The sequence below is a fragment of the Pseudomonas sp. NPDC087358 genome, from assembly GCF_044900785.1.
Classification (GTDB): Bacteria; Pseudomonadota; Gammaproteobacteria; order Pseudomonadales; family Pseudomonadaceae; genus Aquipseudomonas.
This window is the reverse complement of the sequence record NZ_JBJDOA010000005.1, coordinates 58,838-115,519: the sequence shown is the minus strand read 5'-3', so window position 1 is coordinate 115,519 and position 56,682 is coordinate 58,838. Positions and strand designations below refer to the sequence as shown.

Below are 56,682 nucleotides of genomic sequence, written 5' to 3'. Positions count from 1 at the left end.
CTGTTAGCCAAAGTCACTAAAGGCAGCACAGAGCAGGCATCATCGCCGATCATCGTCTATACAAAAAAGGGCCGCGACGCGCTTCGACGTATCCTGGCCGTGGGAGAGGAAGGCAACTTCCGACCCACTTGACGATATCGGGCGCATGCCGGTCTGACCGTCAGCACCTGACTTACTGACAGACGGATTCGCCTGACAGCGCCAGGTTTTTTTTCTACACAAAGCGTGAGAAGTTGCACGGAAGACGTTCAAAGCAAAGAATTTTATCGGGTTCTTGCGCTTAGTCCGTTTACTTACTACAAGTAATGGGTAGTATGTACGCCGGTCATTTTCTCATTTTCGAGAGTTGACTAAATTGATAGAAGTCCTTTAAGGGGAACACGATGAACAACGTTCTGAAATTCTCTGCTCTGGCCCTGGCCGCAGTTCTGGCTACCGGTTGCAGCAGCGCCTCCAAAGAAACCGAAGCTCGTCTGACTGCAACTGAAGACGCAGCCGCTCGTTCGCAAGCACGTGCCGATGAAGCCTATCGCAAGGCTGATGAAGCTCTGGCTGCTGCTCAGAAAGCTCAACAGACTGCTGACGAAGCCAACGAGCGCGCCCTGCGCATGTTGGACAAGGCAAGCCGCAAGTAATAATCCCTCGGGATTATTGATAAGCCGATCCGGTTTCGGATCGGCTTTTTTGTTGCCCGTTCTGCGTCGCCGGCTAGCCGCTGACGCATTCTGCAGGCAATAAAAAACCCGTCCACCCTGCCCTGTTTCCAGGGTCCGGTGGACGGGCATCAGCCCCGCCGACGCAGTCAGTTACTGCAAGGTGACCGGCGCATTGTTGACCACCGGTGCGGCCACGCCAGGCACCGCGATCTCTACCGGCATGCCGTCTTCAGCAGCGACCACATCGCGCACTTCATCCCAGTTGATCCGCAGATTGTTGGCCAGGTCTTCACGCTTGAGCAGCGCGTTGATAACGGCCGTGTGCTTGTCGACCACCGAAGGATTGCCGCTTTCATCCAGCGGCGTGTGCGCTTCCAGGTAAACCTTGCCGCCGCTGACGCCGAATTTGTACGGCTCGCTGATGATGCGCACGGTGGTGCCCACCGGCACCATGTCAGCCATTTCCAGCACGTTATTGTTATACATGCGGAAGCAGCCGTGGCTGGTGCGCATGCCGATGCCGAACTTTTTGTTCGAGCCGTGGATCAGGTAACCGGGCAAACCCAGACCGAACTTGAACGGGCCCAACGGGTTGTCCGGGCCGGCCGGCACGACGTTGGGCAGGATGTCGCCGTCGGCGGCGTGCTCGGCCTTGACCGACGCAGGCGGCGTCCAGGTGGGGTTTGGCGTCTTGGCGGTGACCTTGGTGGTGGACACCGGCGAGCCCCAGCCCTCACGGCCGATGCCCAGCGGGAAGGTGTACACCACGTTCTTGCCCTTGGGGTAGTAGTACAGACGGTACTCGGCCAGGTTGATGACGATGCCTTCACGCGGGCCCGGCGGCAAGATGAAACGGGTCGGCAGGATGACCTGGGTGCCCGCCCCTGGCAGCCAGGCGTCGACGCCGGGGTTGGCAGCGATCATTTCCAGGTAGCCCAGATCGTACTGGGTACCGAGGTCGGCGAAGGTGTCCTCGTATCGGGCAGTGACGGTCTGCACCTGTCCGATGATGTCCTCGCCCGGTGGCGGCAACGGAAACTCCAGTGCAGAGACAGGGCCAGCCGCACACAGTGCAGCAAGCGACAGACAGCGGGCGAAAGCTGGAATGCGCGACAACATCCGGGGAATCCTTGGATAACGGGGGGCTTGAATGGGCACGATTGTACACGCACCCAGTCACCTTCGGGAGTGGCCGCCGCCGCTTACCGTCCGGCGTCCAGCTCCGGCCAGATCGGGTGCCAGCCGCGGCGTTGGGCGTCGATGATCGCCCGGCACAGCGGACACAGCCGTTCGTCCTGATAAATCGTCTGCTCGACCTCGGACCAGCGCGGTTGCGCGGGCAGCAGCGTACCGCACAGCGTACGGTCGGCGGATCCGGCCAGTTCCAGTTGCCGGGCGACCAGATGCACCCGCGCTTCCTGGCAGGCGAACAGGTCAAGCTGCTCATCGGGCTCGATCAGTTGATAGGCAAAAAGGGACCAGGCGGGACGGCGCGGCATGGGGGGCTCCAGAGCGGGGGCGCCACATTAGCCGAAAGCCTCGGAGCGGAAAAGGCCTGAGGGCGACGAAATACCGGTATTTGGTGTTGCTGGGGGCGGGGGCGGTGGGAATGTGGCGGTATCTCTTAGTTGTGCGGGCGCTGGATGGGGTTCGGCCTAACGGTCAAACGGTCTTGCCTTCGGCGAGTGACTTGAAAAGACCCCAAGTAAACAAGGGCCCTGGCTCCCTGTGCGGCCCCTCCTGCGTCGGGGTTCCCTCGCGCAGGCATTGCTCCGAGGGCACGCCGCCATCCGCCATCCATGGCGGGGGGCGGCTAGCGCGACATCCATGTCGCGCTGCCCCCTACGCAATACCTGCGCTCGGCCTTCCAAAGTCGCAATTTGTGGCGTTCACCCCATCTCGGCATGCCACGAAGTCGCGATTTTGATCGTTCCCACGCTCCGCGTGGTAACGCAGCAATCGACGCTCCGCGTCGGGGTGCTGGGTTTTCGGTGCGTATCCGATATGTCGGCGGCTCGCCCAGGATTTGTCCTGACGGCCAAACTGTTTCGCCTTCGGCGAGTGACTTGAAAAGACCCCAAGTAACCAAGGGTCCTGGCTCCCTGTGCGGCCCGACTGCGTCGGGTTCCCTCGCGCAGGCATTGCTCCGGGGGCACGCCGCCATCCGCCATCCATGGCGGGGGGCGGCTAGCGCGACATCCATGTCGCCCTGCCCCCTACGCACTACCTGCGCTCGGCCTTCCAAAGTCGCACTTTGTGGCGTTCACCCCATCTCGGCATGCCACGAAGTCGCAATTTTGATCGTTCCCACGCTCCGCGTGGTAACGCAGCAATCGACGCTCCGCGTCGGGGCGCTGGGTTTTCGGTGCGTATCCGATACGTCGGCGGCTCGCCCAGGATTTGTCCTAACGGCCAAACTGTTTCGCCTTCGGCGAGTGACTTGAAAAGACCCCAAGTAACCAAGGGTCCTGGCTCCCTGTGCGGCCCCTCCTGCGTCGGGGTTCCCTCGCGCCGGCATTGCTCCGGGGGCACGCCGCCATCCGCCATCCATGGCGGGGGGCGGCTAGCGCGATATCCATGTCGCGCTGCCCCCTACGCAATACCTGCGCTCGGCCTTCCAAAGTCGCACTTTGTGGCGTTCACCCCATCTCGGCATGTCACGAAATCGCAACTTTGATCGTTCCCACGCTCCGCGTGGGAACGCAGTAATCGACGCTCCGCGTCGGGGCGCTGGGTTTTCGGTGCGTATCCGATATGTCGGCGGCTCGCCCAGGATTTGTCCTGACGGCCAAACTGTTTCGCCTTCGGCGAGTTACTTGAAAAGACCCCAAGTAACCAAGGGTCCTGGCTCCCTGTGCGGCCCCTCCTGCGTCGGGGTTCCCTCGCGCAGGCATGCCACGAAGTCGCAATTTTGATCGCTCCCACGCTCCGCGTGGTAACGCAGTAATCGACGCTCCGCGTCGGGGCGCTGGGTTTTCGGTGCGTATCCGATATGTCGGCGGCTCGCCTAGGATTTGTCCTAACGGCCAAACTGTTTCGCCTTCGGCGAGTGACTTGAAAAGACCCCAAGTAACCAAGGGTCCTGGCTCCCTGTGCGGCCCCTCCTACGTCGGGGTTCCCTCGCGGAGCGTGGGCACGATCAGATATCTAACGATCGTTCCCACGCTCCGCGTGGTAACGCAGCAATCGACGCTCCGCGTCGGGGCGCTGGGTTTTCGGTGCGTATCCGATATGTCGGCTGGCTCGCCTAGAATTTGTCCTGACGGCCAAACTGTTTCGCCTTCGGCGAGTGACTTGAAAAGACCCCAAGTCACCAAGGGCCCTGGCTCCCTGTGCGGCCCCTCCTACGTCGGGGTTCCAAAGTCGCAATTTGTGGCGTTCACCCCATCTCGGCATGCCACGAAGTCGCAACTTTGATCGTTCCCACGCTCCGCGTGGTAACGCAGTAATCGACGCTCCGCGTCAATGGACGCAGAGCGTCCCACCCCCGGGCATACCCACGCGGAGCGTGGGCACGATCAGATATCTATGCATGCCTTAAAGGCCGTGTGCACGCCCGCATTTGCTTTTCTAACGCGACAGTCCAGACACCACAGAACGCGACTTGGGCGCAGGCTGAACGCAGGCGGCGCGGGCCCACGGAGTGTCGCCGGAGTGAGGGTACTCCGACGAAGGAGGAGCCCAACCAGGCGCAAAGGCCCTTGGTGACTTGGGGCTTTTCAAGTCACTCGCCGAAGGCGAAACGCTTGCGCCGTCAGGCAGAACCAACAAATTCGCCAGATATTTCTAAAGAAGCGCCTTCAACTGCGGCCAGACATTGTCCAGCAACCGCCCCTGCGCATTGGCCGCCGGGTGCAGGCCGTCCGCCTGGGTGTATTCGGGAACGCCGCCGACCCCTTCCAGCATGAACGGCACCAACGCGACATCCTTCTCGGCCGCCAGATTGCTGTACACCGCCTTGAACGCATCGGTATAACGCGCGCCGTAATTGGGCGGGATCTGCATGCCGAGCAACAGCACCTTGGCCCCGGCGGCGCGAGCGCTGTCGATCATCGACGCAAGATTTTGTTGCAATTGCGCAGGCGGCTGTCCGCGCAGGCCGTCGTTGCCGCCCAGTTCAAGGATCACCAGGTCTGGTTTGTGCTCTGCAAGCAACGGCCCTAGGCGCGCCTGGCCACCTGCGCTGGTGTCGCCGCTGATCGAGGCATTGATGACCGTGTCCTTGTAACCCTGTTGCGCCAGACGCTGTTCCAGCAGGCTGACCCATCCCAGGCGGGTATCCAGGCCGAAAGCTGCGCTGATACTATCGCCAACGATCAGCACCGTGCCCGCCATGGCTCCTTGAGACGTCAGCAGCAAACCCAGGCCAGCACTTAAAAACCACGCACGCATCGGATTCTCCATGAGCGAAAGTATTCTCAGTGCTCGGAACCTCAGCAAAGTGGTCCCCAGCACGGAAGGTGACCTGACCATCCTGCACGAACTGTCTCTGGAACTAAACAAGGGCGACAGCCTGGCCATCGTCGGCGCCTCCGGTTCCGGCAAATCCACGCTGCTCGGCCTGCTGGCCGGCCTGGACTTGCCCAGCGCCGGTTCGGTGACGCTCTCGGGTCGTAACCTCAGCGAGCTGGACGAAGATCAGCGCGCCAGGGTTCGGGCCGAACATGTGGGCTTCGTGTTTCAGTCGTTCCAATTGCTCGACAGCCTCAACGCGCTGGAAAACGTCATGCTGCCCATGGAACTGGAAGGTCGCAAGGACGCCCGCGCTCAGGCTCGCCATTTGCTCGAGCGGGTCGGCCTGGGCCAGCGCCTGACCCACACCCCGCGCCAGCTGTCCGGCGGTGAACAGCAACGGGTAGCGATCGCCCGCGCCTTCGCGGCCGACCCGGCGGTGCTGTTCGCCGACGAACCCACCGGCAACCTCGACAGTCACACCGGCGAGCGTATCAGTGACCTGTTGTTCGAGCTGAACCAGGAGCGCAACACCACGCTGGTGCTGGTCACTCACGATGAGCGCCTGGCTCATCGCTGCCGGCGTCTGATCCGCCTTGAAGGTGGCCGTCTGGTCACCCCTATGGAGCCTTGATGGCACGTCTGCCGTTTGCCCGTCTGCTCAGTCTCGCCGCCCGCCAGTTGCTGCGCGATGCCCGCGCCGGCGAGCTGCGTGTGCTGTTTTTCGCCCTGGTGGTCGCGGTCGCCGCCAGCACCGCCATCGGCTATTTCGGCTCACGCCTGAACAGCGCCATGCTGCTGCGCGCCACCGAGTTTCTCGGCGCCGACCTGATCCTCAGTGGATCGACCCCGGCCCGGCCAGAGCAGATAGAAGCCGGCACCGCGCACAGGCTCGACCACTCGCAAATCGTGATTTTTTCCAGCGTGGTCGCCACCGACAGTGGCATCCAGCTGGCCAGCGTCAAGGCGGTGGACGCCGCCTATCCCCTGCGCGGAGAGCTGAAAAGCGCCGACGCACCCTATCAACCTGAAGTCAGCGGTGGCGAACCGCGGCCGGGGGAAGCCTGGGCCGAAGCACGGGTGCTGGTGGCCCTGAACCTGAAGGTCGGGGACAGTATCGACGTCGGCTCCAAGACCCTCAGACTCAGCCGGGTGCTGACGTACGAGCCTGACCGCGCCGGCAATTTCTACAGCCTGACGCCGCGGGTCATGATCAACATGGCCGACCTTGAGGCCACCAAGGTCGTGCAACCGGGCAGCCGGGTCAGCTTCCGCGATCTGTGGCGCGGCACGCCGCAAGACCTGGCCGCTTATCGCAAGGCAGTGGAGCCAGGTCTTGCGGCCAATCAGAAGATCGACGATGCACGGGACGGCAACCAACAGATCGGTGGCGCACTGGGCAAGGCCGAACGTTATCTGAACATGGCCAGCCTGGTGGCGGTGTTGCTGGCCGGTGTGGCGGTGGCACTGTCAGCAGCGCGTTTCGCGGTTCGACGGTTCGACGCCAGTGCGTTGCTGCGCTGCCTGGGGCTTTCACGTAACGAAGCATTGGTGTTGTTCAGCCTGCAACTGGCGATGCTCGGCATTGCCGCCAGTGCCACCGGCGCCCTGTTGGGCTGGTTTGCGCAGCTGGGGTTGTTCCACCTGCTGGAGAACCTGCTGCCCGCCGCCGTGCCGCCAGGCGGCTGGTTGCCGGCGCTGGCCGGGATAGGCACTGGCCTGGTAGCACTGGCCGGCTTTGCCCTGCCGCCGCTGGCGGCGCTGGGTCGGGTTCCGCCTTTGCGGGTACTGCGCCGCGACATGCTGCCGATTCCCGCCAGCACCTGGCTGGTCTATGGCGCGGCGTTGCTGGCGCTGGGCTTGATCATGTGGCGGCTGAGCCTGGATCTGGTGCTGACCTTCGCCTTGCTTGGCGGCGGCATGATCGCGGCCTTGGTGCTGGGCGGCGTCTTGCTGCTGGCCCTGCAAAGCCTGCGTCGTCTGCTCGCCGGTGCCTCCCTGCCCTGGCGTCTGGGTCTGGGCCAGCTGCTGCGCCACCCAATGGCCGCCGCCGGGCAATCCCTGGCTTTCGGGCTGATTCTACTGTCCATGGGGCTGATCGCCTTGCTGCGCGGCGAGTTGCTCGACACCTGGCAAAACCAGCTGCCCAAAGATGCGCCCAACTACTTTGCGCTGAACATCCTGCCCACCGAGCGCGACCACTTCGCCGAACGCATCAGTCAACTGTCGACCCACAGCGCCCCGCTCTACCCGATGATTCCAGGGCGCCTGATGAGCATCAACGGCGAGCCGGTGAGCAAGTTCGTGACCAAGGATTCTCGCGGCGAGAACGCCACCCAGCGCGATCTCAACCTGACCTGGTCGGCCAACCTGCCGGAGGGCAACAGCATCACGGAGGGCCAGTGGTGGAATGCTCAGGCCCCGGAGGATGGCAGCATTCCCGGGGTGTCGGTGGAAACCAAGCTGGCCAAGAGCCTGGACATGAAGCTGGGCGACACCCTGAGCTTCGTGATCGGCGGTGCCAACCATGAGGTCAAGGTCACCAGCCTGCGCGATATCAACTGGGACACCTTCCAGCCCAACTTCTTCATGATTTTCCAGCCCGGCACGCTCAAGGATGTGCCGACGACCTACCTGACCAGTTTTTATCTGGCACCGGGCAATGATCAGCAGATCGTCGAGCTGTCCCGGGCGTTCCCGGCGGTGACCATCCTGCAAGTGCAAGCGCTGCTCGAGCAACTGCGCAGCATCCTCGACCAGGTCACCCTCGCGGTGCAGTACGTGCTGCTGTTCGTGTTGGCGGCGGGTCTGGCGGTGCTGTTCTCCGGCTTGCAGGCAACGCTGGACGAGCGCATCCGTCAGGGTGCGTTGCTCAGGGCCCTGGGTGCCAATCGTGCGTTGCTGATCAAGGCCAGGCGTATCGAGTTCGGCCTGCTCGGCGCTGTCAGTGGCGTGTTGGCCGCACTGGGCTGCGAACTGGTGAGTTTTGCCCTGTACCGCTATGCCTTCAATCTTGAATGGCATCCACACCCATGGCTGCTGCTACTGCCGCTGATCGGCGCACTGCTGGTCGGTGGCGCGGGGGTGTTCGGCACGCGCCGGGCGCTCAATGCAAGCCCGCTGACCGTGCTGCGCGAAGGGTGACAGACAAGGGTTGACCGGGGCGATGCCGACAGCAAAGATGTCGGCATCGCCCATGGACCACCGTCCATCGACCATCGAGAAACCCTTTGAGCACCAACATCAGTACCCGCGAAGGCCATGACGCCCTCAAGCAAGAGCTTGATCACCTGTGGCGTGTGTATCGCCCGGAAATCACCCAGAAGGTCGCCTGGGCGGCGTCGCTGGGGGATCGCAGCGAGAACGCCGATTACCAGTACAACAAAAAGCTGCTGCGCGAGATCGACCGCCGCGTGCGCTATCTGCGCAAGCGCCTGGAAGACATGCGGGTGGTCGATTACTCACCGGAACAGGAAGGCCGGGTGTTCTTCGGAGCCTGGGTCGAGATCGAGAACGAACAGGGAGAAACCAAGCGTTTTCGCGTCGTGGGTTACGACGAAATCTATGGCCGCATGGACTACATCTCTATCGACTCACCCATGGCCCGGGCGCTGCTGAAGAAGGAAGTCGGCGACGAGTTCGTGGTACCGACGCCCACTGGCGACATGCAGTGGTGGGTAAACAGTATCGAGTACGTGAAGTAACCCGCCGCCCTCACGTTGTGCCGGCGCCGCAGTGCTTGTCGATGAACACGGCGCACGCACCAGCCCCGACACTCGCCAGCGCCGCGATCCCCGCCGCCCAATGAAACGCCGTGATCAGCGACGGCCCTTGATAGGCCAGTACCTGGCCAAGCATGGCCGTGGCCATCAGACCTCCGGTACGGGCGATGGCGTTGTTGAGTCCGGAAGCGGCACCGGTGTAACGCCGGTCCACTGCCGACAGGACAGCCGTGGTCAAGGGCGAGACGGCCAGCGCCAGCCCCAGGGCAACGCCCACCAGCGCCGGAAAAACATCCAGCCAGTAAACGGCCTGATTGCCGATGCGCATCATTGCTACGAAGCCCAGCGCAACGATGCAGGGTCCCAGCAGCAGAAATCGACGCACCCCGTAGCGACCCGCCAGCGCGCCCATCCAGGGCGAGCCGACCGCGATGATCAACGGCAGCGGCAGCAAGGCAGCGCCCGCCCGGGTGCTTGAATAGCCGCCGGCAACGATCAACACATAGGGCAGGAGCACCATCAGGCAGCCCAGCGCGCCATACAGCAGCAAGGTGAACGCGGTCAGGCTGCTGAACGTCGCGGAGCCGAACATCATCAGCGGCATCATCGCCGCCTCGCCCTTGCGCCGCTCCCAGTAAACGAATGCCAGCAGCAGCACGACGCCGACGCCCAGCCCCGCGCCGCCGGCGGGTGTCAGGCCTTCGGGCCCGGTGGCCAGGATCAGCCCCCAGGTAATCGCCGCCAACGCCAGGGTGGCCAACAGGGCGCCAACGCTGTCCAGCGGTTGTCTTGGCGCCCCGCAAGCGACAGCGGTCTGGCGCACGTATCGCCACGCCAGACAGATAGCCACGCAGGCCAGCGGCACATTGATCAGGAAAATCATCCGCCAACTGACGGTATCGATCAGCCAGCCACCGAGAATCGGCCCGCCAGCCCCCGTCGCCGCGCCGGCTGCCGCCCAGATCCCCATCGCCCTGCCGCGTGCCTCACCCTGAAAGGTATCGGCGAGGATCGCCAGACTGTTGGGCACCAGTAACGCCGCGCCGACGCCCTGCAGGAAACGCGCAATCAGCAGCGTGGACAGATTCAACGCTGCACCGCAGGCCACGGAGGCCAACGCGAACAGCAGCGTGCCGATGATCAGGATCAGCCGCCGACCGTAACGGTCCCCCAAGGTACCGCCCAGCAACAGCAGGGCACTGAGCGGTAACAGGTAGCCGCCGATCAGCCATTGCAGCGCCTGATGATCGCCTTGCATGGCGCGGCCGATGGCGGGCAGCCCGACGTTGATCACCGAGCTGTCGATGAACGCCAGGCTGGACGCCAGCACGCAGGTGATCAGCGTCATGCGCCGCTGGCGGTCGGTAATCGGGTGTTCAGTCATCGATGGCCTCGCCAAGGGAGTTCGCTGCGTCGAGCGTGGCTCACAAATCGGCGGTTCGCCTGCACCGCTCGGGCTTTTGATCTGTGCCAGTTCGGCTACTGCGACGCGGGTGAAGATGAAATTCGTCCAGCGCAAGCCTGAGTCAGCATCGCCCGGCGACAAAACTGCTAACGTGTGCGGCCACTTCGATCGTACCGATAACCGACAAGACCCAAGGAAAGACATGTTCGAATTTATCTTCTACGCAGTGCTCATCGGCATCGGCGGTACGGCGTTGCTGGATCTCTGGGCGCAACTGCTCAAGGCTGTCCTCGGCCTGCCAACGCCGCCATGGCATCTGGTCGGGCGCTGGTTCGCCGGCATGCGCAACGGCCGCTTCGTTCATCACGCCGGCATCGGCAATTCGCCGCCAATCGCCAATGAACTGAAGATCGGCTGGACCATGCATTACCTGGTCGGCATCGTCTTCGCCGCAATCCTGCTGCTGATCTGGGGCGTGCAGTGGGCACACTCGCCGACCTTCTTCGCGGCACTGGTGGTCGGTCTGGTCACGGTCGGTGCTGGCTGGTTCATCCTGCAGCCGGGCATGGGCGTCGGGATCGCCTGCAACCAGGCGCCCAACCCGGCCGTGGCGCGGCTGCAGAACGTTGTCGGGCATGTGGTATTTGCCATCGGCATGTACGCGACTGCGCTGCTGGTGGGCTGAGCCGGTGCATATCCGGCTGAACCTCGGCACGTGCATGGCGCTCTGACTGTTCAGGGCCGCAATGGCCGATCACTTACCCCACTCAGGAGAACCTCATGACCCAGACCGCCTTGGTCGTCGGTGCCAGCGGCATCGTCGGCAGCGCAATCACCGAGCTGTTGCTCGAGAACGCCTGGCAGGTCGCTGCCCTCTCCCGCCATCCGGCAGCAGCGAACGGAGTCATTCCGGTGGCCGCAGACCTTCAGGACCCGGCGTCGGTGAAGCAGGCGCTCGAAGGCCTCAAACCGACTCATGTGTTCATCACCACCTGGTCGCGCCAGGCAACCGAGGCCGAGAACATCAGGGTCAACGCCGCCATGGTGCGTAACGTGCTGGACGCCCTGAGCCCTGGCAAAAGCGTCAAGCACGTAGCCCTGGTCACCGGTCTGAAGCACTACCTTGGCCCGTTCGAAGCCTATGGCAAGGGCTCCCTGCCGCAAACGCCATTCCGCGAGGAACAGGGGCGTCTGGACATCGAAAATTTCTACTACGCCCAGGAGGACGAAGTGTTCGCCGCGGCCAAGCGGGACGGCTTCACCTGGAGCGTGCACCGCCCGCACACCGTCACCGGGGTTGCGGTGGGTAACGCCATGAACATGGCCACGACCCTGGCGGTGTACGCCTCGATCTGCAAAGCCACCGGCCGGCCGTTCGTCTTCCCGGGCTCACGCGTGCAATGGGACAGCCTCACCGACATGACCGATGCGCGTCAGCTGGCCAGACAGCAGCTATGGGCCGCGACCACTCCGGCGGCGGCCAATCAGGCATTCAACGTGACGAACGGTGATGTGTTTCGCTGGAAATGGATGTGGGGGCGGATCGCCGAGTATTTCGGCCTGCATCCTGCCGCCTACCCGGAAAAACCGGCGCCGCTGGAACAACAGATGGCCGGTGACCAGGGCGCCTGGAGCGAGCTTGCGCGTGAGCACGGCTTGAAGGAAGCCGACATTGCCCGGCTGATCTCGCCGTGGCACACCGATGCTGATCTGGGCCGGCCGATTGAAGTGGTGACCGACATGTCCAAGAGCCGCGCCCTGGGCTTTACGGCGTTTCAGGCCAGCGACCAGGCGTTTTTCGATGTGTTCGATGAACTGCGCACGCAGCGCTTGATTCCCTAGAACGGAGGCCGCTTGCGCATTGATCGCAGCCGGCTTCAAACCATCGCCGCCAGCCGTCCGATCTGCGCTATCACGGCATTGATCTGATCGCTGCTGGCTTTGGCGTCGGTGTAGTAGACCGTGACGATCAGGGGCGCGCGGTCGGGCGGCCAGATGACCGCGACGTCATGGCTGGCGTTGTTGGCACCGGAGCCGGTCTTGTCGCCCACGCGCCAGCCTTCAGGCACTCCGGCGCGCAGCTTCTGATCGCCGGTCTTGTTACTGACCAGCCAGGCACGCAGCTGATCCCGGGACGCGCCCGACAGCACGTCACCTAGAACCAGTCTGCGCAGGCTGTGCAGCATGGCGATCGGGCTTGTGGTGTCGCGTGGGTCGCCGGAGCGGTTTTCGTTCAGTTCCGGCTCGCGTCGATCGAGACGGGTCACCTGATCGCCGCTGGCGCGCAGCCACGCGGTCAGTGCCGGTGGCCCGGCAAAGCTGTCGAGCAGCAGATTGGCGGCGGTGTTGTCGCTCAACGTCACTGCCGCCTCGCAGATCGAGCCCACGCTCAGACCTTTCCCATCCACATGCTTTTCGGTGGTCGGCGAGTACGGCACCAGTTGCTCCTTGCCATAAACGATCAGCCTGGAAAGCGCCTCCTGCTTATCATCCACCCGCGCCAGGACGTAGGCGGCCGCCAGGCATTTGAAGGTGCTGCACAGGGCGAAACGCTCGTCGCCGCGATGGCTGATCAGACGCTGACTGCCGGTATCGAGAATGGCCACGCCCAAGCGTCCGCCGTGGCGACGTTCCAGTTCGGCCAGGCGTTGTTCGATCGACGGGGTGGGTCCGGCGCCGGATGGTTCGCGGGCCTGCGACGTCAGGCTCCACAGCGTCGGCGCTGCAAGCAGCGAGGCACCGATCAGGGTTCTACGGCTTATCACGGTTAACGTCCTTGTCTGGCAGGTTGACAACATGACCACCGAGGACGCCAGCCACAGTCTGCGGCTGGCGGGTCACAAGGGTGGTCGATCGACTCAGGCGGGTACGCCCAGGATGATGTGCGAGGCCTTGATCACTGCGGTGGCGCTGACGCCTGGGGCAAGGCCCAGCTCAGTGACCGCCTCGCGGGTGACGATAGCGTAGACCTCGGTGCCGCCAGTCAAGGTGATGATGACTTCGGCATTGACCGCGCCATCGCTGACGCGGGTCACCTGGCCTTGCAGGCAATTGCGGGCCGAGAGCCGAAACCCGCTGGAATCGGTCATGATCATGACCCACGGTGCCTTGATCAGCGCGACCGCCTCCTTGCCAGGCGCAAGATCCAGGCTCTTGACGCTTTGCAGCGTCACCACCGCCACCAACTCTTCGCCACCGGGCAGGGTGAGCGTCACTTCGGCGTTTACCGAGCCTTCCTGAATCTGTTTGACGGTGCCTTTGAATACGTTACGGGCGCTGACTTTCATGTCGATGGACCTTATTGATGGATGCTGACCGGCGCCCATCATCCGGCCAGACCGCCTGCCATTTCAACCACCCCGTGGCCATCGATTTGCGCGCCGCGTCGGCAAGGCCGGGCGAACTACCCCCCTTGGGCCTCATCTGCAGGTCGGGCACTTACCGATGACGAGCGAAACTGGAAACCGAGCGCACCCAGGACATCAGCCGCAGGGTCGCGGGGTTGTCGTGGTGCTCGTGGCTGGCGGCCAGTTCTCCGGCCAGCGAGGCCAGCGATTGCGGGAGCAACCATGACACCTCCTGTTCGGTGGCATGGGTCAGATGGGGATCGTCTTCTTTCTCGAACGCTGGCCACTCACTCATCTCGGTCACTCCTGTCGAACACGTCCTGCACACGCATGAATGTTTACAGATCGAGCACCAACGGCCCTGAGGCCGGGACTGCGCAACAGATCAGCACGTGGTCCGCCGCCGGCATTTCGGCCGGTGGGACCGGGTAATGCACCTGGCCACTGATCAGCCGCGTCTTGCAGGTGCCGCAGGAACCGCCACGGCAGCTGTATTCAGGTTCCAGGCCACGACTTTCGGCCAGCTCCAGCAAGGTCCCGGCATCGGGTTGCCAGCGCGCCTCCTTGGCGGATTTTTCGAACAGCACCGCCACCGAGGTGGTGGCGGCAGGCGGCTGTTGCAGCGCGGCCGTCGGTTGCTCACCGGTGCGCTTGAGGGTCGAGGGGCCAAAGGTCTCGGCATGGATGCGCGCGTCGCGCACATGCATCGCCCTTAACTCGTCATACAGACCTTGGGTGAAGCTTGCCGGCCCGCAGACGTAAAAATCGAAGTCGTTGAACGGCAACAGCGCCTTGAGCAGATTCAGGTCAATGCGACCTGCCAGGTGAAAGTCTTCGCCCGGGCGGGCCAGGCTCTCGGGCTGGCTCAGCAGGCGAACGGCCGTCAGTGAATCTCCGGCTCTGGCGATCAGTGTGTCCAATTCTTCGCGAAAAGCCAGATCGACCAGACGACGTGCACTCTGGATGAACCAGGTCGGGCGCATGTGCCGGGTGCGTTTGCCTTCATAGATCACCTCACGCAGCATCGACAGCATGGGCGTGACGCCAATTCCGGCGCCCAGCAGCACCAGCGGTCGGCGCTCCTGGGGATCGACCACGAAGCTGCCTTGCGGCGCCCGGGCATCGATCAGATCGCCGACCTTGAGCGCGTCGTGCAAGTGCGCCGATATCAGCCCGTCACGTTTGACGCTGATGCGAAAAAAGTCGTCGGACGGCGCGCTGGACAGACTGTAGGTGCGGATCACCGGTTTCCCATGGCCCTCCAGCGACAGGCGCAAGGGCAAATGCTGGCCTGCCTTGAACGCTGGCAGGCCGGCACCATCGGCTGGCTCGAAGTAGAACGAGCGAATGGCTGCGCTTTCATCGGCGATGCGCACTACCCGCAAAGGCCGCCACTGGTCACGCAGGGCATCGGCCTGCAGACGCGCAGCGGCCTGCTGCCAGCTGCCGGTCATCAGGCTGTTGGGGGAAAACCCTTGCAGCTCCCAGCGCGAACGCAGGGCCGCGGGGCGCCGCACCACGGCCGCGACCTTGACCTGCCAAAGCCGCTCGGCTCCCTGAAACGCCGCGATTTGCGGCCCATCGAGGATCAACCTGACCTCTCCGGCCAGCTGCAGCAGGTCGCCGCTGGCAAAGTCGATGAACAGCAGGCCGGCTTTCGGGTTGAGCACAAAATTGCCCAAGGTGTTGAAGTGCAGGTTGCCGGCAAAGTCGGGAATGGTCAGCACGTCGCCCTCGACCCTGACGAAGCCGGCCTGCCCGCCACGATGGGAAACGTCCACCGAGCGCTGAGGTTGCTCACCCTCACGGTCGACGTAGCTGGCGACAAAAAACGTGTCGGCCGCCTGAATCGTTGCCACGGCCGCATCGTCCAGCGCGTTCATCCGCTCGACGGGGGCACGCTGCTCCGTCGACAAGGCCACCTGTTTGAGCTGGCGTAGCTGAATGTACTGCGGGCAGTTGCCGAATGAATGCTCCACGACCACGGAGAACCCCTTATCGTCCACCTGCACGATATGGCCATTGATGCGGTTGCGCCGACGGCTGTGAAGATCGATGCCCAACATGCCCACCGCAGCCCCCGGGGTGAATTGTCCGCCGGCTGGATCTCCGGCATCGGGCAGGCGGGCAATCTCCAGGGTCCGGGCATTGGGTGAAACAATGAAACCGGCGTTGGCGTCCAGCAGACTCGCCCACGGCCAGCCCTGTTCGTCCACCGCACCGATGAACAGGTAAGGCAGGTGCTCGTAGAATTCGCGATGCTGGTCGGGCATGTAGTCACGGATGACTTTCTTGCCCATGACGGCCATACGCTCGGCGACGCCGACGCGAACCTGCAACTGCCGCTCGCCCTCATGCCAGGGCGTGTGTTTATCGGAAACAATGTCGTTCATGGCGCGGACTCCGTGGAGGTGAAGGTGCTACCGCTGATGACGCGTTGTTCGGCTTTGCCAGCGTCAGCCCACAAGGCCCGCCAGCGAGCGAGGCATCGGCACAAAACCTTTGAGCGACTCGATCCGCGCAAGCCAGGCTCGCACGTTCGGGTAGTGCTCGAGCGACACGTTGCCCTCCGGCGCATGGGCGATGTAGCTGTAGGCGCTGACGTCGGCGATGGTTGCGTGGTCAGCGGCGAGGAATTCACGGCCCTGAAGGTGGCTCTCGATCACTTGCAGCACCGCGTGAGCGCGGTCGATGGTGTCTGCCGGGTCGAAGGCTGCACCGAATACGGTGATCAGACGGGCACGGGCCGGGCCGTTGTTGATTTGCCCGGAAGCCACCGACAGCCAGCGTTGCACCTGGGCTGCGGTCAGGGCATCGGTGGGCAGCCATTTGCCCGAGGCATCGTAGGTCTTGGCCAGGTAAACCAGAATAGCCGTTGAATCGGCGATGATCGTGCCGTTGTCATCCAGCACCGGCACTTGCCCAAATGCGTTGAGCGCGAGAAATTCCGCGCTTTTCTGACCGCCATTGGCCAGATCGATCAGATGGATCTCAGGTTCGAGCCCCAGAAGCGAGAGCATCAGTTGCGCGCGATGAGAGTGACCGGACAACGGGACATGGTAGAGCTTGAGGGTTTTCATGAGGCTTGGCTCCTGAGACTGGTTGGGATGGGTGCCAGCCCGGCAGCGGTGTTGTCATCAACAGGCTTGCCGCGCTGAGGAGCCAATAGTGGGGCACGATGCCGGGCAGCAGAATCACCAGAAAAGACAATCCACTGTTTCAGCCGATGAAATGATGGCCCGCACGGACAGCGCCTGAGGGCGTGTCAGACCGGGTTCAGGACCGGATGCAGGCGCAGCCTGGGCACCGCGAAGTCGACAAAGCTGCGCACCCGGGCCGATGCCCGTCGCCCTTCGCGATAGACCAGATGCACCGGCACGGCAGGCGGCTCGAACGTCCCCAGTACCCGCTGCAGGCGCCCGTCTGCAATCGGCTCATGAACCTGATAGCTCAGGCAGCGGATCAGTCCGGCGCCCAGGATGGCAGCATCGATGGCGGCCGAGCGCGTGGTGCAACGCAACACCGGCTTGATCCCTACCGTGAGCGGCGCGCCTTGGTGCTCGAACCGCCACTCCAGATTGCGGCTGTCGGCGGCGCAGAACACCAGCGCATGCGCGGCCAGCTCCTGCGGCGTCTGTGGCGCGGCATAGCGTTGCAGATAGGCAGGGCTGGCGCAGATCGTCTGGCGCACCATCCCCACATGACGCGCCACCATGCAGGCATCGGGCAACCTGCCGATCAGGATCGCAACGTCCACGCCCTCTTCATGCAGATTGGGGAACGGGTCCTGATAAGTGACAAAGACTTCAACCGCAGGCCAGGTGTTCAGGTAGTCGAGCAAAAGCGGCATCAGCAACTGATCGCCGAATATTCGAGGGCTGACCACGGTCAACGATCCGCGCGGCTCGACATGCAGGCCGTTGGCCGAGGCATCTGCCTCACGGGCCAGGTGCAACAGCCGCGTGCACTCGCTGGCAAACTGGCGGCCGACCTCGGTGAGGGCGACACCACGGGTGCTGCGTATCAGCAATGGCGTGCCAAGGCGTTTCTCCAGCGCCGCCAGCGACCGGCTCACCGTGGCCTGCGACAGTCCCAGACGCCGTGACGCCGCCGCCAGCCCCTGCTCGGTGGCGACCGCCTCGAAAACCGTCATCTGCTGATGGCGGTCCATCAGCCTGCACCCCGTCCGGCGGCCTTTATCGCCGGATCCTGGCTCAGGCGCTCGACGCAATAATCGACAAAGGTGCGCACCTTGCCGGACATTTTCCGTTCAGCCTGATAACAGACATACACCGGCAAGGGCGGCAGCTCGAAATCCTCGAGCACGATCTCAAGCTCCCCGCTGGCCACCCGGCTGGCGACCTGATAGGACAGCACCCGGGTCAGCCCCCAGCCCAGGGTTGCCGCGCTGATCGCCGCCTGGTTGGCCGAAACCGTCAAGCGCGATTGCAGGTCGATTTCCACCGGCTTACCCGCCTCTACGAACTCCCAGCGGCGCACCAGCACGCTGGCCGCCGAGACTGCCAGTTGATGCTGCAGCACGTCGGCGGGACGCTGGGGTCGTCCATGAGCGTCCAGATAAGCGGGCGATGCGCAGAGCACGCGCCGCACCTCGCCGACTTTGACCCCATGCTGGCTGCTGTCCAGCAGATGGCCGATGCGCACCGCGACATCGATGCCCTCCTCGACCATGTGCATCACCCGGTCCAGCAACAATGCGTTGACGCTCACGCCCGGGTATTGCTGCAGATAACCCACCACCAGCGGCATGACGAACAGCTCACCGAACAGCTGCGAAGCGGTGATGGTCAGCTGGCCGACGGGCGCCGCGATACTGCCACCGGCGGAGTCCTCGGCTTCTTCGAGTTCAGTGAGAATGCGCCTGCAATCGGTGAGATAACGCTGGCCGGCTTCGCTCAGGTGCACGCTGCGCGTGGTGCGTGACAGCAACAGCGTACCGATGCGCTTTTCCAGCGCCGCCACCGCCCGCGTAACGCTGGGCGCGGACATGTTCAGACGCCGGGCGGCCATAGCAAAGCTGCGTTCCTCGCAGACGGCAATGAAGACCTGCATTTCCTGAAATCTGTCCATGGACGGGCTTGGCTCGACGGCGACCTTTCGAATGGATGCGATAGTAGCGCGAGCGGCCGGGCACCGGCAGTAAAACCAGACACCCCGGCCCTGTCAGGCAGAGCGCCTTTACAGAATCTGTTTGCGTTGCTGTCCTGCCCGCAGACCCGTTACCCCCCTTGTCGCGCCATGAGCCACGCCGCATACCCCAGGGCCATCAGCGCCCACGCCAATAACGGGTGAAACACCAGCCGCCATGCCAGCGCGCGTGGCTCGAAGCCCACGCCGTGCACATAGCCTGCGGCCACGCCCCACATGATCAGCATCAGCAGACCGTGGGAATAATGGCCATTGGCGTCGAGCATGGAAGCCGGATGAATCAGCAGCACCAGGCTCAGCGGCACGCTCATCAGCAGGGACCCGGCCCGGCCGATGGCATGCCTGAACGGTGCGGCCAGCACTTCAGCGTTCACGGCCGTTGTCCAGGGCATTGGCGTCGCAAGCCTCCAGCCACAGCGCGTTGATGATGCCGAAGCTGCAAGCCAGCAACACGCCAAGTATCCAGGCGAAATACCACATGATGTCATTTCCTCGGTTCAGGTCAGGCTCAATACAGGCCATGGGGGTTTTGGTCGATGTGCGCGGTGGTGACCTTGCCCCACATCTTGGCGTAGCACCAAAGCGTGTAGCAGAGGATCAACGGCACGAAGATGGCCGCCGCAATCAGCATGATGTTCAGGGTCTCGTGGCTCGACACCGCATCCCACACGGTCAGGCTGGAGGCCGGGTCCAGGCTCGACGGCATGACGAACGGGAACAGCGCAAAACCTGCGGTACACAGCGCGCCGACGATGGCCAGGCTGCTGCCCAGAAAGGCCGTCCTGCCCTGCCCTGCGCTGGCGCCGAGCAATGCCAGCAGGCCACCGAAAATCCCCAGCAACGGTGCGATGACGGTCAGCGGATGCTGGTGATAGTTGGCCATCCAGCCGTGGTTGCTCGCGGCAACCGTTTTGGCCAGCGGATTCAAGGCAGCCCCGGCATCGAATGCCGAAGTAATCGCCAGCCCCTGGATCCCGCCCAGCAGCAGCCACACGCCGGCACCGACGAACGCCAAGAGGAATACCAGCGCCAGACACTGCGCCGCACGCCGCGAACGAGCCGCGATCGCGCCTTCGGTACGCATCATCAGCCAGGTGCCGCCATGCAGGCCGAGCATGCTCAGGCTGACCACCCCGGCCAACAGGCCGAACGGGCTGAGCAGTTGCCAGAAATTGCCTTGATAGCTGGAACGCAGGGTGTCATCGAATTGGAACGGCACGCCAAGCAGCAGGTTGCCGAATGCCACGCCGAAGACCAGCGAAGGCACTACCCCGCCAATGCACAGCGCCCAGTCCCAGCTCTGCCGCCAGCGGGTGTTTTCCAGCTTGCTGCGGTAATCGAAGCCCACGGGGCGCACGAACAGCGCGAACAGCACCAGCAGCAACGCCCAGTACATCCCGGAGAACGCCGCGGCATACACCAGCGGCCAAGCGGCGAACAGCGCACCGCCGGCGGTAATCAGCCAGACCTGGTTGCCGTCCCAGTGCGGTGCGATGGTGTTGATCACCACCCGTCTCTGGTTGTCAGTGCGCCCGACGACCGGCATCAGCATCGCCGCGCCCAGGTCAAAGCCGTCAGTCAGGGCGAAGCCGATCAGCAGCACGCCGACCAGCACCCACCAGATCAGTTTGAGTGTCTCGTAATCGAACATTGTGCGTTCCTCAGGCCAGCGTCGGTTGGTTAGCGTGGGCGGCGCCTGCTTGCGCGCCCTGTTCGAAGTGATAACGGCCAGTGTGCAGGCTGCTCGGACCCAGGCGAGCGAACTTGATCATCAGGTACATCTCGATCACCAGCAGCACCGTGTAAAAGCCCACCAGCGCCAGGATCGACCCCAGCACATCGGCTGAAGACAGGGTCGAGGCGGACAGATGCACCGGCAGCACTTCGCCGATGGACCAGGGCTGACGACCATGCTCGGCCACCCACCAGCCGGTCTGGGTGGCGATCCAGGGCAACGGCAGACTGAAAAGCGCCCACTTGAGCAACCAGGGTTTGCTCGTCTCGTTCTTGCGTGCCGACGCCCAGAACGCACAGACGAACAGCAGCAACATGAGCATGCCGCTGAGCACCATTATCCGGAACGTCCAGAAAATCGACGCCACGCCGGGGATCGAATCGAGCGCCGCCTGCCTGATCTGCGTTTCGTTGGCGTCCACCACCTTGTCGGTGTATTTCTTCAGCAGCAGGCCGTAGCCCAGGTCTTTCTTGACCTCGTTGAAGGCGTTGAGGGTTTGCGCGCTCTTGTCCCCTGCGCGCAGCTTGCCCAGCAGCTCATAGGCGACCATGCCATTGCGGATACGGCCCTGATGCTCGCTGACCAGATCCTTGATGCCGATCACCTGTTTATCCAGCGACCGCGTGGCGATGATGCCCATCACGTAAGGAATCTTCACCGCATAGTCGGTGCGCTGTTGTGCCTGATTCGGCAGGCCGAACAGGGTGAACGCAGCCGGCGCAGGCTCGGTTTCCCATTCGGCTTCAATGGCGGCGAGCTTGGTCTTCTGCACATCGCCAATCTCGTAGCCGGACTCATCGCCCAGCACGATCACCGACAGGATCGAGGCCATGCCGAACGCCGCAGCAATGGCGAACGAGCGCCGGGCGAAGCCGATGTCCCGGCCCTTGAGCAGGTACCAGCTGGAAATCGCGAGCACGAAAATCGCCCCGGTGACGTACCCGGAGGCCACGGTATGGACGAACTTGACCTGCGCCACCGGGTTGAAGATCAGCTCGCTGAAGCTGGTCATTTCCATGCGCATGGTGTTGAAGTTGAATTCGGCGCCGACCGGGTTCTGCATCCAGCCGTTGGCGATGAGAATCCACAGGGCCGACATGTTCGAGCCGATCGCCACCAGCCAGGTAACGGCCAGATGCTGGACTCGGGTCAGGCGGTCCCAGCCGAAGAAAAACAGGCCGATGAAGGTCGATTCGAGAAAAAAAGCCATCATGCCTTCGATCGCCAGCGGCGCGCCGAAGATGTCGCCTACGTAGTGGCTGTAGTAAGCCCAGTTGGTGCCGAACTGAAATTCCATGGTCAGCCCGGTGGTGACGCCCAGCGCGAAGTTGATGCCAAACAGCTTGCCCCAGAACTTGGTCATGTCCTTGTAGACCTGCTTGCCGGTCATGACATACACCGACTCCATGATCGCCAGCAAAAAGGCCATGCCCAGCGTCAGCGGGATAAACAGGAAGTGGTACAGCGCGGTCATTGCGAACTGCAGTCGAGATAAGTCGACGACTGATTCCGAAATCATTTTGGGTTCTTCTCAGAAGGTTCGGGAGGGGCGCCCAATACATGCAGGCCGGCTTGCACCCCGTCATCGCTGACTTGGACTGGAGCGTCGAACCAGACGCTGCGGATTCCCATCAGCAGGACGAGCTTGATCAGCAGGATCAGGCCGATCTCTTTCGCCAGCGGGTGTTTGAGGAAGTCGAAAGGACCGGGCATGTTGAAGACTCATCGAGGTGCAGGGTATTTTTCCTACAGCCGGCTCCGAGACCTTTGATCCAGATCAAACAAGGCGCAATGCCATGCTGTGGCAGAACGCCACAGCAGCGGCCGTGATCCGGCTGACAAAGCACATGATGAACGGCAGATAAACGCCTCAAGCGCTGGCTTTGTCAGCCGATATCCCCTGTACGCGAGGTAGTCAGGCCCGTGCGCTGCGTTTCCGTCCGGAGGCGAAGTGTCGCCGCTCCTGCAGTCGATGAGGTCGCCGTCAATGACACCCCCCAAGCTCTATCACAAGGCCCGCAGCGTGATTTCTGGCGCGCTGCTGCTGTGCCTGGGTGTCAGCGGTGCGCAGGCTGAACCGATACGCATCGTCACCGAAGAGCTGCCGCCCTACAACATGACCCGCGACGGCCAGTTGACCGGCATGAGCACCGAGGTGGTGCAGGCCGTGCTGAAGGAAGTCCATATGCAGGCGACCATCCAGTCGATGCCCTGGGCCCGTGCCTATGACCTGGCGCTGCACGATGCCGACGTGCTGATCTACTCCATCACCCGCACTGCCGAACGCGAGCACCTGTTCAAATGGGTCGGGACCATCGCCGCCTCGCGCTGGTACATCTACTCATCGTCCGGCCATCCGATCGGTCTGATGGACCTCAACGACGCCCGCGACTGGCAGACCGCCACGGTCAACGAAGATGTGGGCGAGCAATACCTGATCGGCAAACACTTTGTCGTCGGCCAGCAATTGCAGTCCAGCAACCGTTATGAGCTCAACTATCAGAAGTTGCAGACCGGGCGTGTGGACCTGTGGATCTCCGACGAGTTGAACGCCGGTTACCTGGCCCGTCAGGCCGGCGACGAACCTGCTCGCACGCTGGTGCAATCCTTGCGTGTACCGGAGCTTGAAGAGGCCGGAGGCTTCAACATGGCATTCAGTGCCGCGACGCCTGATGCCACGGTGCAACTGTTCCAGAAAGGACTCAATACCATCCGTGAAAACGGTACCTACGATGCAATTGCGCGGAAATGGAATTGAGCATGCTGGCACAAACCGAATCTGACCTGCCCCACGCCAGCGCCGCCCCCGTGCGCGCAGGTTCGCTGGCACGCAGGCTGGTATTGGCGACCCTGGCGTTCTGCGTGCTGTTTACCGTGGCCACCGTCAGCGTGCGCACCTGGTTTGCCTGGGACAATAATCTGGCGACCATGAACGCCGAACTGACGCTGATCGATCAGGTATTTCAGGGCACCTTGTCCAAGGCTGTCTGGGAAATGGACAGCGAGGCGCTGCAAGCGCAGATCGACAGCGTGGCGCTGGCCGCCCCTGTCGGCCGCGTGGAGCTGCGCATCCTGCGTCCCGGCCGTGCCCCGGAACTGATCGAGCGCCAGCACCCGGGCCACTCAGGCTCGGTACTGGCGCCCGCATTGCACCGACAACTGACTGTAACTCCGTATCCGGGGGCCAACGAACTGGTGGGCGAGCTGACCATCGAAGGCGATGAAAGCCTGCTCTGGAAGCGCCTCTGGAAAGAGGTCGCCATCATCATGCTGACCCAGCTCATCCAGTCGCTGGCCCTGGCCGGGCTGATCATGGGCATGTTCAACCGTTCGGTGACCCTGCATGTGCGGCGTATCGCCCAGCATCTGGAGCAGCTCACGCCGCAGAACCTCAAACAGCATCTGGTGCTGGAGCGTCGTGGCAAGGCCGGCGATGAACTGGATCTGCTGGAGGCCGGGGTCAATGACTTGCAGGACAAACTCGCCAACCACCTGGAGCGTCAGGCCCGGGACGAAATCGCCCTGGCCGCCAGCCGCGATCAACTGGCCGAACTGGTCGAGCAGCGCACCGCACAACTGAAGGCGGCCAACATCCGCCTGGAGGCGTTGTCGCGCTTCGACCCGCTGACCGGCCTTGCCAATCGCCGGCACTTCGACGAACTCAAGGAACTGGAATTCAATCGCGCCCTGCGCCATGCACAGCCTTTTTCGGTGCTCATGTGCGACATCGATTTTTTCAAGCTGTACAACGACAGCTACGGCCACGCCATGGGCGACCAGTGCCTGCGCGATGTGGCGCTGACCATGAGCGGGCTGTTTTCACGTTCCGGGGAATTGGTGGCGCGCCTGGGTGGCGAAGAGTTCGCGGTGCTGCTGCCAGGACAGAACCGGCAACAGGCGCTGCTGTCGGCCGAACGCCTGCGCGAGCTACTGGCCAAGCAGAAACTGCCCCACCGCGCATCGGCAGTCTCGCCTTATGTCACGTTGAGCATCGGCATCGCCGAACTCGACCCGCAGACCATGGCGCGTTTCGACCAGTTGTTGCAGAGCGCCGACAAGGCGCTGTATCGGGCCAAGAGCCAGGGCCGCGACCGGTGCGTGATCTGACCAGGGAGGATTCGACATGAGCAGTAACCGCCACTCGATCAAACAGGGCCGCCGCTTGCTTTGCGCCTGCGTGCTTGGGTTCGTCTGCCTCGGCACCCAGGCCGATACGCTGCAGGTGGTCACCGAAGACTCTTCGTACAGCTCTCTGGAGAATGGCAAAGTGGGTGGGGTCGCCAGCGAAATCGTCGAGCAGACCCTCGCCCGGGCGGGCATCAAGGAGTACCACATGGCCCTGTACCCGTGGGCGCGCGCCTATGACATGGCGCGGCTGGAGCCCAATGTGGTGATTTACCCGATCATTCGCAGCAGCGAACGCGAGGCGCTGTTCCAGTGGGTAGGCGAGCTCGATCAAGTCACCCCGCTGTTCTACAAGCTGCGTGAACGCCGGGACGTCGTGGTCAAGAACCTGCAGGATGCCAGGACCTACAGTGTCGGGGTCGTACGTGACGATTCGCGTCAGCAGTACCTGGAGGGCAAGGGTTTCAGCAAAATGGTGGTCTCGGCCAACAACCTCGACAACCTGCGCAAGCTGATCAGCGGCCAGGTGGCGCTGGTGCCGATGCCGGAGCGCGAAGCCCGGGAGCAATGTGCCGACCTGCACATCGCGTTCGAGGATCTGGAAGGCGTCTACACCCTCGACGAGTTGTCCAAAGGGCTGTATGTCGCGGTGAGCGCCAAAACACCCGATGAAACGGTCAGGCGTATCAGCGCCGCGTTTACCCAACTCAAGGATGACGGGACGGTGGCCAGGCTGATGGCGCAATAACCTGCTGCATTGAATCCGCCACCCCTGCCGACGTAAAGACCGCTGCCGCCGGCGAGCCGGACTGCAACAGAGGTGCGTTGCTTCCGGCTAACGCCATGGTTGGGCGAGCGCGCTGCGCAAAACCGCCCATTTTGCTCTCGACCGGTCTATCCTGTTTCACGAACTCTTCACAATCGTTCTGAAAAAATCCGCGCGACCTCCGTCTCCCTCATTAATCCGTCTGTCATCGACAGGCCAGTCTGACGCGCGAGTCGCAGGGATATGCCGACTCAAACACGCGCGCGTGGACCACGTTTCGAGTAGTGCTTTATATGGAAATGCGTTCAAGGCTCAAACCCGTCACCTCTACCCGCCTGGTCATGTTGTTTTCGCTGTGCCTGGTGGTGTTCTACAACCTGGCCACCTGGCACGCACTGATCGGCCTGACCCAACTGCAGGGCTTCAAGGCTGCCGCCTTCTACGTCTCCTTCGCTTTTTTCCTGTGGGCTGCGATCACCCTGCTGCTGACCCCCTTCTCCTTCCGTCCGACCCTCAAGCCGGTGTTGAGTCTGGTGGCGCTGTGTTCGGCGGCGGCGGCGTATTTCATGAACAGCTACGGCATCACCATCGACACGGTGATGATGCAGAACGTGCTGGAGACCAACCCCGGCGAGGCCAAGGCGCTGCTCAGTGGCAGGCTGTTCCTGTACCTGGGTCTGCTCGGCGCGCTGCCGATTGCCCTGATCTGGTGGCTGCCGGTGAGCTATCGCCGGGTGTTGCCGGGCCTGGTCAACAAAGTGCTGGTGTGCATCGGCTGCGTGCTGGTGATCGCCGCATCGGTGGGGCCGTTCTATTCGACCTACGCGCCGATCTTCCGTGATGAAGACAAGCTGACGCACTTCATCAACCCGACCAACTACATCTACGCCGTCGGCAAGCTGGCCAAACAGACCGTTGCTATCAAGGAAAACATCAAGATCCAGCCTGTGGGCACCGATTCGGTACTCAGTTCCGAAGCGCAGCAGCGGCCGAAGAAGAGCCTGATGATCTTCGTCGTTGGCGAGACCGCTCGCGCCGACCACTTCTCGCTCAATGGCTATGAGCGCGAAACCAACCCGGAACTGAAGAAGCAGGACATTCTCAACTTCACTCAGGTTGCGTCCTGTGGCACGTCCACGGCAGTGTCGGTGCCGTGCATGTTTTCCAAATTTCCCCGTTCCGACTACAGCGACAAGAAAGGCAAGACCTACGAGGGCCTGCTGGACATGTTGCAGCGTGCCGGCGTCAAGGTGGTGTGGCTGGACAACAATAGCGACTGCAAGGGCACCTGCCTGCGCGTGCCGCACAGCGACATCCCGAAAACCCAGCCGAGCCCGTTCTGCGACGGCCAGAACTGCCTGGACGAATCGCTGCTGGTGGGGCTGCAGGCATACATCGACTCGCTCAAGGACAACGCCATCATCGTCCTGCACTCCGATGGCAGCCATGGCCCGGAGTACTACGACCGCTACCCCAAGAGCCTGGAGCGCTTCACCCCGGTCTGCCACACCAACCAGCTGGGCAGCTGCACCTCGGACGAGCTGAAGAACGTCTACGACAACACGATCCTCTATACCGACCATTTCCTGTCGCAGACCATCGAGCTGCTCAAACGCAATCAGGACAAGGTCGACACCTCGATGATCTATGTCTCCGACCACGGCGAGTCGCTGGGTGAAAACGGCATCTACCTGCATGCCGCGCCCTATGCCATCGCCCCGAGCGCGCAGACCCATGTGCCGATGGTCATGTGGTTCGGCAACTCGACCCTGGCAGATGCCAGCGTCGACCGCAGTTGCCTGGCCGCCAAGCAGAACCAGCCCGACCTGAGCCATGACTACATGTTTCATTCGGTGCTAGGCTTGCTCGGCGTCAACACCTCCGAATACCAGCCTGCGCTGGACATTTTCCACAGCTGCAAGCACAGCAAAGGCTGACCCGACATGACCCTCCAGAGCCCGGTGAACCCTGCACAGACACCGGTGTTCTGGAGAGAGGCGCAGTTGCCGTTCATCGAGGCCCGCTCCATCGCCGATGGCCGCAAGGTGTGTTATTCACGCCACTCCCATGAAGTGTTTTCCATCGGCGCCATCACGGCCGGACACAGCACCTATCTGCACGAAAAAAGCAGTCAGACCATCAGCACCGGCACCGTGGTGCTGATGAATCCCGGCGATGTTCATGCCTGCAACCCGATCGACGACCAGCCCTGGTCATACGTGATGCTGTATGTCGATGCACAGTGGTTGGGGCGGGTTCAGCAGGCCTGCGGCGTCGAAGGGTTTCGCGCCCTTGCCGCCACCTCCAGTACCGACCCGCAGCTGTTCGCAGGGTTGCTGGACCTGCATCGAACCCTGATCGACCCGGCGCTTGAATCACTGCACAAGCACGAAGCGGCCATCGTCTTTTTCACCCTGATGCAACGACGGCTGGGCGGTGTTGACCAGCCGTTGAAGAAGGTCAACCTCAAGGTCAGCCGCGCCGCGCTGTACATCGACGAGCACTACCTGCAGGCGATCCGGCTGGAGGATATCTGCCAGGCTGCGAATCTGTCCGAGGCCTATCTGATCCGCGCCTTCGAGCAGCACTATCACATGACGCCTCACGCGTACCTGATCAACCGCCGCATCCAGCATGCGCAGACGCAACTGCGTGATGGCGAGGCAATCGTCGATATCGCCCAGCGCAGCGGCTTTGCCGACCAGGCGCATTTCCAGCGAGCGTTCAAGAAACATCTGGCGGCAACGCCCGGCCAGTACCGCCAGTGATCAGACGTACAGCAGCGACACCGCACACCCGGCCAGTAGCGCCGCCATGCTGCGGTTAAAGCTGCGGATGCGCTGAGGGCTGCGCAACCAAGGGCCGAGAAACGCTCCGGCGTAAGCCCAACACGCCACCGACAGATAACAGACCACGAAGTAGATCAGGGCAAACAAGCCGATCAATTGGGCCTCACCGCCGGCCACGAACGCCCCCATCCCCGCCACCGCCGCCAGCCATGCCTTAGGGTTGAGCCACTGCATTGCAGCACCGTGCCAGAAGGCAGGCCGACGCGTGGGGCGGTCGACGTTCAGGCGACCGTCGTCCAGCGCCAGCCTTGCGGCCAGATACACCAGAAACGCCATCCCCGCCCAGCGAATCATGTCGGTCAGCATGGGGTATTGCTGCAGCACCTGGTGCAGGCCGAATCCGGTGAAGATCAACAGCACCACAAAGCCGACAGTAGCCCCCATGACATGGCGCAGACTCGCCGCCAGGCCGAACTGCGCCCCGCTGCTGAGTGCCACCACGTTCACCGGGCCGGGCGAAATGGACGCAGCCAGCGCGAACGCCGCCATGGAAATCATCAGGTTCATCAGGGTAACTCTCCGTTCAATAGGTCGGGAGAGATTAAAAGGTGGTAGCTGCGGGGTATTGAACAAAACTGACCCATGCAGCGGCAGCAAATCCTGTAAATGCGGTGCGTCTGACCGGCCGGTGCGCATGGTTTTACTGCCGGAGCCCGGAAGATCGTCGGCAAGCCGCACTCCCACGCCCTGCGGGCAGAGGCGATCAAGCTGTATTGCGATTGCGCCGCCAGCTGTTGATTCTGGCCGAAAGCCGTAGGAGTCCAGCTTACTGACAATCCGCCGGGTACCAGCAGTGAATCGGGCGGCGCGGTGGGTCAGAGGCATAGCATTGGCAGGGTTTGCTGGCGCTTCGCGCCAGATCGTCGGCAAGCCGAACTCCCACGCCTTCGGCAGAAGCACCAACACCATCACCAACACCAACACCAACACCAAAGGTCAACGGTCAACGGTCAGCTGTCAATCATGTGCCTGCGACAACGGCCGCGCCACTTGCTCCAGCGATTTGCGCTCCGAAGAGACACCCCAGATCGCCTGCACCGCCGCTGCCAGCAGCATCAAGGCTGCACCGATCAGGTAGCCGATAAACACCGGGCCTCGCTGATGGCTGTCGATCAACTCGCCAAACAGGGTCGGGCCGACAATCCCGCCCAGCGCGGTGCCGAAGGCATAGAACACGGCGATGGCCAGCGCGCGGATCTCCAGCGGGAAGGTTTCCGCGACCGTCAGATAGGCCGAACTGGCCGCCGCCGAGGCGAAGAAAAAAATGATCATCCAGGCGATCGCCTGTTGAGTGACGTCGAGCAGCCCCTGCTCGAACAGGTAGCCGCTGATGCTCAACAGCACCGCGGAGACTGCATAGGTGAGACTGATCATGATTCTGCGGCCGATCACGTCGAACAGCCGCCCCAGCAACAGCGGCCCGCAGAAGTTGCCCAGCGCCAGTGGCAATACGTACCAGCCAATCGACGCAGACGGCACCCCGTAAAACTCGGTGAGCACCAAGGCGTAGGTGAAGAAGATCGCATTGTAGAAAAAGGCCTGGGCGGTCAGCAGCGTCAGCCCGACCAAGGCGCGTTGCCGATAGGTGTTGAACAGGGTGTCGAAAATCTCCCGCAACGGGGTGTGATCCCGCGCATGCAGGCGCAACGGCGGACCGACGGGATCGCTCAGCTCATGGCCTTGTTCGCGCAGGCGCTTTTCGATGCCCTCCACGATCACCCTCGCCTCCTCGGCCTGACCATGGATCAGCAACCAGCGCGGACTTTCGGGCAACCACAGGCGCATCAACAGAATGATCAGGCCCAAGACCGCGCCGATGCCGAAGCACAGGCGCCAACCCAGATCCCCGCCTACCCAGCTGGCGTCCAGCAGCACGATCGAACCCCCGGCGCCCAGCGCTGCGCCGATCCAGAACGTGCCGTTGATGGTCAGGTCGACCCACCCACGAAACCGCGCAGGGGTGAATTCCTGAATGGTTGAATTGATCGCCGTGTATTCGCCACCGATGCCCATGCCGGTGAGAAAGCGAAACAGCATGAAGCTCCACAGACTGAACGAAAACGCGGTGGCCGCCGTCGCGCTGATATACAGCGCCAGGGTGATGAAGAACAACTTGCGTCGCCCCAGACGGTCGGTGAGCCAGCCAAAGAACAATGCCCCCAGCACGGCGCCGCTGATGTAGGCGCCGCCGGCCAGGCCGATATCGGCATTGGTCAGGCGCAGCACCGGGCTTTCTTTCAACGCCCCGGACACAGCTCCGGCCAGTGTCACCTCCAGCCCGTCCAGCAGCCAGGTAATGCCCAGCGCAAACACCAGCAAGGTATGAAAGCGCCCCCATGGCAACCGGTCCAGACGCGACGGCAGATCGGTCTCGAACAAGCGGCCTCTGGCATGCTCCGCTGCTGATTGAGTGCCCGTGATAGCCATATCCAGCCCCTGCCGCGCAGATCGGGAGTGATCTGAGGGTTCAGAGTCCGGCTGCCAGCGCAGAGTTCAGCCAATCGGCATCCAGCCCGAGCATGCTTTTTCAGCAGCCCGGCTTGTTGGCGGGCGTCTTCAGGACCACCACCGCCAGCCAGCCGGATGCTACGGGAAACTGGCTGACTCAGAAAACCGCTGGTACTCAGACACAAAAAAGCCCACCTGAGGGTGGGCTTCATGTTTCAAACGTAGCGCCTTACAGATTGAACACCGTCACCAGCTTGGTGTTCAGGTAGGCCTCGATAGCCTCGGTGCCGCCTTCGGAGCCGTAACCGGAATCCTTGACGCCGCCGAATGGCACTTCCACCAGGCCGATGCCTTGATGGTTGATCGACAACATGCCGGCTTCGATGCGCGTACTGAGGATGTGCGCGGTTTTCATCGAGCGGGTGAAGGCGTAGGAGGCCAGACCGAATGGCACGCGGTTGGACTCCTTGACTGCGTCTTCCACAGTGTCGAACGGCACCAACAGCGCCACCGGGCCGAACGGTTCCTCGTTCATGATGCGCATTGCGGTGGTCAGGCCGCTAAGCACGGTGGGCTGGAAGAAATAACCGGGACCGTCGATGGTCTTGCCGCCCAGATGCAGTGTGGCGCCGTTGTCGCAGGCGTCCTTGATCAGTGCCGAAAGCGCCGGAATGCGGCGTTCATTGGCCACCGGGCCCATGGTCACGCCCTGCTCCAGGCCATTGCCCACCTTCACTTCATGGGTCAGGCCGACGAATTTCTCGACGAACGCGTCGAACACCCCGCGTTGCACCAGGATGCGCGTCGGCGAGACGCAGACTTGCCCGGCGTTACGGAACTTGGCGCCTGCCAGGGTGCGAGCGGCCAGGTCGATATCGGCATCGTCGAACACCAGCGCCGGAGCGTGACCGCCCAACTCCATGGTGGCGCGTTTCATGTGCTGCCCGGCCAATGCGGCCAGTTGCTTGCCCACTGGCGTGGACCCGGTGAAGGTGACTTTCTTGATGGTCGGGTGCGCGATCAAGTAGCTGGAGATCTGCGCCGGGTCACCATAGACCAGGCCGATGACCCCGGCCGGCACGCCTGCGTCGATGAACGCACGGATCAGTTCGGCCGGCGATGCCGGGGTTTCTTCCGGCGCCTTGACGATGATCGAGCAACCGGCGGCCAACGCCGAGGACAATTTGCGCACCACCTGGTTGATCGGGAAGTTCCAGGGTGTGAATGCCGCCACCGGGCCAACCGGCTCCTTGATGACTTTTTGCTCGACCGATGCATTGCGCGACGGCACCAGGCGGCCATAGGCGCGGCGGCCCTCTTCGGCCAGCCAGTCGATGATGTCAGCCGCCGCCAGGGTCTCCATCCGCGCTTCGGCCAGCGGCTTGCCTTGTTCCTGGGTCATGATGCTGGCGATATTGTCAACGCGGTCACGCAGCAGGTTGGCGGCTTTCTGCATGATCTTGTAGCGATCGTAGGCCGGGGTGCTGCGCCAGGTTTCGAAACCGCGTTCGGCAGCGGCCAAGGCCTGATCCAGGTCGGCAATGTCGGCGTGGGCGACGGTGCCCAGGGTCTCGCCCGTCGCCGGGTTGATCACCGCCAGGGTGCGGCCTGCTTCACTGGCTCGCCATTGGCCATCGATGTACAGCTGAACGTCTGGGTACATAAGGAAGCTCCGGGTGCGCCTGTTTGAGGCGGGAGAATGAATAAAGGCAGGCCGGGCAATTTACGGGCATATGCCGGCAATGGTCAAGGTCAGGTTGAGGGTGGTGATCTGGCCCAAGCCACAGGCCACAGGCGCACATCGCAGGGATAGACGCATTGCTCGGCCCGCGGCTGGGTACGCCTCAGCACCGGTGCGGATGCCTGATGACGGCTCAGCAGAACTGCAGCAATTGCTGCGCGTAGGCATGCAGCACGTCGCGTTGCATCAGGAAGCTGGCGTATTTGCCTTCGCGCAGGGTGGCGATCAGCCCGGCGCGTTCCAGTTCCTTGGTGTGATGGGACACGGTGGCGGCGCTGACAGGATGCGCCTTGAGCAGTTCGGCGCAGGGCACGGCCTCGGTCGAGGCGCTGATCTGGGTGAGAATCTGAAATCGCCTGCGATCGGCCAATGCCCGGGAAATCAGCGCGATTTGCAGATCAGTCAACGGCAATTGCTGTGCAGTGCTCATGAAAGTCGTTACACCCCAGTTGAAACCTCCTTGTCGAGAGTTGAACCCGTCGTCTCTGGTTTCCCGAATACCGGCCTGGGCTTGGACGCCCGCTGGCGAATCAAGGTTCACAGGCAACAGAATAAGCGCCTATCGCAGACCAGCGTAGATTTTTCTGGCATCCTGCGCGCCCTTTTTCCTACAGCCCCCACGCCGCGCCCATGCCGAATTTTTGTACACAATTTACAAATGAATTGTTTTTCCATGTGTCGACATGTTGTAGAGTCGCAAAACCTGACCTGATAGACAGCTTTTGTATACAGGCCGGGCCAGCGTCAACTGCAAAGCCCATGACCTAATAAAAACAATTGGCAGGCTAACCATGACCCCATCGCAAGGCACCACCCCGTCACGCCCGGCATCGACCCGATCAGACCTGATCTACGGCCTCAACGACCGGCCACACTTTACCGCTGCAATCTTCGCGGCTCTGCAACACGTGCTCGCCAGCTTCGTCGGCATCATCACCCCTACCCTGATCGTCGGCAGCGTGCTGGGACTGGACAGTGAAGTGCCGTACCTGATCAGCATGGCGCTGTTCGTTTCCGGCCTCGGCACCTTTGTCCAGGCCAAGCGATTCGGCCCTGTGGGTTCTGGCCTGCTGTGTCTGCAAGGCACCAGCTTCTCGTTTCTCAGCGTGATACTCAGCGCCGGGTTTCTGGTAAAGAGTCGCGGTGGCGGCACCGAGGAAATCCTCTCAACGATCTTCGGCGTGTGCTTTTGCGCAGCGTTCGTGGAAGTCGCCCTGAGCCAGTTCATCGGCAAGCTGCGCAAGTTGATCACGCCCGTGGTCACCGGCACCATCATCACCCTGATGGGGCTGTCGCTGCTCAAGGTTGCGATGACCGACATGGCCGGCGGCTTCGGCGCCACGGACCTGGGCTCGGCGACCAATCTTGGACTGGCTGGGCTGGTGTTGGGCACCATCGTGGTGCTCAACCGCTTCAATATCCCGCTGCTGCGCCTTAGCGCAATCATCATTGGCCTGACCCTGGGCTTTGGCGTGGCCTGGTACCTGGGCCGGGTGGATTTTGCACACATGCCGCAAGTGCCGGTAATGAGCATCCCGGTGCCGTTCAAGTACGGATTCTCCTTCGATCTGCTGGCCTTCATTCCGATTGCCGTGATCTTTCTGGTCTCGCCGCTGGAAGCCGCCGGGGACCTGACGGCCAATTCGATGATCTCCCAGCAGCCGGTGAGCGGACCGATCTACATCCGCCGGATAAAGTCAGGTCTGCTGGCTGACGGTCTGAACTCAGCGATGGCCGCCACTTTCAACAGCCTGCCGATGGTGACCTTCGCCCAGAACAACGGGGTGATTCAGTTGACCGGTGTCGCCAGCCGCTACGTGGCGTTTTTCATTGCCGGGATTCTGGTGCTGCTCGGACTGTTCCCGATCGTTGGTGCGGTGCTGCAGTTGATGCCCAAGCCGGTACTGGGCGGCGCGACCCTGTTGATGTTCGGCACGGTGGCGGTGGCCGGGATCAAAATCCTCTCCGAAGCCGGCTTGCATCGGCGCAACATGCTGATCGTGGCCATCTCGCTGGGCATGGGCCTGGGTGTCGCAGCGGTGCCGGAGGTGCTGCGCGAGCTGCCCAAGGCACTGCACAACATTTTCGAATCGCCGATTACCGTCGGCGCGTTCTGCGCCATCGTGCTGAATATTTTCCTGCCGGAGGAGCACGTCGAGGATGAACTGACCGAGTTCGATCCGGAAGCCTCGACCTTGAAAGTGTTGCAGGACCCTGCGCAAGCGTGCGAAACAGAACCTCTGCCCGCCCGGGCGGTCGCACAGTGAACCGCTAGGCTGATAAAAACGGGGCGCACTGGCGCCCCGACGCCTGCGCAACTGGAGCCTGTCGAATGCCGCTACGCCCGATCCGAACCCTGCTCGCCTGCCTGCTGTTCGCGGCGTTGAGCGCCTGCGCGCTGTTTCCCAACCGTGATCCGCTGAACATCAATGTGGTGGGTATCGAACCGCTGCCCGGACAGGATCTGGAGATTCGTTTCGCAGTGAAACTGCGCCTGCAGAATCCCAACGACACGGACATCCAGTATGACGGGGTGGCGCTCAACCTGGACGTCAACGGCAAGTTGCTGGCATCGGGGGTCAGCGACCAGAAAGGCACCATTACACGGTTTTCCGAAGGCGTGCTGACGGTGCCGGTGACGGTCTCGGCGTTTGCCGCGTTGCGCCAGGCGGTGGGCCTGACCGAGCAGCAGAGTCTGGACAACCTGCCCTATGAGTTGCACGGCAAGCTGGCAGGCGGGCTGTTCGGCACCATGCGCTTTCAGGACAGCGGGACCCTGAACCTGCCGCAACCGGCAAGCGGCAGTTGGTGAGCCTGCCGCAAGGTGTACAGGCAGGCCATCGAGGCGCTGGTTCAGGTCAGCGCCTGATCCTCAGCCTCGGGCTGCAGCCACCAGGCGATTGACCTCGGCGCGGACCATGTTGGCGTATTCGGGCGGTGACATGCCGTCCAGTTCGCCGCGTACCCACTCCGACCATTTGCCCTTGCGCTTGCCGCGCTCGCCCATCAGCCGGGCGGCTTCGCCCTTGGCCTTGCCCAGGTTGCTCTGCCACAGGTCGAACAGACGGGACTTCTCGTCCTCGATTTCGGCGCGCTCGGCCAGAGACTTGTTGGCCAGGTTGTAACTCATGACGTCTACCTCTGTGTCTGAAACAAAACGCTTGGTCACCGCTGGGGAGCGGTCAAAAAGCGTCAGCATCTTACACCCCAGAGATCCTGCGCCCGATCACATTCGTCGCACTTTTTATCCGCCCCTGGAAATACCCTGCAACTTTTCCGGACCCGCAGGACTCCATTGCTCACTGCGTTTATCAATTGAAAGGAAATAGCCATGGCTCGTAAAACTGCTGCCCAGAACGCCGCCGAACAGATCAAGGATCAGGCATTCAGCGAATTGGCGGCCCTCATCGAAGAGTCCGACAAACTGCTCAAGGACAGCGCTGCGCTGGTCGGCGACGAGGCGGAAACAGTGCGTGAACAACTGAGCCTGAAGCTCAAGCAGGCGCTTGATTCAGTCGGCAGCGCGCGTGATCGCACCAAGCCTGCGGTCGAAGCCACCGAAAACTACATCGGCGGCCACCCTTGGCAGACCGTTGCCGTTTCCGCAGGGTTTGGCCTGGTGGTGGGGTTGCTGCTGGGCCGTCGTTGAGACGACTGCCGCAATCCCTGATTGCGCTTGAGGAACTGGTTTGATCAGCTGTAGCAGTCCGGCTTGCCGGCCGTGGCGATCCTGACGGCGTCGCCGTCGGCAAGCCGGACTGCTAAAAAGCGTACCCGGCTGGAACCATTCACCCCTGACGCTGCGGCACCACGCCCTGCAGCAGTCGACCGAAGTAATCGGCGGTAAACGCCAGCGGCTCCGAGTCCTTGACCCCCACTGTCTTCTTCAGCATCCAGTCGCGATGGCCAGGCTCCAGTTGCAGGCTGTACTTCTCCTGCCCGTGCAGGCTCAACCCGCTGACCGAGAGACTGACCTGCCCCTTGGGCCCCATGGCATCAGGCACGAACGCCACCTGATGGGCAGCCAGAAAGAACCCCATGCGGCGGGTCCGGAAGGGTGAGTTCTCGTCGGGATAACCTTTGCTTTGCGCCAGATGCGGCTCGTATTCGAAGCGCGTCTGCCCTGCCTCGACCACCGGCGCGAGCCAGTCCTCGACCCGCTGATAAAGCGCGTCGATGCTGGCGTTCCACTGCGTCAGATCATCATGAAAGCGCTGATGCTTGTTTTCCTCGTAACGCTGATTGGCGGTCAGCAACTCACTGAGGCGTTGAATCTCGTCCATAACGGCGATTCCCGGTTCACGCGCCCGAGTATTCAAGCGCGTGAACTGAGGGTGGCACAGCCACGGCGATGTGTCGCCTGACATCGCACAGCCCGCGATCAGGGTTTGGGCGCGATCACTTCCAGTTGCGACAGGCGATGGCCCTTGACCAGTGCAGCGTCGATATCGGTCTTGGCCTTTTCGGCAACGTCCTGTGAGTCGAACGGCCCGATCATCACCACTTCCCTGCCCTCGACCTTGACCACGTACGAGGGATAGTGATGTTCGACCAGCCAATACGTCATGTCGCTCAGGGCTTCCTTGAGATGGACACGAATGGTCCATTGCGGCGAAGCCGGGGTCGGTGCTTCCGCGACCGCATCCGGGGTCGATCCCTTCGTGGTCGGCGCCGGTTTGCCGCCATCACAGCCCGCCAGCATCAATACCGCCACCATCATTGCCATCTTGCGCACGTGTGTCGCTCCTCGTCTGAAGTGGCGCGAGTCTACCACCGCAGACGCAGGCGAGTTGTAACCGCAAGGGCGAGCCGCCAGTGGGAATTGAACGTCAGCCAGCCCTGGCGGTTCAGACCTGCGGCTTTACGACGCGGGCTGGATCCGCCGCTTGAGCGCCAGGGGCGACTAACGAGGCAGGGACCATAGAACGCGCGTTCATCGCCGCAATTTCACTGCTTCCTCGTGACGACGGTGTAGGAGTGAGCTTGCTCGCGATCGCGATTTGTCTGCGCCAGCCAGGGCGCCTGACAGGCTGCTATCGCGAGCAAGCTCACTCCTACAGGGCAACAGCGATGTCTCTACGAGCCCTCGCCCAGTTCACGCATCACCGCGTACAGCGCGGACTTGGCTTCGAAACCCACGCCCGGGATGTCCGGCAGGCCGACGAAGCTGTTCTCGACACGAATACCGTCGGCAAAACCACCAAAGGGCTGGAACACGTCCGGGTAGGATTCGTTGCCACCCAGGTGCAGGCCGGCGGCGATGTTCAATGACATCTGGTGGCCGCCGTGGGGCACCACGCGGCGCGACGACCAGCCCAGCTCTTTCATCACGTCCAGGGTGCGCAGGTATTCCACCAGGCCATAGGACAGCGCGCAGTCGAATTGCAGGAAGTCGCGATCCGGGCGCATCCCGCCATGGCGTAGCAGGTTGCGCGCGTCCTGGTGGGAGAACAGGTTTTCGCCGGTGGCCATCGGCAGTTCGTAGTGATTGGCCAGCTCGGCTTGCAGTGCGTAGTCCAGCGGGTCGCCCACTTCTTCGTACCAGAACAGGTTGTACGGTTTGATCGCTTCGGCGTAGGCAATCCCGGTCTTCAAATCGAAACGACCGTTGGCGTCCACCGCCAGACGCTGGCCATCGCCCACCACTTCCAGCACCGCTTCGATCCGGCGCAGGTCTTCGTCCAGCGGCACGGCGCCGATCTTCATTTTCACCACGTCATAACCACGGTCCAGATAGCTCTGCATCTCGGCCTTGAGCTTGGTCTGATCCTTACCGGGGTAGTAATAACCGCCCGCCGCATAGACCCAGACCTTGTCGTCGGCCACCCCATCGCGATAACGGTCTGCCAGCAGGCGATACAAAGGCTTGCCTTCGATCTTGGCCACCGCATCCCACACCGCCATGTCGATAGTGCCGACCGCAACCGAACGTTCGCCGTGACCGCCGGGCTTTTCGTTGGTCATCAGGGCCTTCCAGATGGCGAACGGGTCCAGGTTGTCGTGGGCCTGGTCGATCAGCGATTCAGGGTCGGCCTCCAGCACACGGGCCAGAAAACGGTCACGCATCAGCGCGCCCTGCCCGTAACGCCCGTTGGAATTGAAGCCGTAGCCGATCACCGGTTTCCCGTCGCGGATCACGTCGGTGATCACTGCGACCACCGAGCAGGTCATTTTGGAAAAGTCGATGTAGGCATTGGCAATCGGCGAGGCAATGGAAACGGTTTTCTCGCGGATGTCGACGATACGCATGGTTCACTCCTGTTGTTCTGGGGTCAAAAGGCGCAGCGGGTAATGGGCTCACTCTAGGGCTGGACCTTGCGCCGCGGCCAATGCTAAAAACGCGGCACTCAATGCGCGGACGGCATCACGATGGAACTGGTCTGGCTGGAAGATTTCAACGCACTGGCGCAAAGCGGCAACTTTTCCCGCGCCGCGCAATTGCGTCACGTTACGCAACCGGCGTTCAGCCGCAGGATTCGCGCGCTGGAGACCTGGGTCGGGGTCGATCTGTTCGACCGCACCACCCAGGGCGCCACGCTGACCGATGCCGGACAGCACATGCTCGGCAGCGCCCAGGAGATGACCCGGCGCCTCTACCAGATGCGTCAGGAGGCCCGCGAGGTGGCGGGAAAACAAGCGCGCACGTTGCACTTCGCTGCCACTCACTCGCTGTCGTTCACCTTCTTTCCTGGCTGGATCCGGGCCGCGGAACGCACCAGCCCGATCGAGGCGATTCGCCTGCATTCGGACAACATGCGGGTCTGCGAGCAGATGCTGTTGAGCGGCGAAGTGCAATTCCTGCTTTGCCATCAGCATCCGCAGGTGCCACCGCAGTTCGCCGCGCAAGCCTTCCACTCCAAAGTGGTGGGCAGTGACCTGCTGATACCGTTGTGCGCCCACCGCCTAGAGCCGGTTGCCGACCCCGCGCCCCTGTCCCTGCTGGGCTATACCGCCGAATCGGGGCTGGGACGGATCGTCAGCGCACGGCTGCACAAAGCGCTGCAACCGCCGGACCTGCATACGGTGTTCAGCTCGCATCTGGCGGCGGTCCTGTTGTCGATGGCGCTGGAGGGAAAAGGCTTCGCCTGGCTGCCCGCCACCCTGGCAGAGCCCGAGATCGCCAGCGGCAAGCTGGTGCGCGCGCTGGACGAGCAGTGGGACATCCCCATGGAGATCCGGCTGTTCAGGCCGAGCCTGGCGTTGAGTGATTTTGCCGAGGCGTTCTGGGCCAGGCTGTAAACCTGAGCGTTGCGCCAGGCATAGGAGCCTGAGAGGAGTGAGGCGGCCATCGCAGGCATTTCACCAAACCTGATGAAATGAACTGCACTGCGACAGCCATCCTCTATTGATGGGTCTTTTTCATGCCTGCCTCAGGCATTTTCAAAGAGGGATCTGAACCCTCGGTCATCAGCCACGGCCGATACCGAACGTTCCCCATGGCAGCCGCGTCCAGCTGTTGAGATTCTTGTTCGTCCATGACCGCAGCCACGACCAGCATAGCCCCGCCGGTCATGATCAGGCTCGGGGGCCGATGCCGGCCCAGAGAATGGCGCTGACCAATGCGCCCTGCTTGCCGAGGCTCCCGGGTAACCATCCATCAAGGGCACGACGATGGATGGCCGGGCGCGCTGGTACCTGGAAGACCTTCCGGATGTTATCCGAGCAGTAGGCGGGCCACGAAGCGTCGTCCTCCGGATGCAGGGGCTGCATGATATCGACCCAGCTCGAAGTCGCCCCATGGCAACCCCGTCGCATCACCGACACTGCCGTTAGCCCACTCCGTTGTGCTGTCCTCCTCGAACGCGCCAGCGTTGTCCGCGACATCCGTCAGACAACCTACCATGGTAGCGGCGTCGCCCAACTCGAACGCTTTGAACGCTTCGGCCAGGTCGTCGGTCATCGCCTGCGCCGACTTCACGCTGGCGGCCCCGGCAATACTGCCCGCCCGGCGTGAGGTGGCAAGCTTGGCCCATGAGGACCAACGTGAGGCACCCGGGCTTCGCAAAATCATACGTGCGACTTGTTGCCTGAACTGCTGTACCGCTACGTTCATCTTGCTGGTCAGTCGGTGAGCAACGCGTATGACTGACCGCCCCAGCCTGCCTGCCAGACTGAAGGCCTTCGTCGCCATCGAGCCCAAGCCACCCACCAGATTGACTCCAACCGACACCCAGCCCAGGATCTTGGCTACTTCGGGATTGCTATCGGCGAGCGCCTCCGTGGCAACCGCCAGCGCCGTGGCGGCCACCGCCAAGGTAATCGCGATGCCGGTGAGTAGCAGTGACGCGCCTCCGGTCATGATCGCGGCCAACACACCCACAGCCCCCCAGAGAACTGCGCTGATGATCCTGCCCAGTTTACCCAAGCTCACGGGCTGCGGCTCGCTTCTACTGATGTCCCAGTGGCTGCGCCGCCGCTTGAAGTGTCCGCTCCGATCCTTGTAATTGACTGGATCACCATCGCAATAGCCATACCCATGCGGCCCGCCGTCGTCGAACGGACTCTGGCTGTCCTGTGCCTGGAACTGCATGCTCTGCGGGGAGTACCAGCGGTAGCCGTGGCCGAGCGGATATGCCTGGGTTTCTGCGTCGAGGTATTCGCCGTTGAAGCCATGCAACGTACCTGTTTTTTCGGAATCATGTTCGCCATAAGCGGTGTACGCGTGATGGCGCACGACACGACTGGCGAGGTCGAAACTGACCAGCACGGTGCCGTCGTCGTCGCACAGGGTCAGCAAGTGGCGGGTGTCGTTGCCTGCCTTGTTGACCTGAACCTGACAGGCTGAACTGCCGGGGTTCACATAACGGCTATTGTTAGTGCCATCGACCGGATATTCGCCACGCACCGTGAAGCCTTCATACAGCAGACGGTGCGCCGGTTTAGCGGCCTGTGCCGAGCTGCCGGCCAGGTGATCATCCGGATCGTAGGTGTAATAGCGCGAACCGGCTCTGGTCAGCCGCCCGAGCCAGTCGTACTCGTAGGTTTTGCCGTTGATGTCGCGAGTGACCCGGCCTGCGTTGTCGTAGGTCAGGGTCGCATTATTTTCCTGTAATCCTGATGAGTATGTTCGACCTTGATCAGGCGATAGCCTTTGCTCGAGTCGTAGGTGTAGGTGCTGGTGTTATGTTCGTTGCCAAAGGTTGTGACGCAACTGATCACGTTGCCCAGGCCGTCGTAAACGAAGTCCTGCTGGCCAACGGCATCGCCCTCCGGGGTCTTGAATTGCCATATGCCGCTGCTGGTGCAACAGGTCAAGCGCCCGCTGGGGGAGTAATGATACTCATGGGCACCAAGGGTCTGGTTTGTATTGGCGTCCGATAACGAGATTGATCGCAGTTTCCCGTCAGCCCGAAACTTGCGTTGCAGTTTCAAAGAGAAGGCTCCCTCAAGGGTAAACGTGCGCGTCGTCTCCTGCTGGGTCGAGGGATCGTATTCGTAGGAAAGTTTGACGCTGTCCTCGCCATGACTGACCTCCTCTGCGCTCAACAGTCCCTTGTCGTAGGTATGCCTGGCCACTTTTTTGTGGTCGACCTCAACCTTCGTCCGTTGCCCCTTCGCGTCGTAGGTGTACTTGATCCTCCTGCCAGCCGGATCGGTCTCAGTCAACAACCGGCCTGCAGGGCTGAAGCTGCGTTGCACCTCAGTTGTCTTCTTGTTTATCGTGGCGCGTCGCAGGGTCGCGTGCTTATTGAGGTCATGCCTGGACGCTAGCAACTGTTCGCCTTCACTGACCGACGAGTCTCTGGTAGCGCCATGCAGGTAGCTGAAAGTCTTGCTCAGCGTCTGGTCTTGAGGGGTGCTGATCCTCTGGATCTGATTACCCAGCTCAGGGATGTACGTATAGGCGAGGGTGGTATCTGCCACCTTGCGGGTGCTGGGGACCGAAGCGCCGCCTTGGTAGGTGAAGTCCTCGGTCACACCGCCCCGAGTGAATGAGGTCACCCGACCCCAAGCGTCAAAGGTTCGCTCACCCAGTACATGGCCATCAAAACTGATCTTGCTGGCCTCGCGAATCATTACATCCTGGGGGTATTCGTAGGTGTATGTGTAGTCCGGAGTGAATGGTTCTCCTGCTTTGGCTGCTGGATTACAGCTGCCATGGCTCTCGGTCAACGGTCTGCCAGCGGCATCATAGCTGTACCGAATTTCCTGCTCGTTATTGGTGACGTGCCTGGCGATCTGGAAGGCATGGGTGTATTCGAAGGCCTGACTCGCATCGCCGATTGCAATGTTGGCGACCGACCCGTCCTCGTTGTAGGTGGTGACCTTACGCGTCACGTTGTCCGCAAGGCCCGACCACTCCCGACGGGTCAGCGTGACCGGGTCATACTCGTTGAACAGACATCTGCCGTCGCTGAATTCCTGTTTGTACGCCTGCCCCCAGCCGTCATAGGTCAGTACGCAGGTCTCGCTCATTTGCTTGCCGTCTGCGTCATAGTCGAACTGCGTGGTCTTGGACTTTCGACCCTGCGCGTCGTACTCGACCTTGAGCATTTGCCGCCACTGGGCGCTGGCCGAATCCTTGACATACTCGGCGAGCACGTTGCCCTGACCATCGTCCTCGGTCGCGCGATGCTGGCCGTTGGGTTCGATCGATTCCACGCGACCGGTACGGGGGTAGAGGTACTCGGTGGCCTGTTTATAGGTCGCGCTTTGTGCACATTGGATGAATTTTTTCAGCCGACCAACATCGTCGTATTCATACCGCGTTTCATTGCCAACCACGTCGATTTGCTTGATCAAGCGGCCGCTCAAGATGCTGCACGTTTCCGAACTTTCCCGGCTCGATTTATCGATAGCTTGGGTGGTCTTCACCGTCAATTCTGTGCCATCGAGAGAATAGTGGTACTTGGTCTGGATATTTCCTTGCCATGACCCTGTCAGCCGCCCGTAGCTGCATTTGGCAGCTTTTGGATCTGAGTCATAGGTATGAGAAACCGTGATCCAGCTCGGGTCACCGACACCGGAATGGTTCATACATAAGGCAACCGTCTTCGGTTTGAGCCAGTCGTTGAGCTCGGTACAGTTCAGCATGGCAGGCCTGTTTGAATCAGTTCGCCGCGTCAGCTCCGCCGTAAGGTGAACAGTTTCGGACATCCCCGTAAACACATCTTTCAGCCCGGGCAAAAATGTCGACGGGATTTTTCCCATCCTCGTCGACGGGATTTTTCCCATCCTCTTTGAGAACTCTTTGATGCGTGCATCTAGCAACTCATCATCACTAAGCTCTCGCTTGACCTTGAACCTCTTAAACTTCCGGTAATCAAAGTAGGACAACGTCGGTTTAGTTAACGAATTAGTTAACAAATTAACCTTGTTCGGCGTACGTGAACCCGTAACGAAATATAAGGATTCTCGATTAGCAGTTAAGCGAGCCCTTATCTTGCCTAACTTCCACGTAGTCCTCTGAGTCTCCTCCCGCTTGGGTTCGGCTGGATTATCGACGGGCTTGACGTATTGCTTTTTTATCTTTCTGTATCCTGTGTCCTTGCTCTCCATCTCATAAGAGGTATTTAATGTGCACCCCCCCTCTTGTTCTTCTTCCTTGACCACCGAATAGTCTTTACCGTAATAGATGGTCGTCGCATTCCCCCCTTGTTTCATTGCCGTCTTGTAGGCCCAACTCGCATCTTTGTCAGCTGGAAAATAGCGGTAAGTAGTCACAACATCTACGGCATTTTCGCCCAGAGGCTTAAGCGTGTGACTGCCGACCGCGGGCAGCCTGGTCAGCTTCTCATCGGCAAACTTGATCCCGTTCGCTGCATAGGTCACTGATTCCTTAACCCCCTCGAACGTCTCGATATGGTTGAGCAACCAGCCACAATCGGGATGATCGTCGTAACCCAGTTTCACTTCCGAGTGACCGGGGAGCTTGATCGAACGCAGCGCGTAGTTCGTTTGTTCTAGTTCATACACAAGCTGCTCTTCATCATCCGGCCATAACTTGATGCGGACTTTACGCGAGCTATCATTGCCCACTTCATCGTATTCAATCAGCGCCAACGTACGAGCACTGTCCTTGACTTCGCGCAATCGCACGTAGTGACCTTTGCCGACTTCCACAGCCTGCCAACGCAACTTTACTTTGTGAGCTTCAGGCGTTTTTACTTTGTGAGCTTGAGGCGTTGCGAGTGTAACGGGCATCCACAGTTCGGTGCCTTCCAGTTTTTTTAGAATTTCAGAGCTCTTATTGGCCAACACAACCTTAATTGTATCAGGACCTTGGACCCTGATAGAGATTGAACTCACCTCGATGCCGCCCTGAGTTCTATCAAAGCCCAACACCTCGCCAGTCGATAACGTCAGCTGCTTCAACTTCTCATTATAAAAACTGAACGCGAATGACCAGCCGTCTCCCAGACATGCATGGTTATTGACCACCGGCGTATAAAACAACCCAAGATCCACCACCGGCCCTCGTCCTGCATTGCCGGTGATCTTGGGTAGCGGCACGTACACCTCGAACAGCCCCGTGCGGGTGTCCACGACGTTGCACTTCTGGGTGGTCGCATTGAAAATCGGGTGACTCTGTTGGTCGCATGGGTCGATGCCCAGCGGGTGGTGGGTTTTTTCGGTGGTCATGATCCATCTCCCTGGATACAAGCCGGGCATCCGCTGCCGGATAACCTCGGCGGTGTTTCGTTGGTTTACCTAAGTGAGTCCCTGGACTCACGGCCTTGCACAGCCCACGGCGCACGGCAGGCATGAACAGGTTGAGAGCGAACCGGAGGTCTGTCTACTGTCAGAAATGACAGTTGACGACCGTCGGGGATGGCTGAAATGGGGGGTTGATTGCCAGAATGGCGTTAGCAGATGGCTGCTCGGTTCACTGGGGATATGAACAGGGAATTGCCGCAAGCCCAACCGCGACCAGTAGGCGCAGCGGGCTTGGCAGTGGGCTATTTCATCAAGCCTTCCATGAAGTCCGCCACACCGCCGGCGATCTTGCGGCGCCAGGCCGGGGTCAAGGGATTGGCCAGGGTTTGATCCTCATTGACGAAGCTGCGGATGATTGCGTTGTAGCCCAGCCAGCGGCATGGCTCGGGCTCCCAGGCCTTGAGGCTTTTCAGTCCGCCCTGATCAATGACCCAGGGCTGGCGCACCAACAGCGTGTCACGTTGCAGAATCAGATCGGCCAGGGTCCGGCCACCGAGGTTGCTCGCGCCGACCCCCTCGCCGCCGTAGCCACCCGCCAGGGCGATGCCGTTGCCGCGGTCGATGAGCATGTGCGGATGAAAGCGTCGGGACATTCCCAGGTTGCCGCCCCATGAATGGGTGATGCGCGTGTCTTTCAATTGCGGGAACAACTCGCCGAACAGATAACGACGCAACTCGACCTCACTGTTGGTCAGTTCGAAGTTGTCGCGCAGACGACCGCCGAATTGATAACCGCCGCGTGCGCCAAACACCAGCCGATTGTCCATGGAGCGCTGGCCGTAGGTCACCTGCCGGCTGTTTTCACCGAACGCCTGCCCCTGGTTCAGGCCGATTTCTTCCCAGACGTGCGCAGGCAGCGGCTCGGTGGCGACGATCAGGCTTTGCACCGGCAGTTGGTAGCGACCCAATGGCGGTAGGGTCGCCGCATATCCTTCCACGGCGGGAACCACCCAGCGGCTGCGGATCTGGCCGTGGGCGGTGGTGACTTGTCCTGCGCGCCAATCGCTGGCCGGGGTGTTTTCGTAGAGAGCCACGCCCATGCGCTCGACCGCTCGCGCAAGCCCGCGCACCAGTCTCGCCGGTTGCAGGGTGGCCAGGTGCGAGAAATGAATGGCGCCATAGGGTTTGGCGATGCGCAGTTGCCCGGCCAACTGGTCCGGGCTCAACCAGCGGTAATCGGCTTCGGTCAGGCCTTGTTTGTACAGTTTTTCGAGATACTCGCGCAGGGTTCGCTCCTGCTCGGGGTAACGCGCCGCACAATACAACGCTCCGCCCTTGCGGTAGTCGCAGTCGATACCTTCACGGTCGATGACGCGCTTGACCTCGTCGGGTATGTCGAACAGCAAGTCGTAGCACGCCCGACGATCCTCTGCCGACAACCCGGCCAGCATGCGGTCCTCACCCAGCAGTGCGCCCATCAGCCAGCCGCCGTTGCGGCCCGAGGCACCGAAACCTGCGGTCTGCGCCTCAACGATCGCAATGTTCAGATGGGGCGCGTGGTGCTTGAGGTAATACGCGGTCCAGAGGCCGGTGTAACCGGCGCCGATGATTGCCACGTCGACGTCAATGTCCTGTTGCAACGACGCCCGGGGCGATAACGGCTCATCGAGCTGATCCATCCACAAACTGATCTTGCGCCACGCAGGCATCGCAGTACTCCGTCGACCTTGGCAGATGGCGTCGATCCTAGTCGTTGCCGGTGCAGGCTGTCCAATGTGAGAGGGATGGGGCCTGCGAGCTGATTCTGGCTGCACCGGTCGGAGCGATTTGTGTCTGGACAGTCGGTAGATGGCTAATGGATTGCTCGAGCGGTCATGCCCGTGCTGCTTGCTGGCGCTTGGCGCCAGATCGTCGGCAAGGTGGAGCGCCACCCCGGCGGACTCTTCGGGGAATCTGTACGATGGTTCGGTGATTTCCACGTCCTGGCTGACACATTGCGGATTTGTGGGAGCCCGCTTGCTGGCGAATGCGGTCGGCCTGTGACAATCCCGCCTGCGGTCAAATACTCAAAGAAGCAAACGCTGTGCATCGTCTGGCAAACTTTTGTTATTCAGGCACTTATCACCATCGCGGCGAGCGCAACCGCTGATGTCGCGCTACACTTGTCGCGTTTGCCGCGACACATGGCGCAACACCTCACTGCTGAGCGTTACAGCAGACGTGAGAAGATTTCAGCCTGTTCTCCCACACTGCCTGACCGACACCGAACCGGATGCTGGCATTGTGGTCAATGTTTCAATCGAATTCATCAGCGTGCTGTTCATGACTTCAGCCAGACGTCACTGCAATCCCTGTTGCGCGCAGACATCCACTGCTGCGGTCCAAGCGTCGGGCAGGTCATTGCCGCAAGCACGACTATCGTGAACATCTCCACTTCCTCAACGACGGCACCGATGACCGACAACTCAACGCCTCAGGATGATCCGGCACAGTGGATCATCTGCGAGCACTGCGACTCGCTCTATCAGGCCCAGCCATTGAAAAAGGCTGAGTCGGCCTACTGCCTGCGTTGCGCCGCCGTGCTCGACCGCGGACATCGCATGAGCATCGAACAGTTGCTGGCGCTGAGCATCGCCGCCGGCATTCTGTTCATCTTCGCCAACGTGTTTCCGGTCATCAGCATCAGCATGCAGGGCCTGCACAACGAAGTGACGCTGTGGGGTTCGGTGCACGCTCTGGCCCAGGGGCAGATCACCCTGATCGCCCTGGTCGCAGGGCTGGCGATCATCCTGGCCCCGGCCCTGCAGATCGCCTTGCTGTTCTGGGTGCTGGTTCACGCCCACCGCAACGAAATCGCCCCCGGCTTCAAGATCTGCATGCGCACGCTGGAGCACTTGCGGCCCTGGAGCATGCTCGAGGTCTGCCTGCTGGGGATCCTGGTGGCCATCATCAAGCTGGCGGGCATGCTCGATGTGCATCCTGGTGTAGGACTGTGGGCCATGGCCATGCTGATGGTGTTGATCGTGCTGATCGCCGGCAAGGACATCCGCAGGCTATGGCACGAGCTGGGGGTCGAAGCCCAATGAATGGCATCCCCTTCGCGCGCGAGCGCAACGTCACCCTCTGCCATGTGTGCAGTTACGTGTGCCCGCAGGACGCCCACGAGTGTCCTCGCTGCGACTCTGCCGTGCACCGCCGCAAACCCAACAGCATGGCGCGCACCTGGGCATTTCTGATCGCCGCGCTGGTTTTCTACATTCCAGCCAATATCCTGCCGGTCATGTTCACTACGCTGTTGGGCAGCGCCAGCGAAAACACCATCATGAGCGGTGTCATCGAATTCGCCGAAGGCGGCTCCTGGGACATCGCCATATTGATCTTTATCGCCAGCGTACTGGTGCCCTGCATCAAGTTTCTGGTGCTCGGCACCCTACTCATCACCTGTCAGCGCCGCAGCCTGTGGGCGATGCGTGAGCGTGCGCGGCTGTATCGATTCATCGAGCTGATCGGCTACTGGTCGATGCTCGACGTGCTGGTGGTTGCCCTGGTGGCGGCACTGGTCCAGTTTCGCGGGCTCAGCACCATCGAGCCGCGCCTGGGCATCCTGTTCTTTGGTTTGGTGGTGGTGATGACGATGTTTGCCGCCATGAGTTTCGATCCCCGGTTGATCTGGGACGCAGAGGTTGAAGATGTCAGATAACACCCCATCCCCGTCTGTCCCGACCCCGGGGCGACCGCAGGTCAAGGCCCGCAAGGCGCGTATCTCACTGGTCTGGCTGGTGCCCATCGTCGCCGGATTGATCGGCTTGTCGATGGTTATCCATGATTTCCTCAACGTCGGTCCCAAGGTAGTGGTCAGTTTCCTCACCGCCGAAGGTCTGGAGGCCAAGAAAACTCAGGTCAAGTACAAGAACGTGGTGATCGGCACGGTCACCGACATTACCTTGAGTGATGACCGCACGCACATTCTGGCCACCATTGAACTGAACCAGTCCGCAGCGCCGTTCACCCGTGCCGACACGCAATACTGGGTGGTTCGCCCGCGCATCGGTGCCCACGGTATTTCCGGCGTCGACACGCTGTTATCCGGCGCCTTCATCAGCGCCGACGCGGGCAGCTCGGAGAAGACCGAGAAGAACTTCACCGGCCTTGAAACCCCGCCGCCGGTGACCTTTGGCGAGCGAGGCAAGCGCTTTATCCTGCACACCGACGATCTGGGCTCGCTGGACATCGGCTCGCCGGTGTACTTCCGGCGCATCCAGGTGGGTCAGGTGGTGGCTTATGAACTGGCCAAAGACGGCAAGGGAGTGGACATCGAGATCTTCGTCAACTCGCCCAACGATGACTACGTGCTCACCGATTCGCGATTCTGGAACGCCAGTGGCGTTGACGTGACCCTGGGCGCCGCGGGCCTCAAGGTATCGACCCAGTCGCTGACCTCGATCGTCTCCGGTGGTATCGCGTTTCGCGAGCCCAAATACAGCCCCGATGCCAAGCCCGCCGACGGCAACGCGCAGTTCAAGCTGTTCGAAGACCAGGCCACCGCGCTGGCGCCTCCCGATGGCGAGCCCAAGTACATCCGCATGCGCTTCAATCAATCGCTGCGTGGCCTGGTGGTCAACGCGCCGGTGGATTTTCTGGGGGTGAACATTGGCCGCGTGGTCTCTGTTGACCTGGACTACGACCCGGCCACCGGTTCCTTCCCCGGGCTGGTTGGCGCGGTCATCTATCCACAGCGTCTGGGCGCGGCCAATGACAAACTCAAGGAGCAGGCCGGCGGCGGTGATGCCGAAGAGCAGACCTCACGAATCCTCGGTCGCTTTGTCGAACGTGGCCTGCGGGCGCAAGTGCGCACTGGCAACCTGCTCACGGGCCAGCTGTACGTGGCCATGGACTTCGACCCCAAGGCGCCGAAGATCGCCTACAACGCCAAGGCACGCCCGCTGGAGATTCCGACCGTGGGCGGCAGCTTCGACAAGCTGCAGGAACAACTCCAGGCATTCGTCGACAAACTGGGGAAAATCCCCATCGACGAACTGGCGGCCAACCTCAACGGCAGCCTGGTCGAATTGCAGAAAACCATGAAGCAGGTCAATGGCGAGGTCTTGCCGCAGATGCGCGGCACCTTGCAGCAGGCGCAGAAAACCCTGGGCACTGCCAATGCAACGTTCTCCGATGATTCGCCGGCACGCCAGCAACTGGGCCAGGCGATGGATGAAGTGCAGCGCACCGCACGCTCGGTGCGGGTGCTGACCGACTTCCTCAGTCGCCACCCTGAATCGCTTATCCGCGGTCGCTCCGGCGATGCGGCGCCCGGCTCATACAAAGGTTCGTCCTCTTCCCGTGAAATTGCCCCGGAGCCTGTGCAATGACAGTGCGTACCCACCTTCTGGCCCTGGCTTGCGCTGCGGGGCTTAGCGCTTGCGCGTCGACCCCGACGCATTACTACACATTGATCGCTCCGGCCACTCAGGCACGGGCCAGTGCAACGCAGGCGCCGTTTCAGTTCGAGATGCAGGCGGTGCTCATGCCGGTCCAGGTGGACCAGCCGCCGTTGGTGGTGCGACAGGGCGACGGTAGCCTGGCGATTCTGGAGAACGAGCGCTGGGGCGCCCCGTTGGGCGATGAATTTCACGATGCCCTGACCGGGCAACTGGAACGCCGCTTCGGCACCCGCGACCTGGCGGGCCTGCCCAAGCAGTCCGACGAACCGGTGCTGTCGATCCGCACGGATGTGCGGCGCTTCGAGTCGGTACTGGGCCAGTACGCGCTGATCGACGTGGTGTGGAATCTGAGCCTGCGAAGCAGCGGCGACAAGCGCCAGAACCTGACCTGCAGCAGCGTGATTCGTCAGCCCGCCGGACTTGGCATGGAAAATCTGGTGCTGGCCCATCAAAAAGCCGTGTCGAGCCTGGCCGACACCATCGCCAAGACCGCCAGCAACTGGGCGCGTCAACCCTCCTCCCGCTGCCCCTCCTGAACCCTGCGGTGTCGCGGACGCCCCATACGGCGTCCGCCCTACCCAGCGCCCGAGCTGCTACGCGCGAAAATCTTGCGAATTCAATGGTCGGGTCGCCACCAGGTGCACGAATCAAACGGATGTTTAATTAATACTTCCAATAGTCAATTGAATGTTCCACAATTGGATCCGATACTCATTTTTACATTTAAAGATACAGACGCCCAATGCGGCGCCAAGCAATTAGTATGACTTAATGAATTATTTGCAACTCTTCATAATAGTTGTGTCGTACCCATTGCGTATCCGCGCCAAACGTCGAGCGTCAGCGCTGTCAGCAGCAATATCGAGGAGAAACACATGACAGGGATCGGTCAAAGACTGCGACAGGAACGCAATCGCCTGAAGTTGTCACAAAGCGCACTGGGCTCTGTTGGCGGAGTGGAAACCAATGCACAAGGTAATTATGAAAGTGGGGCACGTTCACCGAAAGCCGATTATCTACTGCGTATCGCCAAGGCTGGCGTGGATATCAACTATGTATTGACGGGCTTGCGCGTACTGGCAACTGACCTTGAACCCGACACCGCTCTGTTGCCTGCGCGCTCCGGGGGCAGAGCCGAGCACCTGGGCAAGGCCACCCATCAGTTACATCAGAATCTGCATGAGCTGATCGATGCGCTTTATCAGGTCGCGCTGCTGATTGAAACCCGCGCCAGCCATACACATGATGAAGTCGCCAAAACCGAACTCGACACGATCCGCTCAGAAACCCAGGCGTTCGCCCAGGCTTCGGTGCGTCTGATCTTCGTGACGTCGAAGCTCGCTTGATCACCGGTCGAGCGGTGTACAACGGCGCAACGCCTACGGCATGATCTTCAGTTCTGATCACCAGCCGGACAGCCCAGTGCCACTCTCTTCCCATGACTTGACCCAACTGACCGCCAGCGCTGCCGCTCGACTGTTGCAGCGTCGCGAGCTGACCGCTCAGGCTCTGCTCCAGGCCTGCCTGGCGTGCATTGAACGCCATGAACCGGACATTCTCGCCTGGCGCCAGTACGACGCCGGACGCGCCATGCAGCTCGCCCGACAGTTGGATCAAGGCCCTCTGCGCGGCCCGTTGCATGGCCCCCCGCTGGGGGTCAAGGACCTGTTCGACACCCGCGATTTTCCATCGGGCTATGGCTCGCCGATTTACCAGCATCATCAGCCGGTCAATGACGCAGCGGCAGTCGCCCTGTGCCGCCAGGCCGGGGCGATTGTCGTGGGCAAGACTGTCACCACCGAATTCGCCACATTCACCCCTGGCCCGACCCGCAACCCGCATAACCATCAGCACACCCCCGGTGGCTCCTCCAGCGGTTCGGCGGCGGCCGTCGGGGCGCATATGGTGCCACTGGCGCTGGGCACCCAGACCGCCGCTTCGATCATTCGTCCGGCAGCCTATTGCGGCGTGGTCGGTTTCAAGCCCAGCTTCGGCCTGATTCCCCGCGCTGGAGTCAAAAGCCTGAGCGAGTCACTGGACACGGTCGGAGCGTTCGGTCGCTGCGTCGAAGACGTGGCGTTGCTCGCCTCTGTCATGGCTAACGCCCCACAGTGGCGCGAGCTGCCCGACGACCGCAAGCCACGCATTGGCGTGTGCCGCACGGCGCATTGGGACAGCGCCAGCCCGGCGGCCCAGCGAGCGTTCGAGACCACTGTTGGTCGATTGCACGAGGCCGGCGTGCATCTGGTGGACGTGACCCTGACCCAGGCGGTCTGTGCCCTGAGCCAGGCGCATGATGAGGTGATGTGCGCCGAGGCGTTCAAGGCCTTGGCTGATGAGCGCCTGAACCATCCGCAGCTATTGAGCGAACGGCTTCAGGCAATGCTTGAGCGCGGATCGCGAATCACCTATGAACACACCCTGCAACACCGCGCACAGCTGGCGTCGGCCAGGCACCAGCTGGGACGTGGTTTCGCCGATTACGACCTGCTGATGACCCCCAGCGCCTGCGGTGAAGCCGAGCAAGGCCTGGAACGCACCGGTGACCCGATGTTCTCGCGCATCTGGAGCCTGATGGGGTTGCCCAGTCTGAATCTGCCGGTGGGCTTCGGGCCGCAGGGATTGCCTTTGGGCATTCAGGTGATCGGGCCAGTACTGAGCGATACCGCGACCCTGGCCTTCGCCCGCTGGATTGAGCAAAAGCTGGCGATTGACGCCTGATGCGCGATTGACCTGTCACTGCCTTAGCAGCACGGCCTGCGGCCAGAAACAAATGCCCGTGTGCGGCCCCCCGTAGCAGTCCGGCTTGCCAGCGGTGAGGCCCTCAAAATCGCCACCGCCGGCAAGCCGGGCTGCTACTGGGATGTGCGTGTAGGTGCGTGTAGGTGCGTGGGGGAACGATCAACACTGGCGGATGCTTCGGCCCGCAGGGCGTGGGAGCGTGGCTGGTCCCGCGATCGGCGACGGAGTCGTCGTGAAACCTGACGCCCCCGTCTTGCCTGCCCCACCGAGGTGGCCGATTTACGACGCATTCCCCGTCGCTCGCGGGACCAGCCGCGCTCCTCCGCCCTGCGGCCAGAATCAGACGCCAGCGGCGGACGAACCGTTCTTAACGCCGCTTCATCCGGTCGATGATCACTGCCAACAGCAGGATCGTGCCGCGAATCACGTACTGATAGAAGGTGTCGATGTTCTTCAGGTTCATTGCGTTCTCGATGATCGCCAGGATCAACACCCCGGCAATCACGTGGCGAATCATGCCAATCCCGCCGCTCAGTGATACGCCGCCCAGGACGCACGCCGAAATCACTGTCAGCTCGAAGCCCTGACCGATCATCGGCTGGCCGGAGGTCATGCGCGAAGCCAGTATCACCCCGGCCAGCGCACCGATCAGCCCGTGCACGGCGAAGATGATGATCTTGGTCCGGTCGACATGCACCCCGGCCAGTAGCGCGGCTTCCTGATTGCCCCCGATGGCCAGTGAATTGCGCCCGTAAGTGGTGTAGTTGAGCAGCCAGCCGAAGAACACGAAACATACGACCGTGATCAGGATAGGCACCGGCACGCCGAACAGCTGGCCGTTACCGAACACGAAAAACGCTTCATCGCCTACACCGACGGCCTTGCCGTTGGAAAAGATATAGGCAAGGCCACGCACGATCTGCATGGTCGCAAGTGTCGTGATCAGCGCGTTGATGCGCAGCTTGGCAATGACGATGCCGTTGATCAGGCCCACCAGCAGGCCCATGGCCAGCGCCGCCGAGACCCCGAGAAACACGCTGTCGGTGTCGCGGATGACGATCCCGGCAATGACCCCGGAGCAGGCCAGCACCGAACCTACCGAGAGGTCGAAGTGCCCGGACGCCAGGCAGAACAGCATGGTGCAGGCGGCGATGCCGACGGTGGAGATCGCCAGACCCAGGCCACGCATGTTCAGGGGCGACATGAAGTTGTCGATGAGCAAGGCACAGAGCACGAAGATGCCCAGTGCAGCCAGGAGCATGGCCCAGTCGTCGATGAATCGACGCATGTTCATGCCCTGGCGGGGAGCCGTCAGGCTGGATTCAGTAGACATACGCACCTCATTTTTATTTTTCACTGTCGTGACCAGATGTCAGCCGCGCGAACGCGGCAATGCCAGTTGCAACAACCGTTGTTCGTTGGCCTCATCGCGAGAAAGCTCGCCAGTAATGGCGCCTTCGCTCATGACCAGAATGCGGTCGGAAATACCCATGACTTCCATCAGATCGCTGGACACCACAATCACCGCGATGCCGTCGGCGGCCAGGTCATGAATGATCTGATAGATCTCGGATTTGGCGCCAATGTCGATGCCGCGAGTAGGCTCGTCGAGCAACAGGACCTTCATCGGCATCGACAGCCAGCGCCCGAGGATGGCCTTCTGTTGATTGCCGCCGGAGAGAAACAGCATCTGCTGTTCCGGCGAAGGCGTCTTGACGTTCATCGCGCGAATCTGATGCCGGGCGTTGTCGCGCTCCCAGCGTCCCTGAATCAGGCAACCCAGGTGCACATGCCGGGGCCGCGCGCCGATGTTGATGTTCTCGGCGACACTGGACAGCGGCACGATGCCTTCTTTCTTGCGATCCTCCGGGCACAGCAGGATCCCGGCCGATATCGCATCGCGCGGCGACTTCAGGCTCAGCGGTTTGCCATCGAGCTGCAACGTCCCGGCCTGACTGCGGGTCAGCCCCGACAGGATGCGAAACAACTCGGTACGGCCTGCACCGACCAGCCCGAAAAACCCCAGCACTTCGCCCTTCTGCACCGCAAAGCTCACCGGTTCCTGGATACCAGGCCCCATCAGGCCGGTAACCCGCAGACTCGGCCCTTGATGCTGGCGTGGGCGGTAGTTGTAGATGTCCTGGATGTCGCGACCGACCATGCAGGTCACCAGGCGGTCATGGTCCAGGTCGGCCATGTCTTCGAAGGTGCGCACGAAACGTCCGTCCTTGAACACCGTGACCGCGTCACAGACCCGGAAGATTTCTTCCATGCGGTGCGACACGTAAAGAATGACCCGGCCTTCGTCGCGCAATTTGACGATGATTGCCATCAGACGGTCGATTTCGCGCGCCGACAGGCTGCTGGTCGGCTCATCGAAGGCAATGACGTGAGCATTGCGCGACATCGCCTTGGCGATTTCCACCAGTTGCCGCTGGCCCAGGGACAAGTCACCCAGACGAGTCGCGGGGTCGATTTCGTCCGCCAGGCCTTTGAGCAGTTCGCGGGCGCGGCGCATCATCGCCCGACGATTGACCATCCCCCAACGGTTTGGCATATGCCCCAGCAGCAGGTTTTCCGCGACCGACATTTCCGGGACCAGATGCAACTCCTGGTGAATCACCGCAACGCCCGCTGCAATGCTGTCAGCGGTGGATTTGAAGGCCAGGCGTTGATCGCCGATCTGCAGGTCGCCGCTATTGGGCTGATACGAGCCGCCGAGTATCTTGAGCAGCGTCGACTTGCCCGCGCCGTTCTCGCCCATCAGCGCATGGACGCTGCCTGGCCGAGCTTCGAAGTTGATGTCCGACAATGCCTTCACACCGGGAAAGGTCTTGCCGATCCCGTTGAAGCGCAAACTGCCACTGGACTGCTGTAGTTGAACCGATGCCTGTTGCATGAACCACCTCCTCCTCGCTCCACCCAACGGTGTGGAGCGAGGCCTTGCGGATGTCAGCCTGACGGATCAGGCTTGCCGAAATGAGCCGCTGATTACTTGTACAGACCGATCTTGGTCAGCACTTCCTTGAAGTTTTCGCGGGTAATCAGGGTCACGTCGTCCATGGCGGTGTACTTGGCCGGCTCCTTGCCGGTGGTCACCCACTCATACATCTGCAGGGCGGTGTTGTAGCCTTCTTTGTCCGGGCTTGGCAGCATCGAGCCGAAGAAACCGCTCTTGGTTTTTTTCAGCTCATCGATAGCGTCAGTACCGTTGATGCCGATGCCGATCACGTTGTCCGGGCTGAACCCGGCACCTGCGGTCGCGCGTACGCCACCGAGCACGGTGTTGTCATTCATGCCGCCGACAATGAGGTTCTTCGCGCCGCTTGGCAGTTTAGGCAGGGCGGCGTTGGTAGCGTCCATGCTGCCCGGGACATCGAGGGTCTTCTGCGCCGTGAAAAGGATGTGGTCGTCTGGCAGACCGGCCTTCTTCAGCGCATCGACCGAACCGTCGGTGCGCTTCTTGCCAGTGTCCAGCTCGTTA

Annotated in this window: 51 protein-coding genes (1 of these 51 running past the window's edge); 21 read left to right on the top strand and 30 right to left on the bottom strand. The window is 61.7% G+C overall.

The annotated features are described in order from the left end of the window. The first annotated feature begins 383 nt into the window (after nt 1–383). Nucleotides 384–635: an outer membrane lipoprotei OprI gene (gene oprI / locus ACI2KS_RS13405; protein ID WP_003199355.1), complete on the top strand. Its 252-nt coding sequence runs from the start codon at nt 384–386 to the stop codon at nt 633–635. A gap of 171 nt (nt 636–806) precedes the next feature. Here the strand turns inward: oprI and ACI2KS_RS13400 are convergent, their stop codons facing one another. The 3 genes from ACI2KS_RS13400 to ACI2KS_RS13390 all read right to left on the bottom strand — a co-directional run bounded on the left by ACI2KS_RS13400 (nt 807) and on the right by ACI2KS_RS13390 (nt 5,048). Then, nucleotides 807–1,775 carry a L,D-transpeptidase family protein gene (locus ACI2KS_RS13400; protein WP_404620919.1) on the bottom strand — a complete coding sequence of 323 codons (969 nt, stop codon included), beginning with the start codon at nt 1,773–1,775 and terminating at the stop codon, nt 807–809. Nucleotides 1,776–1,858: 83 nt separating this feature from the next. Then, nucleotides 1,859–2,155 carry a hypothetical protein gene (locus ACI2KS_RS13395; RefSeq protein WP_404620917.1) on the bottom strand — a complete coding sequence of 99 codons (297 nt, stop codon included), beginning with the start codon at nt 2,153–2,155 and terminating at the stop codon, nt 1,859–1,861. 2,287 nt (nt 2,156–4,442) lie between these two features. Then, entirely contained in the window at nt 4,443–5,048 is a 606-nt protein-coding gene (locus ACI2KS_RS13390) for an arylesterase (RefSeq protein ID WP_404620915.1), read from the bottom strand. Nucleotides 5,049–5,058: 10 nt separating this feature from the next. On the opposite strand from ACI2KS_RS13390, the gene ACI2KS_RS13385 reads away from it, so the two are divergent. From ACI2KS_RS13385 to greB, 3 genes are all read left to right on the top strand, one after another. Continuing rightward, nucleotides 5,059–5,742: an ABC transporter ATP-binding protein gene (locus tag ACI2KS_RS13385; RefSeq protein ID WP_404620913.1), complete on the top strand. Its 684-nt coding sequence runs from the start codon at nt 5,059–5,061 to the stop codon at nt 5,740–5,742. Next, a complete protein-coding gene (locus ACI2KS_RS13380; protein WP_404620912.1) occupies nt 5,742–8,252 on the top strand; it encodes an ABC transporter permease in 2,511 nt (836 codons plus the stop codon). The genes ACI2KS_RS13385 and ACI2KS_RS13380 overlap by 1 nt, the downstream gene beginning before the upstream one ends. Before the next feature lie 86 nt (nt 8,253–8,338). Further along, nucleotides 8,339–8,812, top strand: coding sequence for a transcription elongation factor GreB (greB, locus tag ACI2KS_RS13375; protein WP_404620910.1), 474 nt, complete (start codon nt 8,339–8,341; stop codon nt 8,810–8,812). Between the two features lie 10 nt (nt 8,813–8,822). On the opposite strand, the gene ACI2KS_RS13370 is transcribed toward greB, so the two are convergent. After that, nucleotides 8,823–10,214, bottom strand: coding sequence for an MFS transporter (locus ACI2KS_RS13370; protein ID WP_404620908.1), 1,392 nt, complete (start codon nt 10,212–10,214; stop codon nt 8,823–8,825). Nucleotides 10,215–10,437: 223 nt separating this feature from the next. Between ACI2KS_RS13370 and ACI2KS_RS13365 the strand changes: the two genes are divergently transcribed. Together ACI2KS_RS13365 and ACI2KS_RS13360 are read left to right on the top strand one after the other, a co-directional pair. Further along, nucleotides 10,438–10,920, top strand: a complete 483-nt coding sequence (locus ACI2KS_RS13365; RefSeq protein ID WP_404620906.1) for a DUF2938 domain-containing protein — start codon at nt 10,438–10,440, stop codon at nt 10,918–10,920. A 95-nt stretch (nt 10,921–11,015) separates the two neighbouring features. After that, on the top strand, nt 11,016–12,077 hold the full coding sequence (locus ACI2KS_RS13360) for an SDR family oxidoreductase (RefSeq protein WP_404620904.1): 1,062 nt from the start codon (nt 11,016–11,018) through the stop codon (nt 12,075–12,077). Nucleotides 12,078–12,112: 35 nt separating this feature from the next. On the opposite strand, the gene bla is transcribed toward ACI2KS_RS13360, so the two are convergent. The 12 genes from bla to cydP form a co-directional block, all read right to left on the bottom strand. Next, complete coding sequence (gene bla / locus ACI2KS_RS13355; protein WP_404620902.1) at nt 12,113–13,000, bottom strand: class A beta-lactamase; 888 nt, start codon at nt 12,998–13,000, stop codon at nt 12,113–12,115. Nucleotides 13,001–13,093: 93 nt separating this feature from the next. After that, complete coding sequence (locus tag ACI2KS_RS13350) at nt 13,094–13,522, bottom strand: molybdopterin-binding protein (protein ID WP_404620900.1); 429 nt, start codon at nt 13,520–13,522, stop codon at nt 13,094–13,096. A gap of 151 nt (nt 13,523–13,673) precedes the next feature. Then, nucleotides 13,674–13,877 carry a hypothetical protein gene (locus tag ACI2KS_RS13345; protein WP_404620898.1) on the bottom strand — a complete coding sequence of 68 codons (204 nt, stop codon included), beginning with the start codon at nt 13,875–13,877 and terminating at the stop codon, nt 13,674–13,676. Nucleotides 13,878–13,920: 43 nt separating this feature from the next. Next, on the bottom strand, nt 13,921–15,975 hold the full coding sequence (locus ACI2KS_RS13340; RefSeq protein WP_404620896.1) for a pyridoxamine 5'-phosphate oxidase family protein: 2,055 nt from the start codon (nt 15,973–15,975) through the stop codon (nt 13,921–13,923). Nucleotides 15,976–16,038: 63 nt separating this feature from the next. Beyond that, the gene (locus tag ACI2KS_RS13335) at nt 16,039–16,662 is read right to left on the bottom strand and encodes a glutathione S-transferase family protein (protein ID WP_404620894.1); all 624 of its coding nucleotides are present in this window, start codon (nt 16,660–16,662) and stop codon (nt 16,039–16,041) included. A gap of 185 nt (nt 16,663–16,847) precedes the next feature. Beyond that, nucleotides 16,848–17,753 (bottom strand): LysR family transcriptional regulator, encoded by a 906-nt coding sequence (locus ACI2KS_RS13330; protein ID WP_404620892.1) that lies wholly within the window; start codon nt 17,751–17,753, stop codon nt 16,848–16,850. Continuing rightward, nucleotides 17,753–18,673 carry a LysR family transcriptional regulator gene (locus ACI2KS_RS13325; protein WP_404620890.1) on the bottom strand — a complete coding sequence of 307 codons (921 nt, stop codon included), beginning with the start codon at nt 18,671–18,673 and terminating at the stop codon, nt 17,753–17,755. Before ACI2KS_RS13325 ends, ACI2KS_RS13330 begins: the two co-directional genes overlap by 1 nt. A gap of 149 nt (nt 18,674–18,822) precedes the next feature. Next, entirely contained in the window at nt 18,823–19,125 is a 303-nt protein-coding gene (locus ACI2KS_RS13320; RefSeq protein ID WP_404620888.1) for a cyd operon YbgE family protein, read from the bottom strand. Further along, entirely contained in the window at nt 19,115–19,231 is a 117-nt protein-coding gene (gene cydX, locus ACI2KS_RS13315; protein WP_404620886.1) for a cytochrome bd-I oxidase subunit CydX, read from the bottom strand. The genes ACI2KS_RS13320 and cydX overlap by 11 nt, the downstream gene beginning before the upstream one ends. Nucleotides 19,232–19,259: 28 nt before the next feature. Continuing rightward, entirely contained in the window at nt 19,260–20,402 is a 1,143-nt protein-coding gene (gene cydB, locus ACI2KS_RS13310) for a cytochrome d ubiquinol oxidase subunit II (RefSeq protein WP_404620884.1), read from the bottom strand. A 10-nt stretch (nt 20,403–20,412) separates the two neighbouring features. Then, the gene (locus tag ACI2KS_RS13305; protein WP_404620882.1) at nt 20,413–22,005 is read right to left on the bottom strand and encodes a cytochrome ubiquinol oxidase subunit I; all 1,593 of its coding nucleotides are present in this window, start codon (nt 22,003–22,005) and stop codon (nt 20,413–20,415) included. Continuing rightward, nucleotides 22,002–22,199, bottom strand: coding sequence for a cytochrome oxidase putative small subunit CydP (cydP, locus tag ACI2KS_RS13300; protein ID WP_404620880.1), 198 nt, complete (start codon nt 22,197–22,199; stop codon nt 22,002–22,004). Before cydP ends, ACI2KS_RS13305 begins: the two co-directional genes overlap by 4 nt. Nucleotides 22,200–22,473: 274 nt before the next feature. Between cydP and ACI2KS_RS13295 the strand changes: the two genes are divergently transcribed. The 5 genes from ACI2KS_RS13295 to ACI2KS_RS13275 all read left to right on the top strand — a co-directional run bounded on the left by ACI2KS_RS13295 (nt 22,474) and on the right by ACI2KS_RS13275 (nt 28,145). Beyond that, nucleotides 22,474–23,244 carry a substrate-binding periplasmic protein gene (locus tag ACI2KS_RS13295; protein ID WP_404620878.1) on the top strand — a complete coding sequence of 257 codons (771 nt, stop codon included), beginning with the start codon at nt 22,474–22,476 and terminating at the stop codon, nt 23,242–23,244. Nucleotides 23,245–23,246: 2 nt separating this feature from the next. Continuing rightward, nucleotides 23,247–24,593 carry a diguanylate cyclase domain-containing protein gene (locus ACI2KS_RS13290; protein ID WP_404620877.1) on the top strand — a complete coding sequence of 449 codons (1,347 nt, stop codon included), beginning with the start codon at nt 23,247–23,249 and terminating at the stop codon, nt 24,591–24,593. Nucleotides 24,594–24,609: 16 nt separating this feature from the next. Then, entirely contained in the window at nt 24,610–25,359 is a 750-nt protein-coding gene (locus ACI2KS_RS13285) for a substrate-binding periplasmic protein (protein ID WP_404620876.1), read from the top strand. 311 nt (nt 25,360–25,670) lie between these two features. Beyond that, nucleotides 25,671–27,314, top strand: a complete 1,644-nt coding sequence (locus tag ACI2KS_RS13280; protein WP_404620875.1) for a phosphoethanolamine transferase — start codon at nt 25,671–25,673, stop codon at nt 27,312–27,314. Between the two features lie 6 nt (nt 27,315–27,320). Next, nucleotides 27,321–28,145 (top strand): AraC family transcriptional regulator, encoded by an 825-nt coding sequence (locus tag ACI2KS_RS13275; RefSeq protein WP_404620874.1) that lies wholly within the window; start codon nt 27,321–27,323, stop codon nt 28,143–28,145. On the opposite strand, the gene ACI2KS_RS13270 is transcribed toward ACI2KS_RS13275, so the two are convergent. From ACI2KS_RS13270 to ACI2KS_RS13255, 4 genes are all read right to left on the bottom strand, one after another. Beyond that, a complete protein-coding gene (locus tag ACI2KS_RS13270; protein WP_404620872.1) occupies nt 28,146–28,733 on the bottom strand; it encodes a LysE family translocator in 588 nt (195 codons plus the stop codon). A 450-nt stretch (nt 28,734–29,183) separates the two neighbouring features. After that, nucleotides 29,184–30,653, bottom strand: a complete 1,470-nt coding sequence (locus tag ACI2KS_RS13265) for an MFS transporter (protein ID WP_404620870.1) — start codon at nt 30,651–30,653, stop codon at nt 29,184–29,186. A 250-nt stretch (nt 30,654–30,903) separates the two neighbouring features. Continuing rightward, complete coding sequence (locus tag ACI2KS_RS13260) at nt 30,904–32,337, bottom strand: NAD-dependent succinate-semialdehyde dehydrogenase (RefSeq protein ID WP_404620868.1); 1,434 nt, start codon at nt 32,335–32,337, stop codon at nt 30,904–30,906. A 211-nt stretch (nt 32,338–32,548) separates the two neighbouring features. Next, entirely contained in the window at nt 32,549–32,845 is a 297-nt protein-coding gene (locus tag ACI2KS_RS13255; RefSeq protein WP_404620866.1) for an ArsR/SmtB family transcription factor, read from the bottom strand. A gap of 361 nt (nt 32,846–33,206) precedes the next feature. Here ACI2KS_RS13255 and ACI2KS_RS13250 point away from each other — a divergent pair, with 361 nt between their 5' ends. Further along, nucleotides 33,207–34,682 (top strand): nucleobase:cation symporter-2 family protein, encoded by a 1,476-nt coding sequence (locus ACI2KS_RS13250; protein ID WP_404620864.1) that lies wholly within the window; start codon nt 33,207–33,209, stop codon nt 34,680–34,682. A 65-nt stretch (nt 34,683–34,747) separates the two neighbouring features. Continuing rightward, nucleotides 34,748–35,227, top strand: a complete 480-nt coding sequence (locus ACI2KS_RS13245; RefSeq protein ID WP_404620862.1) for an LEA type 2 family protein — start codon at nt 34,748–34,750, stop codon at nt 35,225–35,227. 60 nt (nt 35,228–35,287) lie between these two features. Here ACI2KS_RS13245 and ACI2KS_RS13240 read toward each other — a convergent pair whose 3' ends face one another. Continuing rightward, complete coding sequence (locus tag ACI2KS_RS13240) at nt 35,288–35,545, bottom strand: hypothetical protein (protein ID WP_404620860.1); 258 nt, start codon at nt 35,543–35,545, stop codon at nt 35,288–35,290. A 201-nt stretch (nt 35,546–35,746) separates the two neighbouring features. Here ACI2KS_RS13240 and ACI2KS_RS13235 point away from each other — a divergent pair, with 201 nt between their 5' ends. Then, on the top strand, nt 35,747–36,064 hold the full coding sequence (locus tag ACI2KS_RS13235; RefSeq protein ID WP_404620858.1) for a YqjD family protein: 318 nt from the start codon (nt 35,747–35,749) through the stop codon (nt 36,062–36,064). Between the two features lie 139 nt (nt 36,065–36,203). On the opposite strand, the gene ACI2KS_RS13230 is transcribed toward ACI2KS_RS13235, so the two are convergent. The 3 genes from ACI2KS_RS13230 to ACI2KS_RS13220 form a co-directional block, all read right to left on the bottom strand. Then, a complete protein-coding gene (locus tag ACI2KS_RS13230; protein ID WP_404620856.1) occupies nt 36,204–36,698 on the bottom strand; it encodes a hypothetical protein in 495 nt (164 codons plus the stop codon). A 98-nt stretch (nt 36,699–36,796) separates the two neighbouring features. Next, complete coding sequence (locus ACI2KS_RS13225; RefSeq protein ID WP_404620854.1) at nt 36,797–37,150, bottom strand: hypothetical protein; 354 nt, start codon at nt 37,148–37,150, stop codon at nt 36,797–36,799. A 341-nt stretch (nt 37,151–37,491) separates the two neighbouring features. Continuing rightward, nucleotides 37,492–38,664 (bottom strand): mandelate racemase/muconate lactonizing enzyme family protein, encoded by a 1,173-nt coding sequence (locus tag ACI2KS_RS13220; RefSeq protein ID WP_404620852.1) that lies wholly within the window; start codon nt 38,662–38,664, stop codon nt 37,492–37,494. Between the two features lie 120 nt (nt 38,665–38,784). On the opposite strand from ACI2KS_RS13220, the gene ACI2KS_RS13215 reads away from it, so the two are divergent. Further along, nucleotides 38,785–39,654, top strand: a complete 870-nt coding sequence (locus ACI2KS_RS13215; protein WP_404620850.1) for a LysR family transcriptional regulator — start codon at nt 38,785–38,787, stop codon at nt 39,652–39,654. 415 nt (nt 39,655–40,069) lie between these two features. Here ACI2KS_RS13215 and ACI2KS_RS13210 read toward each other — a convergent pair whose 3' ends face one another. From ACI2KS_RS13210 to ACI2KS_RS13200, 3 genes are all read right to left on the bottom strand, one after another. Next, complete coding sequence (locus ACI2KS_RS13210; protein ID WP_404620848.1) at nt 40,070–41,260, bottom strand: RHS repeat-associated core domain-containing protein; 1,191 nt, start codon at nt 41,258–41,260, stop codon at nt 40,070–40,072. A 182-nt stretch (nt 41,261–41,442) separates the two neighbouring features. Continuing rightward, complete coding sequence (locus tag ACI2KS_RS13205; protein ID WP_404620846.1) at nt 41,443–44,997, bottom strand: RHS repeat domain-containing protein; 3,555 nt, start codon at nt 44,995–44,997, stop codon at nt 41,443–41,445. A gap of 317 nt (nt 44,998–45,314) precedes the next feature. After that, on the bottom strand, nt 45,315–46,721 hold the full coding sequence (locus ACI2KS_RS13200; RefSeq protein ID WP_404620844.1) for an NAD(P)/FAD-dependent oxidoreductase: 1,407 nt from the start codon (nt 46,719–46,721) through the stop codon (nt 45,315–45,317). A 744-nt stretch (nt 46,722–47,465) separates the two neighbouring features. Here ACI2KS_RS13200 and ACI2KS_RS13195 point away from each other — a divergent pair. From ACI2KS_RS13195 to ACI2KS_RS13170, 6 genes are all read left to right on the top strand, one after another. Beyond that, nucleotides 47,466–48,098: a paraquat-inducible protein A gene (locus ACI2KS_RS13195; protein ID WP_404620843.1), complete on the top strand. Its 633-nt coding sequence runs from the start codon at nt 47,466–47,468 to the stop codon at nt 48,096–48,098. After that, complete coding sequence (locus ACI2KS_RS13190; RefSeq protein ID WP_404620841.1) at nt 48,095–48,712, top strand: paraquat-inducible protein A; 618 nt, start codon at nt 48,095–48,097, stop codon at nt 48,710–48,712. The genes ACI2KS_RS13195 and ACI2KS_RS13190 overlap by 4 nt, the downstream gene beginning before the upstream one ends. Continuing rightward, nucleotides 48,702–50,384, top strand: a complete 1,683-nt coding sequence (locus ACI2KS_RS13185) for an intermembrane transport protein PqiB (RefSeq protein ID WP_404620839.1) — start codon at nt 48,702–48,704, stop codon at nt 50,382–50,384. The genes ACI2KS_RS13190 and ACI2KS_RS13185 overlap by 11 nt, the downstream gene beginning before the upstream one ends. Further along, nucleotides 50,381–50,992 (top strand): membrane integrity-associated transporter subunit PqiC, encoded by a 612-nt coding sequence (locus ACI2KS_RS13180; RefSeq protein WP_404620837.1) that lies wholly within the window; start codon nt 50,381–50,383, stop codon nt 50,990–50,992. The genes ACI2KS_RS13185 and ACI2KS_RS13180 overlap by 4 nt, the downstream gene beginning before the upstream one ends. A gap of 339 nt (nt 50,993–51,331) precedes the next feature. Continuing rightward, a complete protein-coding gene (locus tag ACI2KS_RS13175) occupies nt 51,332–51,802 on the top strand; it encodes a helix-turn-helix domain-containing protein (protein ID WP_404620835.1) in 471 nt (156 codons plus the stop codon). 76 nt (nt 51,803–51,878) lie between these two features. Continuing rightward, on the top strand, nt 51,879–53,177 hold the full coding sequence (locus ACI2KS_RS13170; protein WP_404620833.1) for an amidase: 1,299 nt from the start codon (nt 51,879–51,881) through the stop codon (nt 53,175–53,177). Between the two features lie 388 nt (nt 53,178–53,565). Here the strand turns inward: ACI2KS_RS13170 and araH are convergent, their stop codons facing one another. From araH to ACI2KS_RS13155, 3 genes are all read right to left on the bottom strand, one after another. Continuing rightward, nucleotides 53,566–54,531: an L-arabinose ABC transporter permease AraH gene (araH, locus tag ACI2KS_RS13165; protein WP_404620831.1), complete on the bottom strand. Its 966-nt coding sequence runs from the start codon at nt 54,529–54,531 to the stop codon at nt 53,566–53,568. A 39-nt stretch (nt 54,532–54,570) separates the two neighbouring features. Beyond that, nucleotides 54,571–56,097, bottom strand: coding sequence for an L-arabinose ABC transporter ATP-binding protein AraG (gene araG, locus ACI2KS_RS13160; RefSeq protein WP_404620829.1), 1,527 nt, complete (start codon nt 56,095–56,097; stop codon nt 54,571–54,573). A gap of 92 nt (nt 56,098–56,189) precedes the next feature. After that, nucleotides 56,190–56,682: the final stretch of a substrate-binding domain-containing protein gene (locus ACI2KS_RS13155; protein WP_404620827.1), read on the bottom strand. It continues 512 nt past the right edge of the window; only the last 493 of its 1,005 coding nucleotides appear in the window; its start codon lies beyond the right edge, outside the window; it ends in the stop codon at nt 56,190–56,192.

What these genes read in the sequence shown, in the direction of transcription:
- oprI (WP_003199355.1), top strand. Translation starts at nt 384, where the DNA reads ATGAACAACGTTCTGAAATTCTCTGCTCTGGCCCTGGCCGCAGTTCTG.
- ACI2KS_RS13400 (WP_404620919.1), bottom strand. Translation starts at nt 1,775, where the DNA reads ATGTTGTCGCGCATTCCAGCTTTCGCCCGCTGTCTGTCGCTTGCTGCA.
- ACI2KS_RS13395 (WP_404620917.1), bottom strand. Translation starts at nt 2,155, where the DNA reads ATGCCGCGCCGTCCCGCCTGGTCCCTTTTTGCCTATCAACTGATCGAG.
- ACI2KS_RS13390 (WP_404620915.1), bottom strand. Translation starts at nt 5,048, where the DNA reads ATGCGTGCGTGGTTTTTAAGTGCTGGCCTGGGTTTGCTGCTGACGTCT.
- ACI2KS_RS13385 (WP_404620913.1), top strand. Translation starts at nt 5,059, where the DNA reads ATGAGCGAAAGTATTCTCAGTGCTCGGAACCTCAGCAAAGTGGTCCCC.
- ACI2KS_RS13380 (WP_404620912.1), top strand. Translation starts at nt 5,742, where the DNA reads ATGGCACGTCTGCCGTTTGCCCGTCTGCTCAGTCTCGCCGCCCGCCAG.
- ACI2KS_RS13370 (WP_404620908.1), bottom strand. Translation starts at nt 10,214, where the DNA reads ATGACTGAACACCCGATTACCGACCGCCAGCGGCGCATGACGCTGATC.
- ACI2KS_RS13365 (WP_404620906.1), top strand. Translation starts at nt 10,438, where the DNA reads ATGTTCGAATTTATCTTCTACGCAGTGCTCATCGGCATCGGCGGTACG.
- ACI2KS_RS13360 (WP_404620904.1), top strand. Translation starts at nt 11,016, where the DNA reads ATGACCCAGACCGCCTTGGTCGTCGGTGCCAGCGGCATCGTCGGCAGC.
- ACI2KS_RS13350 (WP_404620900.1), bottom strand. Translation starts at nt 13,522, where the DNA reads ATGAAAGTCAGCGCCCGTAACGTATTCAAAGGCACCGTCAAACAGATT.
- ACI2KS_RS13345 (WP_404620898.1), bottom strand. Translation starts at nt 13,877, where the DNA reads ATGAGTGAGTGGCCAGCGTTCGAGAAAGAAGACGATCCCCATCTGACC.
- ACI2KS_RS13340 (WP_404620896.1), bottom strand. Translation starts at nt 15,975, where the DNA reads ATGAACGACATTGTTTCCGATAAACACACGCCCTGGCATGAGGGCGAG.
- ACI2KS_RS13335 (WP_404620894.1), bottom strand. Translation starts at nt 16,662, where the DNA reads ATGAAAACCCTCAAGCTCTACCATGTCCCGTTGTCCGGTCACTCTCAT.
- ACI2KS_RS13330 (WP_404620892.1), bottom strand. Translation starts at nt 17,753, where the DNA reads ATGGACCGCCATCAGCAGATGACGGTTTTCGAGGCGGTCGCCACCGAG.
- ACI2KS_RS13325 (WP_404620890.1), bottom strand. Translation starts at nt 18,673, where the DNA reads ATGGACAGATTTCAGGAAATGCAGGTCTTCATTGCCGTCTGCGAGGAA.
- cydX (WP_404620886.1), bottom strand. Translation starts at nt 19,231, where the DNA reads ATGTGGTATTTCGCCTGGATACTTGGCGTGTTGCTGGCTTGCAGCTTC.
- cydB (WP_404620884.1), bottom strand. Translation starts at nt 20,402, where the DNA reads ATGTTCGATTACGAGACACTCAAACTGATCTGGTGGGTGCTGGTCGGC.
- ACI2KS_RS13305 (WP_404620882.1), bottom strand. Translation starts at nt 22,005, where the DNA reads ATGATTTCGGAATCAGTCGTCGACTTATCTCGACTGCAGTTCGCAATG.
- cydP (WP_404620880.1), bottom strand. Translation starts at nt 22,199, where the DNA reads ATGCCCGGTCCTTTCGACTTCCTCAAACACCCGCTGGCGAAAGAGATC.
- ACI2KS_RS13295 (WP_404620878.1), top strand. Translation starts at nt 22,474, where the DNA reads ATGACACCCCCCAAGCTCTATCACAAGGCCCGCAGCGTGATTTCTGGC.
- ACI2KS_RS13290 (WP_404620877.1), top strand. Translation starts at nt 23,247, where the DNA reads ATGCTGGCACAAACCGAATCTGACCTGCCCCACGCCAGCGCCGCCCCC.
- ACI2KS_RS13285 (WP_404620876.1), top strand. Translation starts at nt 24,610, where the DNA reads ATGAGCAGTAACCGCCACTCGATCAAACAGGGCCGCCGCTTGCTTTGC.
- ACI2KS_RS13280 (WP_404620875.1), top strand. Translation starts at nt 25,671, where the DNA reads ATGGAAATGCGTTCAAGGCTCAAACCCGTCACCTCTACCCGCCTGGTC.
- ACI2KS_RS13275 (WP_404620874.1), top strand. Translation starts at nt 27,321, where the DNA reads ATGACCCTCCAGAGCCCGGTGAACCCTGCACAGACACCGGTGTTCTGG.
- ACI2KS_RS13270 (WP_404620872.1), bottom strand. Translation starts at nt 28,733, where the DNA reads ATGAACCTGATGATTTCCATGGCGGCGTTCGCGCTGGCTGCGTCCATT.
- ACI2KS_RS13265 (WP_404620870.1), bottom strand. Translation starts at nt 30,653, where the DNA reads ATGGCTATCACGGGCACTCAATCAGCAGCGGAGCATGCCAGAGGCCGC.
- ACI2KS_RS13260 (WP_404620868.1), bottom strand. Translation starts at nt 32,337, where the DNA reads ATGTACCCAGACGTTCAGCTGTACATCGATGGCCAATGGCGAGCCAGT.
- ACI2KS_RS13255 (WP_404620866.1), bottom strand. Translation starts at nt 32,845, where the DNA reads ATGAGCACTGCACAGCAATTGCCGTTGACTGATCTGCAAATCGCGCTG.
- ACI2KS_RS13250 (WP_404620864.1), top strand. Translation starts at nt 33,207, where the DNA reads ATGACCCCATCGCAAGGCACCACCCCGTCACGCCCGGCATCGACCCGA.
- ACI2KS_RS13245 (WP_404620862.1), top strand. Translation starts at nt 34,748, where the DNA reads ATGCCGCTACGCCCGATCCGAACCCTGCTCGCCTGCCTGCTGTTCGCG.
- ACI2KS_RS13240 (WP_404620860.1), bottom strand. Translation starts at nt 35,545, where the DNA reads ATGAGTTACAACCTGGCCAACAAGTCTCTGGCCGAGCGCGCCGAAATC.
- ACI2KS_RS13235 (WP_404620858.1), top strand. Translation starts at nt 35,747, where the DNA reads ATGGCTCGTAAAACTGCTGCCCAGAACGCCGCCGAACAGATCAAGGAT.
- ACI2KS_RS13230 (WP_404620856.1), bottom strand. Translation starts at nt 36,698, where the DNA reads ATGGACGAGATTCAACGCCTCAGTGAGTTGCTGACCGCCAATCAGCGT.
- ACI2KS_RS13220 (WP_404620852.1), bottom strand. Translation starts at nt 38,664, where the DNA reads ATGCGTATCGTCGACATCCGCGAGAAAACCGTTTCCATTGCCTCGCCG.
- ACI2KS_RS13215 (WP_404620850.1), top strand. Translation starts at nt 38,785, where the DNA reads ATGGAACTGGTCTGGCTGGAAGATTTCAACGCACTGGCGCAAAGCGGC.
- ACI2KS_RS13205 (WP_404620846.1), bottom strand. Translation starts at nt 44,997, where the DNA reads ATGACCACCGAAAAAACCCACCACCCGCTGGGCATCGACCCATGCGAC.
- ACI2KS_RS13200 (WP_404620844.1), bottom strand. Translation starts at nt 46,721, where the DNA reads ATGCCTGCGTGGCGCAAGATCAGTTTGTGGATGGATCAGCTCGATGAG.
- ACI2KS_RS13195 (WP_404620843.1), top strand. Translation starts at nt 47,466, where the DNA reads ATGACCGACAACTCAACGCCTCAGGATGATCCGGCACAGTGGATCATC.
- ACI2KS_RS13190 (WP_404620841.1), top strand. Translation starts at nt 48,095, where the DNA reads ATGAATGGCATCCCCTTCGCGCGCGAGCGCAACGTCACCCTCTGCCAT.
- ACI2KS_RS13185 (WP_404620839.1), top strand. Translation starts at nt 48,702, where the DNA reads ATGTCAGATAACACCCCATCCCCGTCTGTCCCGACCCCGGGGCGACCG.
- ACI2KS_RS13180 (WP_404620837.1), top strand. Translation starts at nt 50,381, where the DNA reads ATGACAGTGCGTACCCACCTTCTGGCCCTGGCTTGCGCTGCGGGGCTT.
- ACI2KS_RS13175 (WP_404620835.1), top strand. Translation starts at nt 51,332, where the DNA reads ATGACAGGGATCGGTCAAAGACTGCGACAGGAACGCAATCGCCTGAAG.
- araH (WP_404620831.1), bottom strand. Translation starts at nt 54,531, where the DNA reads ATGTCTACTGAATCCAGCCTGACGGCTCCCCGCCAGGGCATGAACATG.
- araG (WP_404620829.1), bottom strand. Translation starts at nt 56,097, where the DNA reads ATGCAACAGGCATCGGTTCAACTACAGCAGTCCAGTGGCAGTTTGCGC.